We start from the raw sequence: 57,671 nt of genomic DNA, 5'->3' as shown, positions 1-57,671 counted from the left end.
GCGGACTTTACTCGACGCGACGCTGAAGGGCTGAGCATTCCCCGGTGACCGCCCGCGGGCCCGGGTGCTCCGACAACTCACCAGTCGGTCATCTAGTCACTCAAACAGGTTGACAATGTCATCCACCACGTCGCCCCGGTCCGGATCTGCCTGCACCCGCGCCCTGGACGGACTGTCGTCTAGCAACATGTTGCCATTTCCTGCCCAAAACCTGAACGGACACCAGGGAAAGCCAAGGGAACCCTTGATCCGGCGGCGGCATGGTTAACCAGCAGCCAGCAATCCCACCAAAACCGCCGACGCAGCACGCAACGGCCGAAAAACAGGGAGCAGAATCAGCCATGAAGCGGATATCATCATGCCGGGCACTTGGCCGGCCCTCCCGCCAACGTACGGAGATCAACGAGGCGAGCGGGATCGCTGGCCCTCCCACGGCGCGGCGGACGCCATCGGCCGTTCCGCAAACGTTCACCCCTGGCAGTCGCATTCACGACGGCGGATCCGAAATCTGGCCTGACTGCAGCGACTGAAACCGTGCCTCAAACATGAACGGCATGCATCAACCAACCGCCGTTACGACAATCCACACAGGAGTCCGGAGCGCCACGCTTGTAGCCGTGCTCAACGGCAAGTCCACCGCTGTACGCCTCATCGGCAGCGACACTTCCGAAATCACCGAGCCGCCGCCACGACCGTTACGGCCGGACCCTGGCCTGCGCTGGGGGAAGTGCTCCAGCAAAACCCACTCCTGGTCAGGGCCCTTGCAATTGCCGGGCCGATCGACGTCAGATGGACTCGAGCCGCACATCCGAGGAGGTCACTATGACGGTCTCTTTCAACCACACCATCGTCTACGCAAGGGACAAGCGCCGTTCGGCCGAATTCCTGGCCACGGTGCTCGGACTGCCGGAACCCCAGCCCACGTGGTCCTTCATGACCGTGCCCCTTGACCATGGAGTGGCCCTCGATTTCGCCACGGCGGACCGGCCGATCTCCCCGCAGCACTACGCCTTCCTGGTTGACGAGGACGAGTTCGACGGCATCTTCGCAAGGATCCAGGCCGAGGGCGTCCCCTATTGGGCGGACCCGGCACGCTCCCGCCCGCAGCAAATCAACCACAACGACGGCGGACGCGGCGTCTATTTCGCCGATCCGGATGGGCATCTCCTCGAGGCCATCACGCGGCCCTATGGATCCGGCACCTCATTAGTTCACAAAAGCACGACTCACGGCCAAGGTTGCTGACGCCGTCGACAGCCTCATGATCTAACCCCGGGAGACAAAGCACCCATGCCGCCATACAGCGCGGGTGCTTTGCTTTTGAATACGCTCCCGGCAGAAGTTACACGCCGGAAACCTTGGCTTGACGGCTTCGAAACCCGGAATGTGTTTACTCGCAGTTATCAATGTTTCATGACAAGAACTTCTTAGGAGTCTGTGTGTCTACGCGTATCAACTTCCGTTACCTCAGCGAACCGGACATGATCGAAGCCGGCGTCGGCGACCTCGTACGCTGCACCGACGTGATGGAAGAGGCCCTCGTCCTGCTGCGCCAAGGTGACTACCGGATGGCCGGCGAGAACGGCAACTCCCACGGCGCCATGATCACCTTCCCGGCGGACCCAGCATTCGAGGGCATGCCTAAGGACGGCCCGGACCGTCGCTTCATGGCAATGCCCGCCTACTTGGGTGGTCGCTTCGGAACCACCGGAGTGAAGTGGTACGGATCCAACACCGAGAACCGCCAGAAAGGGCTCCCGCGCTCGGTCCACGTGTTCGTTCTGAATGACCGGGACACCGGCGCGCCGCTGGCCATCATGAGCGCCAACCTGCTGAGCGCTTACCGCACCGGCGCAGTCCCGGGTGTTGGCGTCAAGCACCTTGCAAAGGCGGACGCCAAGGTTGCCGCCGTAGTCGGCCCCGGAGTCATCGCCCGCTCCGTCCTCGAAACCACCCTGGCGCTGCGCCCCTCGATCGACACGTTGTTCGTGAAGGGCCGCAGCACGGTCAGCACGCAGGCCTTCGTCGACTGGGCTACGGCCAAGTTCCCCCAGCTCACCAAGATCGCCTCGGCAGAGACGATCGAGGACGCAATCGCCGACGCTGACGTCGTCATGGCCACCACGTCCACCGACGCGGCAGGAAGCGACGCCTTCCCATACTTTCCGAAGCATGCCATCAAGCCCGGGGCCCTCCTGCTCCTGCCTGCCGCGGCCCGCTTCGATGATGACTTCCTCCAAGGCGACGCCCGCCTGGTGATCGACGCCGAGGGCCTCTACCGCGCGTGGCTCGAGGAATATGGCCCCACCGCGTACCAGATCCTGGGCATCCCCGGGTCGCACTGGTTCGGACTGCTGGAGGAAGGGAAGATCGCGGCCTCGAAGATCGAGGAGATCGCCGACATCGCCACCGGACAGCTCCCCGCCCGCCGCGACGATGAAGAAATCATTCTCTACTCCGTGGGTGGCATGCCCATCGAGGACGTTGCATGGGCCACCGACCTCTACCACGCCGCCGAAGAGAAGAACATCGGCACCGTCCTGAACCTCTGGGACACCCCCACCCTCGCCTGACCCGGGGACCCGTATGGGGGCAGGTATGACCTGCCCCCATACAGCCGTCGCGTTCCTGACGACAGCAATGGCAGACGCTGCCGCGCTCCTGGCCTGGACCGCCGTCGGACGCCTTTTCCTCCCCCGATCGACACCCGGGGAAAGTCGTACGGCATGTAGCGACTGCCGTGCGCTGAACGACCGACCCGGAAGCCAATGCAGACCAACTCGGCCCAGGAGATACATTGATTATCAGCATGCTTACTAATAGGGTGGGTAAATGTCAGCCACCAGCAGTAGCGTCGAATGGGACCCGGGCTTGGAGTCCTTCAAGGGGCGGTCCACGACAACTTACGCGGCGGCCGCCGCGGCCGCCGCTACGGAATGCGCGTCGTGCCATATGCCCGTAACAGCACGGACGCCCCTGTCCTTGTCGGTCGACGTTACGGGCGGCAGGCAACGGGACGGCATCGAATACTTCAGCTTCGAGCCTCAAGTTTGCCACCGGGTCTGCCGTGCACCCGCCTTGACGTTCACCGAGGGAAAGAGCTCGCCCGTCGAGTTCACACCTCAGGCTGTCAGGCTCATCCTCGAGAACCCGGCAGACGGCACCACCACGGCTGCCCTGGCCTTCACCTATCTGCCGATGCTCTCCTTTCGCGAACCCGGTGGGGAGCTGACCTCAGCGTTGGTTACTGCGCTCCTCCGCCAAGGCTTTCAGTTGGCCATGAGCGCCGACGTCGGCGAGATATTGCGTGGCTCCGGCCCGACTGCCGAGAACGTCACCTGCCCGGTGACAGAAGAGGGCCTGCTGCAACTGCGTGCCGGCCCGGCCACGATGTACCACGAACAGCTCGATCCAGCCGATCCGGATGACGCCGCATGGCTGGGTGTCGCCCGCAACGGCACAGTTCTCGTGATCGGCGGCGACAACCTCACCTTCAACCACGCGGGACCAGACCTCGACACCGCCGCACAGCTCGGCACACTCGCCGCAGGGATGGTCCCCGTCAACGCCTCAACACAGGACCGACCAGGCAGGACCACCGTCCGACCCTACTCCGCCGACGGTCCGCCGGTCACCGACTAGCCGATCCGATACCGGCCGCCCATACTCCTCCAGGCTGGCAGGATAGGCGTGTGGCGACGACGTATGGAACGACAATCCGTCGGTCCAAGAAGGCAAGAAGGCTCCCGGGCCACAGCACCGGCCAGCTTTTAAACCTCAGCGCGTCCTCACAAGCGCAAGGCGGTTTCGTCCGGAGTCGCCAGCGTCAGCACGGCTTCCTCCACTGTTTCATGGTCCTCAAGCTCGCGCTCGATCCGGCGCAGGGTCACTGCCACTTCGTGTTCCGGATGGTCGCCCTGCAGGTCCACTGCCGCGACGAGATAAAGCTTGCGGGGCCCGACAAACTCCAGGTGGAGGTACGTGAGCCTGGCAATGTCCCGGTGCTCAAGCACCCGCCGGGCCATGGAGCGTTCGATGTCCGGGGTCACGCCCTGGCCCACCAGGAACCGCCGGTTGCGGTCGATCAGCACAACGGCAACAACCGCCAGCAGAACGCCGACGACGATCGAACCCACGGCGTCCGGCAACGGCGAACCGGTGACCTGGTGCAGGAACACGCCCGCAAACGCGACCAGCAGGCCAACAAGCGCGGCAGCATCCTCCGCAAATACGGCACGCAGCGTGGGATCGGAGCTGATCAGGACCTGCTCCAGGGTGTGCCGCTCCAGCTCCCGGGCTGCCGCCCGGGCCTGGCGGAAAGCCTGGGCAAAGGAAATTCCTTCCAGGACAAAGGCCACGGCCAGGACGACGTACGCCACCTGGAAGTCGGACGCGGGCTCTGGGGCGATAATCTGCTGGATGCCGTGCATGATGGACACCACCGCACCTGCGGTGAAGAGCCCAAAAGCGGCGAACATCGACCAGACGTATGCTTCCCGCCCGTAGCCCATCGGATGGCTTTTGTCCCGCGGACGCCGGGAGCGTCGTTCTGCCAGGAAGAGGAATACCTGGTTGCCGGTATCCGCCCAAGAGTGCGCGGCTTCTGCGGTCATAGAGGCTGATCCGGTGAGGACGGCAGCCACCGACTTGGCCGCGGCAACGAGCGCGTTCGCCGTGAAGGCGACGATAACAGTCAGCAGTGTGGTGCCGAAATCTTCTCGCTTCTCTGATGCCGCCATGGGGATACCGTACCCAACAGAAGGGTAATGACGCCTCGACGGTAGTAAAGGAGTAAAGGCCGATGGCCCAAGGGCCTCCCTGTCGACGGCGGAACCACCCGCCGCGGCGTGCTGCTGCGCAACGATGACGTCTCCGTGATGCCCGTGGCTTTCGCCCGGCATGTTTCGTCTTCGAAGCCAACTCCCACTGGTTCTGGCACCGGGATTCGACTGCACAGATAGACCGTAGGTTAACCCTTTGTAACCACTCTGGACTTTCTTGGCTGGGAGCAAGCTGTGAGTGATACCGTCGTCGCTGGCTAGACATTTGGGATTTAAGGCACGTTATCGCGTGGGGATCTGTATCCCCATCATCACGGGAAATTCGTATTTCGTCTCAGGGGGGACAAATGAAGAAGTCTATTGCAGCGCTTGCACTTGCAGGAATAATCGCACTGGCTGGCACCGCTCCGGCCGTGGCAGCCACCTACCCGGCACCTGGCAATGAGCAGGGACTCGTTTCCGACGGCACCATCGCTCGAGGCGAATCCATCACTTTCTCCGGCGGTGGCTACATCGCCGGCGAAACGATCAACATTGCCTTCAAGAGGACCGGCGGCAAGAAGGATTCAGAAGGCCGGCGGCCCGCTCCGTCCAACTTCAGCGTCATCGCTGACCGCACGGGTGCCTTCTCGACCAGCATTACCTTCAAGGAAGGTGGCAACTACACAATCAGTGCCGTCGGCGCTACGTCTGGCACCACCCGCTCGGCAGCCGTGGTTGTGAATTCCGGCAACGGCGGAGGCAACAACAACGGCGGCGGCAACCACGGCGGCGGCAAGGGTAATTCCGATTTCGCTGCTGTTTCCAGCGTTACCGCCGCTGGCACCGTAGCCGATTCCAACCTGGTCCTGTGGTCGCTGGTCGGCGCGGGCGCCTTGGCCGCCAGCGCAGCATCCGCAGCAGTGGTTCGCCGCCGCGCCAAGGATCCTCAAGCCAAGGCCTAGGCTCCAGGCAAGTAACACGTCTTTACAGGGGGTAACGGGCAGGTGCTTCTCCGGGAAACCGGAAAGCACCTGCCCTTTGCCTTGACCATCCAAAGTCGAATAATGCTTCAGGACCGGCCCGATGCGCACGCGCCGTCTAGGGTTTGGCGGGGGTCGGGATGAGCCGCCTCAATGAAGTCGCAGGTGGCCAGCAGGACATGGCTTGCGCGGTCAAGCCGTTCGCAGGGCAATGCGACCCAGTGCGGACGACCATCGTGCCCTGAGAATTACCCGGTTCCCGGTCGGTGCTGCAGAGCTTCTTCATTCCAGGCTTCCTTGCGCTGCGTTGGCGACTCCGGGGACTCCAAAATCGGTCTGCAGCTCAATGGTAGGCAACACCATCGGCGCTGAATAAGATGAAAGTGAAGTGACCACATAAGGATCGCCTATGGACAACCCTGCAGATCGGACTCAGACGGCGCCCGTGCCGTAGCGGGACAGCAGCCGCTCCTTGAGGGTGCCCCGCAAAGGATCAGCACAGCAGAAGCCGCGTAGGACATCGGCTAGCGGCCGGCCCTGCACAGTCCGAGATTGGACTGAGGCGCCGGCTCGACAACGCGCCAAACGTGAGCCCCTGATCGGCGAATGCCTTGTCAACGATTCTCCGCGTGATATCCGGGATACCGCTGTGCACACTCCTGCGCAACGGCGGCGCGAGGTTCCAAGCCATGCAGCATGGGCGATCGCGACGCGGTCGGAGGGGCCCCGTTGCCGGATGCTCCCCAAGTCCACGATCCTCACGAAGTAGTCGATCTTCCAGATGGCCAGCGTCTCCGCCTCTCGAAACCCAGCCATAACGGATCGCTATGTAGGAACACAAAAGCTGTCTTTGTGTGGCCCGCGCCTCAAACGCTAGCTTGATGTCTGACCAACCGGACATCCCATTCGAGATCTCCTTCCGCAGCCCACGTGTACCGGTAGGCCGCTGTTCACCCATCGCCAATGGAGACGAAATGACTCAAACCACACTTCCCAAGAAGACCCCGGTCAGGGCGGCAATCGCGGCCTGGATCGGCACGACACTCGAGTACTACGACTTCGCGGTGTACGGCACCTCGTCGGCGTTGATTCTGAACGTCCTCTTCTTCTCGCCCGAGCTGCCCCAGGGCATCAGCGTGCTGCTGGCCATGATCACCTTCGCGGTCGGCTACGCGGTACGCCCCCTCGGCTCTCTCATCCTGGGACCGATGGGCGACCGCCGCGGCCGCAAATTCGTCATGATGCTGACACTGTTCGGCATCGGCGGCTGTACCTTCCTGATCGGCTGCCTGCCGACGTACGCCCAGATCGGTCCTCTTGCTCCGATCCTGCTCGTGCTGATCCGCGTCATCCAAGGACTGTGCCTTTCCGGCGAGCAGCCCAGCGCGATCACCATGAGCCTGGAGCACGCTTCGGACCGCCGTCGAGGGTTCATCGCAAGTTTCACGACACTGGGCTCCTCCTCCGGCACGCTGCTCACGCTGCTGGTCTTCATCCCTATCGCCGCTATGCCCTCGGAGCAGCTGCTGACCTGGGGCTGGCGGCTTCCGTTCTGGTTCTCCGCCCTCGTGGTCGTCGCCGCCTACCTGATCCGCCGCCACGTCCAGGAGCCGCCTGAGTTCATCGAGAACCAGTCCACCAAGGCGAACGTCGCCCCGCTCAAGCAGCTCCTTCGCTTCCACTGGCGCGCCGTGGCCCGGATCGTATTCTGCGCGCTCATCGCGGGCACGAGCTACATGATGCAGACCTTCTCGGTTGCATTCGGAACCGCCGGATACAAGCTGGACAAACCGACCATGCTCCTGACGACGACAATCTCGGCCGTGATCGCCCTCGGAATCACCCCCCTGTCAGGATTCTTAGTAGACAAAATCGGCCGCAAGACGATGTTCCTCACCGGAACGGTCGGCGCAGGCATCACGATGGCGCCCTACCTCTGGTCAATCACGACCGGCAACTGGACGCTGATCTTCATTTTCGGCATCATCAACTACTCCCTCTTCTACTCGATGGTGAACGCGTCCTGGCCGTCGTTCTTCGCAGAGATGTTCCCCGGCCGGTTGCGCGTCTCCGGGCTCGCCCTTGGCACCCAGATCGGCTTCGCCATATCGGGTGTCGTCGGGCCCGTTCTCGCGACAGCACTGGCGGGCGCCGACCTCAAGGGATGGGTGGGCCCGTCCCTGGTCGCGCTCGGGTTCATGGTTTTCGCGGGGATCTCGGCGCTCACTGCTAAGGAGACCGGCAAGTACACGCTCAAGGAGCTCGACGACGTGCATCAGAGTGAGCGGGAGAAGGCCGCCGTCACGGCCGCGACCGCGTTCCCGAGCAGGGCCACCCGCGATCTCGCTGCTAAGCCTGGCGCGGAGTAGTCACGGGTTGACGTCCGCCTGAGCTGACCGTGCAGCAGCACGACCGCGACTGGGGCGGCCTTTGGTCCATAGGCCAGCGGCCGCCCCGCAAGGGTGGACGCGGTGGTCACCCGAGCGAATCCACCACCCACCACACAAAACCACTCGGCCGTGCCCCTGGCGCACAGCCTCGTCCTTACCCGGGAGAAACCGATGCCCTTCGCTGACTACAAGACCGCCCTCGTGACCGGAGCCTCGACCGGAATGGGGGCCGCAATCGCCGAACGCCTCGCCAAGCGCGGGCTTACCGTCCACGCCGTCGCCCGCAACGAGGAGCGGCTCAAGGAGCTCGCGGATCGCACCGGCGCCGTCCCCCATGTCCTCGACCTCACGAAGACTGCGGAGATCGCGGCCGAGCTCGGCGGCCTCGAGGTCGACGTCCTCGTCAACTGTGCCGGGGTCTCCCGGCCGGGGAACATTCTCAGTTCATCAGAGGAGGATCTCGACGAGATCATCGACGTCAATCTCCGGGGTCTCCTCCAGCTGACGCGCCGGATCCTGCCGGGAATGGTGAAGCGCGACCTCGGCCACATCGTGAACGTGAGCTCGATCGCGGGCGTCTACAACTTCTACGGCCACACCGCGTACCACGCCACGAAGGCTGCCGTGCACCAGATCTCGCGCCAGCTGCGCAACGACACGGTTGGAAAGCGCATCCGCGTCACCGAAATCTGCCCCGGCAGGGTCGAAACCGAAATCTTCGGCCGCAACATGGGCGGAAGTCCCGAGGCCATGGAAGAGGCGTGGAAGACCTACTACGAAGGCTACGAATCCCTCACTACCGACGACATCGTCAACGCCCTCGACTACGCCGTCGAAACCCCGCGTCACGTCAACATCGGCATGATCGAGATCATGCCCACCTTCCAAGTCCCTGGCGGCCTCACCTTCGACCGCCGCTGAACATCGCGGATGGCGATGGAGGAGACTCTCGGCCTCTGGAACGGCTGCTGTCATTCAATCTGAACTCGATGGCGACATGCGCGCCGATGCTCAATTTCTCTACGAGCTTTCACGATCTCCGACGAATGCGCGAGCTTCATCCAGGTCCGCCAGAAGCCTCGCCCATCAGGCGCCCGGCATGTCCTGCGTCTCCACGCTGCCGGCCCGGTCGTAGACCAGCGACACTGCCCCCTTCGGAAAGGTGCGCGCCGGTTCGGCGAGGCGGAAGGAGGCGGGGACGGTTCCGGCGTCGAAGATGTGCTTGCCCTGCCCGAGGGTGATCGGATAGAGCCAGAGGTGGAGGCGGTCGAGCACGTCCGCCGCCAGCAGCGACCGGATGAGGACGCCGCTGCCGAACATGTGCACCTCATCGAACTCTTCACGGAGCCGTCCCGCTGCCTCGGCATTTGGCAGCACCTTGGTGCCCGCCCACGCCGGAGCGACCAATGAATTGGAGACGACGAACTTGGGCACTCGGTTGAGCGTGCCGCCGATCTCGCCGGACTGGTGTGGCCAGTAGGCCGCGAAAATGTCGTACGTCTTCCGGCCGAGGAGCAGGGCGTCCATGCGGCCAATCTCCTCGCCGATGGCAGCGCCGGCCTCGTCATCGGACACCGGCGCCTGCCAGCCACCAAAGGCAAAACCGCCCGCGGTATCTTCCTCGCCGCCGCCCGGCGCCTGGTAGACGCCGTCGAGGGTGACAAACAGGTTGGCGATGATGATTCCCACGCGCCCATTCTGGAACAGGGCCTAATCGCTGTCCATAGCCAGCGGCCGTGACAGACTGGTGCCATGCTGCTCGACGTGCTCGTGAGGACCCTGGAAGCCGTCGCGGCCACCCGCTCCCGGCTCGCCAAGGTCAACGAACTTGCAGACCTGCTGCTCCGGCTCGACCCCGCGGACATTCCGACGGCGGTCGGCCTGCTCACCGCTAAGCCTCGCCAGGGCCGGGTCGGGATCGGCTGGAGCGGCATCAGGGCGGCCAGGGGCGAGCCCGCTCCTGAGCCGAATCTCACTATTGCCTGCCTCGACGCTGCTTTGGACCGGCTGCAGGCAGCCGCGGGCGCTGGCTCGACCGTGGAACGCGCCGCCACCCTTCGGACTCTGATGGCGGAAGCCACCGAACGAGAGCAGGCCTTCATCGCCGGCGTGCTGCTCGGAGAACTTCGTACCGGTGCACTCGAAGGAGTACTGACGGATGCGGTCGCCCGCGCCGCCGGCCGGCCGGTCGAGGCCGTGCGCCGCGCAGCGATGCTCTCCGGCGATCTCGGCGGGACCGCCCTGCTGGCGATCACGGGCACCGCGGCCCAGCTTGACGCTGTCGGCCTCGTCGTCGGGCGTCCCGTGCAGCCCATGCTCGCCGCAACCGCGGCCAGTGCCAGCGAGGCGCTGGAGGCGACGGGGGAAGCGTCGGTGGAATACAAGCTCGACGGCGCACGCATCCAGGTTCACCGTGCCGGCGGCGACGTACGCATCTACACCCGCACCCTGGCCGAAGTGACCCATCGGCTGCCTGAGGTGGTGGAGGTGGTGCGCGGACTGCCCGTGCGCGATGTGATCCTCGACGGCGAGACTCTAGCCCTGGACGAGGACGGTGGCCCCCGGCCGTTCCAGGAGACCATGTCCCGGTTCGGGGCGAACGCGGCGCGCACCACGCTGCTGCATCCGTGGTTTTTCGACGTGCTGCACATCGACGGGCGCGACCTGCTCGACGAGCCGCTGTCCACACGCATCGGCGTGCTCGAGCGCATCGCCCCCGGTCACCGCATCCCGGGGACAATCACTGCAGATGCGGCTGTTGCCGAGAGAGTGTCGCGCGATGCGCTGGCCGCCGGCCATGAGGGTGTGGTCGTGAAGGCAGTGGACTCGGCCTACGCCGCCGGGCGGCGGGGTTCGAACTGGATCAAGGTGAAGCCGGTGCTCACCTACGACCTGGTGGTGCTCGCCTGCGAATGGGGGTCAGGGCGGCGCACCGGACTGCTGTCGAACCTGCACCTCGGAGCCCTGGACCCTGTTGGCGAGTTCGGCGAACCCGGCGGCTACGTGATGGTGGGCAAGACTTTCAAAGGCCTCACCGACGCGCTGCTGCAATGGCAGACCGAAAGGTTCCTGGATCTGCAGGTGCGGCGCACGGCGGGTACGGTGTGGACCGAGCCGGTCACCGTCGTCGAAATCGCCATCGACGGCGTACAACGCTCTCCCCGCTATCCGGGGGGAATCGCCCTTCGGTTCGCACGCGTCAAGCGCTACCGTGACGACAAGACGGCCGCGGAAGCCGACACCATCCAGACGTTGCGCGCCCTGCTCCATACCCCACCGGGCAGAAAGGTATCGCCCGCGCCGGCGGAGCCAGATTCGGGAACAGACGCTCCACTCCCAACTCCTGACCCGCCGGGTTGAGCACTATGTCACCCGGGCTCATCGGGCCCTTGAAACAGGTTCATTGGTCAGCGAATCAGATAGATGGCAGGAATGCCTCCGCCACCCGAATTCGACAGGCAGCCGTGCCGCAGCCATCCACAAATGTGGCGGCCGCCACGGCACCTGTATCGACGCTAGGGGTGCGTCACACCCCGGGGCAGGCAGGAACCAGGTGAATACCCAACGAAGCAACAATGAACCCCGCACCGAATTTTTCCAAGTCATGTTGGCAGCACCATCAACGCCCATGAAGAGGCATGGAACGGCAACCGGTCGATCCAGGAAGACAAGAAGGCCACCGGCCACACCACCGGCCAGTAATGAAAAAGGCCCCCGAAGGGGCCCTTCACAACGCAAAATGTGCACACTCAGAGGCTAAAAAGCCCCTGGACAGGGAAAACACCTGCCCAAGGTGGGACTCGAACCGGGCGCCACCTTTAAAACCCGCCACTCTCCCGAAAACGTCCCAATCCGAACCAGTTCGATGCCTGAACAATCCAATCCGAGGCCAAGGGTGTGCACACTGTCCACACCACCTGGGACGGCTGACGCACTGCCCTTAGTCCCCGTGCGTAACCTTTTGGTAGGCCAGCGCGTTACTCGCGGCGGCGGCGGCACGCGCCACAATGGGACCCAGCCTGGGCACGTCAGCGGGCGTTACGCGCTGGGTGGGAAACCCCAGTCCCAGCACGCCGGCGAGCCGGCCGGTGTGGTCAAAAACGGGTGCGCTGACCGATCCGACGTCTTCGTTGCGCTCACCGAAGGCTGCGAAGTAGCCCTGCTCCCGGGCCACCTGCGCCTGCGCCCGGAGGAGCTCGAGGGTGTCGGGAGTGGCAGGTGTGTAGCGGCTCAATTCCACTTCCGCCAACGAACTCCAGGCATCGGGGTCATACGCGAGAAATATCTTGCCAGGGGCTCCGGCGTGAAGGGGCATCACCATTCCGACCATGAATGGCCGCATTACTACGTGGCGGGTTTCTGCGACTGCGACCACGGTTCGGAACGCCCCGTCCCTGACGTAGAGGCATGCACTTTCGCCTGTCTCGTCGCGCAACTGCTGCAGCACGGGTTTTACCAGCTTGACGAGGTCGAGCCCCATGGTTCCGGGCGCGGCCCAACGGACCATGCCAATCCCGATCCGGTACCGGTCTCCCTCGCGGTCCAGGAATCCTTCCCGGACCATGTTCTGAACGAGCCGCTGGCAGGTGCTGGAAGGCAGCCTGGTCTGCCGGATGATCTGCTGGAGCGTCGGTTCAGGCTCGGCGACTGAAAAACAGTCGAGGATCTCGGCGACCTTATGCAGCACCAGTAGAGGTGAGGAGCCTGAACCCTGATCCGATGCCACGGTGTTCCTTTCTGCCGTTTTACCCCGTCCTGCGGATTCCATCCTAGGCAGACCGGAAGCGGCCGCTCGGCGGCTCTCCCCAAGGGGGCCTGTGATCTGTTTGACATTCTAGCCGATACGCCCACATCATGGGATGGCAACCCAGATAGTGGGTTTACCCATCAGCACAACGTCGTGGAGAAACCATGAGCATTCCTGAAATCACCTGTGAAACCGCCCCCGAGCCCAAGCGCCCCGGCGCCTCGCGCATCGGCTTGATCGTTCCCAGTTCGAACACCACCATGGAAACTGAGCTTCCTGAGCTCTTCCGCCGGCAGGCCGAGGCCACCGGGCACAAGTACACCTTCCATTCGGCCAGGGCGGGCATGAAGACCGTCAACCGTGAAGAGCTTCTGGCCATGGTGGGCAAGGCGGCCGGCTGCGCCGAAGCCGTGTCGGACGCTGACGTGGACGTCATCGCCTACGCCTGCCTCGTCGCTGTCATGGCGCAGGGGCCGGGAGCCCACGCCGGATCCGAAGAGGTCATCGCCGCGGCCGCCGCAGGAAACGGGCATCCGGCGCCGGTCACCAGCAGCGCCGGAGCGCTGGTACGAACCCTGCAGGAAATGGGCGTCGGGAAGATCGCCATGATCACCCCGTACATGAAGCCGCTGACCCAGATGGTCATCGAGTACATCGAGGGCGCCGGAATCAGCGTCCTTGACGCAACCAGCCTCGAAGTAGCCGACAACCTGGCGGTCGGCTGCCTGGACCCGAAGAACCTGCCCGGCATCGCGCGTAACCTCAAGCGCGAGGGCGTCGAGGCCATTGTCCTTTCCGCCTGCGTCCAGATGCCCTCACTTCCGGCGGTCCAGGCCGTTGAAGATGAACTCGGCTTGCCCGTCATCACCGCGGCGACGGCCACAACGTACGAGATCCTCAAAACCCTCGGGCACGCGCCGGCCATTAAGGGTGCCGGAAGCCTTCTTTCCGGAGTCCGCGCCCTCACCGGCACAACCGTCTAAGCCGCCATGTCGCTATCCCTCATCGCGTTCCTCATCCTGGTAGCGGCCTTTGCCATCGGCTCGTTCACCAGGGTCAACGCCGGACTCATCGCCCTCGTCGCCGCCTTCGGCGTCGGCACGCTGCTGGTGGGCATGCCTATTAAGGACGTCATCGGCCAATTCCCGGCCGGCCTGTTCTTCATCCTCGTCGGTGCCACCTTGCTCTTCGCCATCGTGAGGATCAACGGCACCATCGACCTGCTCGCCTACTGGGCCGAGCGCCTCGCCGGCGACCGCAAGGTGCTCGTTCCCATTTTGATGTTCCTGCTGACCGCCGTTCTCGCCTCGGCAGGGGCATTCACGCCGGCCGCCATTGCGATCGTCGCGCCGGTTGCCCTGGCCCTTGGTCTCCGGTTCGGCATCAGCACCCTGGCCATGGGCCTCGTCATCGTCCAGGGCGCAAACGCCGGCGCATTCTCACCGGTCAACCCCTTCGGCGTGCTCGCCAACGTCATGCTCGACGAGGCAGGAGCATCCGCCGATTCCCTGAAGCTGTACGTCTACTGCTTCGTATTCAACGCTGTCCTCGCCGTCCTCGCCTACGTCCTCGTGCAGTGGATCATGAAACGCCGAGCTGCACGGGAAGGTGGCCGTGAACCGGCTGCCACCGGAGCCGATGGCTGCCAGGACCTCGTAGTTCCAGGGGCGGCTCGGGGCTCTGCCGGCGACTCGGGCGCCTCCGTGCTTACCGTTGCAGCGCCGGCGCAGGTGACGACCGACCCCGCCTTGCGTCAGGGCCCGGTCAAGGTCACGGCAACGCCAATACGGGTTTTGACCCTGATCGGCCTGGGAGCCTTGCTGGTATTGACGACGGTCCTGGGCATCGACGTCGGAGTGGCCTCGCTCGTCGTCGCCCTGGTGCTGATCTGCGTGAACCCCGGCGTGCAGAAGACCGCAGTGGAGAGCATGCCCTGGTCCGCCATCATCCTGGTCACCGGCATCGTCACCTACGTGGGCCTGCTGGAAGAAATGGGCGCCCTCAAGGAACTGGAGACCGGCATCGCCGGCTTGGGCGACAGTTCCCTCGCCGCCCTGATCGCCAGCTACGTGGTCGCGATCGTCTCCGCCTTCGCCTCCACCACCGGGACCCTCGGCGTGATCAGTCCGATCGTCACTCCCATCGCAACGGACCCACTGCTCTCCCCCATCGGCGTGATCACGGCGATCGCCATCAGTTCCTCCGTCGTGGACGTCAGTCCGATGTCCACCAGCGGGGCACTGCTCATGGCCAGCGCCCAGCCCAAGGATGAACGCATGTTCTTCCGGGCCCTGCTGCTCTGGGCGATCGCGATGATCGGCCTCGTGCCGCTCGTCGTCTGGCTCATCTTCGTCCAGCTCGGCCTCGGCTAAACCCACAAGCCCCGTTGCGGGGTGCCCGGGACCATACAGGCACCCCGCAACGGCTCAGCCGTCCGTGCGGTCCCTAGGCCGGAATCCGCCGGGCCAATCGGCCCGGCGAATCCGCTTCAGTTCCCTCACAGACCCCGTCGTGCCCCACTCATCAAGCCCTAACCGTGCCAGCGGTTCCAGCAGATCAATCCTTGGGTGGCTACCATCCAAAACGCCCGAATCCACCACGGCATGCGTGACCTCCCCGAACACCAGAACACAGTCACCAACGGGCACCGTACTGTGCAGCCGGCACTCCAGCGCCACCGGCGACTCCGCGACCCTGGCCACCCCCACGGTGCGGCATACCTCCCGCGTCACCCCCGCCGCATCGAACTCACTCACATCGGGTGGAAAATTCGTCCCCGTAGCATTGACCTCGGCCATCAGCCCGGCCGGCGCCAGGTTCACCACAAACTCTCCCCGCGAGCGGATATTACGCAGCGAATCCTTCTCCCCTACCGAGGTGAACTGGACGACCGGCGGATCCACTGAGGCAACAGTAAAAAACGAATGTGGAGCAAGATTGTCCACGCCCTCCGCCGACCTGCTCGAGACCCACGCGATCGGACGGGGAACAACAACGGCCGTCAACAGCCGGTAAAAATCCCGCGAAGACAGCTCGGCGGGATCAAAATCTTTTCGCATGACCTCAGCCTACGCAGTTAACACGGCGGTTAGACCCACGCACCCGGGAGCCGAATGTTACAAATTGCTGATTCGCCAAGATGCAATTCTCGGGCGGTCTCAAAGTGCACCCCCTACGTGTGAGACAGAGGCTCCGCAACCACCTCGACACCGTCGTCCTCATGGATAAGGCGCCGCCCTGCTCCAGCATCCAGCCAGATCCAGAAAGCGGACCCGTCGGGCATCCATTCATCCAGGACACCGTTAAGCAAGGGCCGGCCGCGGCTTTGGAGACGGACGCGACTCCCGGCTGGCACAGTTTCCGGTCCTGCAATCCATACATCGCGCTCCTGAAAGGTTTCGCCGCTCTCGAAAGCGGATACAGCGTGAGCTGAAGAACTCGCAGGAAAGCCTGGGAATCTTTCTCGTTCTGCCAACGGTTCGTCCTTCCTTCCACCGACCGGTTGGACCGGGGCGCAAACCACTACAAAGAACTGTGTTGTGCTTGTCAGTCGACAGACGCGGAGTTGGTGAGGCGGATCAAAGCCTTCACGCGCCGCACGGCACGTTCCGCCCGGAGGGGATTGGGGGCGCCCCTCCGGGCGGAACTGAAACAACGTACCAAATAGTTTGTGTACAAACAATTCGGCCGCGAACACATCGCAGGTTTGCTAAGGAGCCTGGATCCTTTCCGGTAAATGCCGGCCTTCGACGGCTCCGCGATTCGACATCATGCCCGCTGAGGACAGAGCAAAGTCCCGATTCTGACAGGCAGCAAATTTGGGGGGTATGCACCGGGTGTCGCACTGACCGACCTTCCGCTTCAGTACGCCCGACACGTGTTGGACGAGACGACCGCCAGCGGAACGCACATGGGCACGTGATTTTCCCAGCGTTTCCCGATACCCCTCGACATCCCTAGTAAGGGTGCTTAGCATTAAGGCTCGTCCAGAATCTATTTCGCGAAGGGGTTGGTCAGCCGGGTTTTCCGGGGCAGCCAGCCACCATAAATCCTTGGGTCTCCCGCCCATTTGGGTGGACTTAGAGGTCCTATACGTATCCCCTCCCTTGCGGCTCATGCACGCGTACCTGGGTGACTTGTGCCCTTGGACGACACATGTGCGCGGCCTGCAGGGTGGACATAGGAAGAGAGCGAACCGTGAAGGCAGTAATTTACAAAGGACCGAACGACGTCAGCGTCGAGGAAATCCCCGACGCCAAAATTGAGCACCCCGCCGACGTGCTGGTCCGCATCACCTCGGCGAACATTTGCGGGTCGGACCTGCACATGTATGAAGGCCGCACCAGCTTCGAAACCGGCCGCTCCTTCGGCCACGAAAACCTCGGCGAGGTGGTGGAGACCGGCCCTGCCGTGAGCAAGGTAAAAGTGGGCGACCGTGTGGTGCTGCCGTTCAACATCGCTTGCGGATTCTGCAAAAACTGCGAACGTGGCTTCACGAACTACTGCCTGACCATGCAGCCTGAACCGCAGCTCGCGGGCGCAGCCTACGGGTTCGCGGACATGGGCCCGTATCAGGGCGGACAGGCCGAGTACCTGCGCGTGCCGTACGGGGACTTCAACTGCCTCCGTCTGGGCGAGGACTCCGAGGAGAAAGAGCTCGACTATGTCATGCTTGCGGACATCTTCCCTACCGGGTGGCATGCCACAGAGCTGGCCGGGGTGTACCCGGGCGACTCCGTGGTCATTTATGGTGCTGGACCGGTCGGACTCATGGCGGCCTACTCGGCCATTATCAAAGGCGCCGGAAAAGTCATGGTGGTGGACCGCCAGAAGGACCGGCTGAAGCTGGCGGAACAGATCGGTGCCATCCCTGTGAATGATGCGGAAGTGGACCCTGTCGAGTTCGTCAAGGACCAGACCATGGGATTCGGCGCAGACCGGGGCTGCGAATGCGTCGGCTACCAGGCGCACGACCCGGGCGGAACCGAACATCCCAACATGACCCTGAACCGGCTCGTGGACTCCGTGCGGTTCGTTGGCGGCCTGGGCGTGGTCGGCGTCTTCCTGCCCCAGGACCCTGGAGGCCCCGACAAACTTGAGCAGCAGGGCCAGGTGGCCTTCGACTACGGAAACTACTGGTTCAAGGGGCAGACGATGGGCTCAGGCCAGTGCCCGGTCAAGAAGTACAACCGGGCCCTGCGTGACCTCATCGCCGGCGGAAAGGCCAGCCCGTCCTTCATCGTCAGCCACGAACTGCCGCTGGACCAGGCCCCCGAGGGCTACAGAAACTTCGACAGCCGCGAAGACGGCTGGACAAAAGTCGTCCTCCACCCGGCCGGTGCCTGAGAGAGACCGAGAGGGAGAAATTTTCGATGTCGAAACGAGTAATTTCCAGGACGTGGCCCTGATGCGCGCCATGGTGTACCGAGGCCCGTACAAAGTGCGGGTCGAAGAAAAAGACATTCCGAAGATCGAGCACCCGAACGACGCGATCGTGCGGGTCAGCAGGGGCGCGATTTGCGGGTCCGACCTGCACCTTTACCACGGCATGATGCCGGACACCCGTGTCGGGATGACGTTCGGGCACGAGTTCGTGGGCACCGTGCACGAAGTGGGCTCCTCGGTGCAGAACGTGTCGGTGGGAGACCGGGTGATGGTGCCGTTCAACGTCTACTGCGGCTCCTGCTACTTCTGTGCCCGGGGCCTGTACTCCAACTGCCACAACGTCAACCCGAATGCGACGGCGGTGGGCGGCATTTACGGCTACTCCCACACCTGCGGGGGTTACGACGGCGGCCAGGCCGAATTCGTGCGAGTCCCCTTCGCCGACGTGGGACCTTCGAAGATTCCTGACTGGATGGACGAAGAGGACGCGGTGCTGCTTACCGATGCGCTGCCGACCGGCTACTTCGGCGCCCAGCTCGGGGACATCGTGGAGGGCGACACCGTGGTGGTGTTCGGCGCAGGCCCGGTGGGACTGTTCGCCGCCAAGTCCGCTTGGCTGATGGGCGCCGGGCGGGTGATCGTGATCGACCACCTGGAGTACCGGCTGGAAAAGGCAAGGTCCTTCGCGCACGCCGAAACGTACAACTTTGCCGAGTATGACGACATCGTGGTGCACCTGAAGAAGGAGACCGACTACCTGGGGGCCGACGTCGTGATTGACGCAGTGGGGGCCGAAGCGGACGGTAACTTTCTCCAGCACGTCACAAGCAGCAAGTTTAAGCTGCAGGGCGGCTCCCCCATCGCCCTCAACTGGGCCATCGATTCGGTCCGCAAGGGCGGCACGGTGTCCGTGGTGGGCGCGTACGGACCGATTTTCAGCGCCGTGAAGTTTGGCGACGCCATGAATAAGGGTCTGACGCTGCGGATGAACCAGTGCCCGGTCAAACGCCAGTGGCCGCGGCTGTTCGAGCACATCCGCAACGGCTACCTCAAGCCCAGCGACATCGTCACCCACCGGATCCCGCTGGAACACATCGCAGAGGGCTACCACATCTTCTCCGCCAAACTGGACAACATCATCAAGCCGCTGGTTGTCGCCGGCCAGTCCTGAAGGGAAGCGCACCATGCCTGAAACAGCCACACCTTACGTCGCCGGCAAACCCGCCCCGCAGGAAACCGCGGAGGAGCTGCGGGCCCGGATCCCCGGATGGGGCGCAGACGTTGACCCGGCCGACCGGCCCTCCTACCCCCGCGAGCAACCCGGCATCGAGACCGGCGCGCGCTGGGACTTCCCCGAACGCCAACCGGAGAAATGGCCCCGGGAACGGTCCGTCGAGCACGCCTTCCTCACTCCCGTGTTCGGGACGTCCACACCTCCTGCAGGGGTGTCGGGCGCTATCCGGAAGTACGCCTACAAGTACAGCGAGGGACGGGCTGCGCATTGGCTGCTGCTCATCGCTGCCGACCGGGTCGACGCCTGGGAACACCACCTCCGCTCGTTCGCTACGCTGCGCCCCGACAACCCCGTCACCGAAAGCGGGGTGCTCAGCGAGTTCTCGGCCCACGGTGTCCGCTCACGGTTCGGTCAAAAACGTGCCGACGTCAACCACCAGTGGATTGACCCGTTCATCGTCGGTGCCCCTTGGGCACTGGCGGGCCTGGGTGCTGTTGCCGCGGTCCGGGCACTGCGAAAACACCGCACAGCCTGACAGCAATTCACCCAGGGTGGGGACAAAGGGTGTCACCAGCGTCGCGTGCGCTGGTGACACCCGCGCGTCATCCCTGACCCAGGTTCGTGACCAAGTTGATGAGACCGCGGTCAGGACCGGGTTAAGAAAAGCGACACGGAAGCCCGCCCGCGCAGGTTGCGCTGAATGCTGAGGAGAAAAATCGTGCCAAGAAAGTTCACCCCTGCCCGTTGCGGCAGCCTGCCGTGACGAAGGGGATCAGAGTCGGGTTGCTGGCGGACCCGGCCGCGCCTACGGAGATCGCGCGCCTGCTGAGTGACCTTGAGCCGCCGAGCGAGGATCGCGAACCCTGGGACATCGAGATCGTGAGCGAACCATTCGCCATGGATTGCGAGGACGTCGAAACTGCCTTGGCACGGCTTCGGGATCACGCCCGTCAGCACGAATGGGACATCGTTATCGGGCTGACTGAACTTCCGTTCCGTGACGAGGATGACGGCCGATATCTGCTCGCTGAGACCGACCCACGGCAGCAGACAGCAGTGCTGTCGCTGCCGGCACTCGGCGGGTTCGGCATGCGGGCGCGTGCCCGGCATGCCGTGCGTGCGCTCGTCAGCGGCATGGCAGGCAATGCACAGGCTGGGCATAGCGAGCCGCTGCCCCGCTTCACCAGCCGTTGGCGACTGCTCGTGGGAATGGTGCTTGCGAACCGTCCGTGGCTCCTCGTGCCCGGGCTCAAGTCCGCGCTCGTGGCAGCGCTGACAACAGGGGCGGTGGCCACGATCAACTCAACGGTTTGGCTACTCGCTGGCTCCCTGTCACCGTGGCGCCTGATAGTGGCGACGATCGCCTCCATTTCCCTCGTTGTTGCCTGGCTCGTGATCGACGGCGCACTGTGGGACCGACCCGACGACGGCTCTAGGGACGCCAGGGAAAGGTCACGCCTCTACAACACCTCGACACTGGTAACCCTGACCATTGGGATATTCATCTGCTACCTGGCGCTCTACCTCGTCAACCTGGCCTGGGCACTGTTCGTCCTCGACCCGGCCGTAATGGGCGGCTACCTCCACGCAACGCTAGGCTACGGCGACCTGTTCGTCCTGTCCTGGTTTGTCGCGTCGGCGGCGACCGTCGGCGGTGCCCTTGGCACCGGCCTGGAGTCGGAGGAAGCAATCCGCGCGGCCGCGTACTCCAAACGCGAGAAGGAGCGCCGCAACCGCCTCGCACACGAGCGAACCTAGGCTGCACGGAACCGTGATTGCGGAGCACGTTTGGGCCGCCGGAAGAAGTTTGTGGCCGTTTCCGAACGCCCCTCCGTAGTAACCCTCAATGACTGCCCTATTTCACAAACAGGGTTGCACCAAGCAGATTGACGGAATCACGATTATCGGCGAGCCTGCTCGATGATTTTCAGGACCCCAACTGCGTCGCTGGGATCAACAGGAGGAGCGCTGCCCGTTTGCAAGGCATGCGCCAGCTGCGCGTAGAACTGCGGATAGTCTCCCCGGCGGGTCGGCTCGTCCCAAAAGGATCCAGGAATGCCTAATCTCCCCCAACTTTCCGGAGGTTCAATGCCATATTCAGAATCGGTTGGAAGCACGCCCTCCCGTAGCGCCTTTTCCTGTCCATCGAGTCCCCATTTCGTGTAGGCGGCTTGGGAGCCGAGGACATGGAATCGGGGACCTAGCCGGGCAGCATTACCATTCATCCACAAGCGGGATCGTGTGCCGGAGCGGTGCAGAAGTGAGAGGAAGGCATCCTGGTCTGCGTCGGACTTCTTTGGATCGTCATACCGCGCGGTTTCCCCGTAGATTTCCGATACCGGGCCAAACAATTGAATGGCCTGGTCGATCAGGTGGGCGCCGAGGTCGTGAAGTATCCCTCCGCCCTCGGCCAGCAGGGCTGTGTCCCGCCAGTTCCGGAACCCATCCGGCATCCACCATTCGAAGCGGGACTCAAAGGTCCGGACTTTGCCAAGCTTCCCGTCGCGAATCAGCTGCTTGAGGGTAAGGAAATCTCCGTCCCACCGGCGGTTCTGGAACACGGTCAGACACCGGCCGGCGTCAGCCGCCGCAGCGACAAGCTCTTCACCATCTGCAGAGCACGGGACGAAGGGTTTGTCGAGAACGACGTGCAGGCCCCGTTCGAGGGCTGCCTTGGCCAGCTTTTTGTGGTTGAGGGGAGGTGTGCCGATGACGACAACGTCGAGGACCAGTTCCCCTTCGTCAACCTCGGCAAAGAGCTGCTCAGGGGTGGGAATGATCCGGGCATGCGGATAACTTGCCCGGGCAGCTTTAGTCCTTTCTGGGTCTGAAGTGACGATGGCTTCCAGAACATAAGAATCGTCTGCCTGAATCAGCGGGGCATGGAAGACACGGCCGGATATCCCGAAACCGAGAATAGCGGTCCGCAGTGAAGGCCGGTCGCGTCTTCTTGCTTCTTTCGGCCCTGATTCATGGTGTTCGCCGGTCAGCGGCTGGCGGGTCATTGAGCATCCTCTTCGGTCCGATGATGAACACAGTTGAGTAATCTATGCGGGCTGGGTGGCACCTAAGTCTCCGGCACCACATGTGCTACAGCTGAAGCGGCCGGCACGAGTCAGCAATGCGCGGTCCCCGGCGGGCATGGCCGCCATCGTGGAATTGGCCGGGGACACAAGACGTGTTCCCGGCCAATTCCCCCACGTTAGGCCTTGTAGCCAGACGGCGGCGTGAGAACACCGCGCTCGATGAGCTTTTCGATATTGGCAGCCCGTGTTGAGTCTTCCCGGGCCAGCCAGCCTTCGCTCGGCGGTGCGTCGAGGTACTGGTTCTTCGGGTAGATCGGGTTGTCGTAGATGACGCTGTACTGCTCTGTCCGCAGGTCCTTGAACTGGTTGTACAGACCATTCGAGACACGGGCCCGGCGGAGCGCTTCGATGTCGATTGTGGTGCAGACGAACGAGTCGCCCGAGGTCCAGCCCTGCTGCTTCGTGAGGATCTGGCCTCGTGGACCGACGATCATGGACTGGCCGCCGAACAGGTCCTGCATGCTCCCGTCCTCGCGGACTTCGGGCCCCAGGTTCGGAGCGACGACGTACGCCGAGTTGAACATGGCGTGGGCGCGGTTCTGCAGTTCCCACATGCCGTTTTGGACGGCAGGCTCGATCAGTGTGCCCCGGATAATGATCTCGGCACCGTTCATCGCGAGCCCACGCGGCACCTCAGGGTAGACGCCCTCGTGGCAGATCGCGTACCCGATGTTGCCGATCTCGGTCTTCGCCACCGGGAAGATGGCGTCCATTGCGTTGCCGTTTCCCTTCTTTTCAATCCACTCGTCCCACACGTCGTGCGGGTTCATATTGCCGAGCATGCCGCCTTCGTAGGCATCACTGGTGGCCTTGTAACGCTTGTAGATGATCTCGCCCTGCGGATCGATGATGAAGGCAACATTGAAGTGGCGGTCGGGGAAGTCCTCGTCCTTGACCATGTACAGCTCGGCAGCGATGTAGGTGTTGAGTTCCACGGCTTTTTTCGCCAACTCGTCCGTCTCCGGCCCGGGGATCGTCACGGCAAAGTGGCGTTCCTTCTCCCGGTTCCCTGGCGTGTTGGCGATCATGCCCTGGATTGCCATTTCGGGCAGGACGACCAGCTTGACCGGAGAGCCCTCCCAGGCCCCGACCATGACCGCCGTGTCGATGAATTCGTTGATGCGCTTGACGTTGGCCACGCCGTCGCCGGGATTTTTCACATTGATGGTCCGCGGCGAAACCGCTACGACGACAAATGGATCGACCATTGTTTTCTCTCTTTTCTCTTCTTCGAGTACCTGAGTTAGCGCTAACTCACGGTATTCCGGTTAGGTAGGAAATTGCAAGACCTGGAGCTCCCTCTTTTTGGGGAGCGGACCGGGGGCCATTGGGCACCTGGGTCGGGAGTTCAGCCCTGGGTAGGGGTGGAGGCAGCCAGCACGGTGGGTGTTAGTGCTGGCTTCGGGGCGATGCCGTGGTGTCGCGGAGTATGAGGAGCGGTTCCAGCAGAGGGATGTCTCCCTCGGCCTCTTCTTTGATCATGGCCAGGATGCGGCTTACAGCGATGTGGCCGATGGCTTCGAAATCGAGCTTCACGGTCGTTAGTGCCGGCCGAAAGTAGGGTGCTTCCTTGACGTCGTCGAAGCCAACCACGCTGACGTCGCCCGGTACATTGCGTCCGGCGTCGTCCATGGCCTTGATTACTCCCAGTGCGAAGGGGTCGTTGGCGGCGAAGACTGCTGTGACGTCCTTCTTTTGAGCGAGTTCTCGGCCCACGCGGTATCCCTCGGCGGCTGACCAGTCGGAGGTTGCGAGCGGCTGCGGAACGAAGCGTCCAGCCGCCCGCAGTTCCGCTGCCCATCCCTGGACGCGGGAGGATGTTGCCATCCAGCCCGGCGGGCCCTGGACGTGCCACACCGTTTCGTGCCCGAGGTCCAGCAGGTGGCGCACGACCATCCGGGCACCACGTACTTCGTCAACGGACACACTGGTCGGGCTCGGCTGGGATCCTTGCTGGAAGGTCACCACAGGGACGCCGATGTCGAGGTCCTCGAGCACCGTGATCGCATCCAGCAGGGGCGCGAGCACGATCACGCCGTCAACCGTGTCCGAATTGATGGATTCGAAGGCAGCCCTGATATCCCGGCGTGCGAGACTGGCCAGCGTGACTAAACGCGTCGCATAGCCATGTTGCCGGGCTTCCTCGGAAATACCGTACAGGGCCACTGTTGGGCCCAGGACCGAGAGTTCGAAGCTGACAACACCGATCGTCATGGTCCGGTTGCTGGCGAGCGCCGCGGCCGCCGGGTTTCGCCGGTACCGCAGTTGTGAGATGGCGTGCTCCACGCGCTGACGGATGTCGGGGTCCACGTTGGTCGCTCCCCTGACAACACGTGACACCGTCTGCTGGGAGACCCCGGCCAGCCGGGCAACGTCGGACATCCGGGGAGCCTTTGACCTGGAGGCCAGGCGCTCCCCGCGCCCGTTGGAGTTTCGGGCTTCTGAGGGGGCAGGGGTCGTGGACACCACTCCATTATCCCCGGCTCCCCTCGACGAGCCCCGGAAGGCGACACCGTTCGGCGCGCCACCTGTCATGGGCGCCGGTACCGCAGGACTTCAGGATGCTGATCGTACGGCCACTCCGCCCCTTCCACCATGTACTTACGGGTCGTGTAGCTGCCGTCCATGGTGGAGGCCAGCGACGGAGGTCCGTCGAAGCCGATGACCCCCCACCCGACGCGGTTCTCGTTGCCTCCGTACACCGGGTCGCCGTAAAACCCCTGGCGGGTGTTGAGCACCAGCAGCGGGAAGAACTCCAGAAAATCCTCGTTGACCGGTTGGTTGCCTGCCGGAGCGCCCCCAAGACCGGTTTCGGAGTGCTCCAGCGAGAATGCGTGCGGCTTCGCCGCACCCGATAGTGTCTCGAGCACCGCGTCCTGGTCCTCTGCCGGGAGTTCGAGGAATTCGACGTCGGCACGCTCTTTGGCCAGTCGGTCCAACTCCACGACGCCCTCGCGGTAAAACTCCCGGCGCTGCTTGATGCGCTCCTGCCACGCGGCCTCGTCGCGGCCTTCCATCCGGAGGAACCCGTTGCCGTCAGCAGCCGGGAAGATGAACTGTGTTCCGGCCAGCATCCGGTCGATGAAGCGTACGACCTTGGCCTCACGCGCGCCCGGGTGGTGGTCCGTGGGGATGATCCGGGCCGTTGCGGCCTCGATCGTCTTCCACTCGTGATCGGTGAAGAAGACCGGCCCGTCGACGTCCCGTGTTGAGATGGGCACCGTAGCCCATTCCGCCTGTCCCATGTGAGATGTGTCCTTTCGTATCTGTGAAGTGTGGGTCAGTTTTCGGACCAGCCGTGGCGGTCGACCTGGAGGATACGGTCAGAGCACCGCCAGGCGTTCGCCATGATCGTCAGGGCCGGGTTGATGCCGGTCGCGGTCGGGAAGAAACTCGCGTCGAAAACGTAGAGGTTGGGTACCTCGTGGGAACGGCACCAGCGGTCGACGACGGACGTTGCCGGATCGTTGCCCATGCGGGCGGTGCCCAGTTCGTGGGAGGTGTTGCCCGTGATCCGTTCCATATTGACCGGGATGACCTTTTTCGCTCCGGCGGCCTCAAGGATTTCCCCGTTTTTGGCGACCTGCCAGCGTTCCTGGGCAAAGTCGTTGGAGTGAGGAGTATGGGTGATACGGGCCACCGGCAGACCCCAGGCGTCCTTAACGTTCGGGTCAAGATCGACCCGGTTGTCCTCAACCGGCAAATCATGCAGCAGGACCCCGATTTTCATGCTGTGGTTGAAAAACTCGCGGTCTGCGTCCTTCGCCGCCTGGCCCCACGTGGGCCGGCCGGGGAAGCTCCAGTTCACCGGGTGGCCGATCATCGACGGGAAGATCAGCGATCCGAGGATGTGGCCGCGGCTCTCGTCTGTCTCGTAGAAGTCGAACGAACACAGGCTCATGTAGTGGCCGGCCCACCCGTACAGCGGGTCGCTGACCTCACGGTCAAAAAGGCCGACCGAGAAGGAGTACTGATGGAAGGTCGCGTTCTTGCCGACCATGCCGCTGCCGTTGCCGAGGCCGTCCGGGAAGAGCCCCGACTTGGACATGAGCAGCAGGCGCGGGGTCTCGATGCCGCCGCCGCAGACGATCACGGCTTTCGCGTGCTGGACGAACTCGTCGCCGTCCTCGTCCTGGTAGCGGACACCGGTGGCGCGGCCGTCCTTGCCGACGAGTATCTCGCTGACATAGGAGTCGGGGCGGAGGTCGTAACGGCCGGTGGCGACCGCGTCGGGAATGAAGCTGATCAGCGTGGAGGACTTGCCGTTGCCGGGGTCGGGATACTGCTGCCAGAAGCCGTTTTCACTGAAGGGCTGGCGGCCCCGGTAGGGCTCGGTGACCATGCCCTGCGGCATAGGGAAGGTGCCATGGCCGAGCTTGGACATAGCGGTGGCAAAGGTCCGCCCGATCTGGCTCAGCGGTGACGGCTTGGTCGGGTAGCCACGGCTGCGCCACGCCTCCCACTTGTTCGCCCCTGCCAGGCCCGATGTACCGAACTCCCATTCGACCCGCGTGTAGTACGGCTCCAGCTCGTCATAGGAGATGGGCCAGTCGACCAGACTCGCGCCCGGAACATCACCGTGCAGGCTTCGGAGCTTGAAGTCGCTCTCAGCCATGCGCGGAACCATGCCACCCCAGTGGGTAGTGCCGCCGCCGACGACCTGAGGCGTAGCGGAGAAGTTGGTGATTTCCGCCTCGACCTTGTCGTTGGGGCGGTAGGTCCTCGGCTTGACCTTCGGGTCCTGCCAGATGAAGTTCCGGTTGAGGAACTTGAGCTCGTCGCCTGAAGCGTGCTCGGGCTTCAGCCATGGCCCGCGCTCGAGGCCCACCACCTTCAGGCCTGCCTCGGACAGCACCTTTGCCGCGGTGGCCCCGCCGGCGCCTGCGCCGACGATGACGACATCCACCGGCTCGGGCTGCTTCTTCCTAGTCATTGCTTCGTTTCCTTTCGTAATTCCTGCTTCGCACCCCGGTGGTCAGACCGTCGCGGCTTCAATGCCGTTCCGGCCGGCACTTGCAAGGGGCAAGAGCTGGTCCCAGAGTTCCTGCGGGATGTCATGGTTGAGTAGGCGGAGGGTCTCCTCGACCCGGCTCGGGCGGGACATTCCAACGATGGTGGATGCCACGCGCTCATCGCGCACCGAGAATTGCAGGGCTGCTGCGGCGAGTGGGACGCCGTACTGCCCGCACAGCGCTTCCATGCGCAGAACCCGGTCGATGGTCGCCTGGTCGACAGGTGCGTAGCAGTACCGCGGGACGGCCCGCGGTCCCTTGACGAGCATTCCGCCGCCGAACGGGGCGGCGTTGACGAAGGCGACTCCCCGGCGGGCTGCCTCCTCGAGGAGCGGCTCGGCGGTCTGTTCGACGAGGGTGTAGCGGTTGTGGCTGATGACGGCGTCGAACGCGTCCGTCGCAAGGTACTGCAGTTCCAGATCGATCGGTCCCCCGGCGACGCCCAGGTGCTGGATCACACCCTGGTCCCGGAGATCGATAAGGGCTTCGAGAGGGCCTCCCTTGGCCACTCCCTCCTCGAACGAGATCTTCTCGGGGTCATGCAGATAAACGAGCTGGAGTTTATCGAGGCCAAGACGCTCGAGGCTTTCTTCGACGGACCGGCGGACGCGGTCTCCGGAGAAGTCGGTGCTGCCGGGAACCGGGTCGACCTTGGTGGCGACGACGTACCCCTCGGGGATGCCGCCGCGCTCGGCGATCGCCCGGCCAATCCGCTCTTCACTGGCACCTCCGCCGTACTCGTTTGACGTGTCGATGAAGGTGAAGGGCCCGTCGAAGACGCGGTGGATGGTGGCGACGGCGGTGTCTTCATCGACTTCGTAGCCGTACTGGGCGGGAAAGCTGCCGAGCGCACTCGTGCCGACACAGATATCGGAGACATTCAGGCCGGTGCGGCCTAAGGGGCGAATGGACATGATTCCTGCTTTCTGAAGCTGGATGGGTTGGACGGTGGGTAGGCGGTTAAGCGGCCTGGATACTAAGCAGCTTGGGTGCGCCGGAAATGTTTGGAGAAGAAGGCGGAGATCCTTTGGACGCCGCCTGCGCTGGAGAGGAAGACGGCGAGGATGATCACCGCGCCCTTGATTACCAGCTGCGGCTCGGAGGAGATCCCGACGAGGTTCATGATGTTGATGATGGTCGTCAGGATGAACACGCCGATCACAGCGTTCAGGGGGTCGCCCTTGCCGCCCATGAGCGAGGCGCCGCCCACGACGACGGCTGCGATGGCGTCGAGTTCGTAACCTACGCCGATAAGCGAGCTTCCCTGCCGCAGCTGGGCCGCGGCGACGAGGCCTGCCAGGCCGGCGAGAACGCCGGAGATGGTGTAGGTGACGATCAGGTTCCGCGCGACCGGCAGGCCAGAAAGCCTTGAGGCCTCAGGGTTGCCGCCGATCGCGTAGAGGGAGCGGCCGAACGTCGTGTACTTCGCCACGAGAGCGGCGATCACGGCAACGATGATGAAGATCAGGACGGGGTTGCGGATGCCGAGGAAGCTGCCGCGGGAGAAGGCCTGGATGAGCTCCTGGTCGCGGATTTCGATCAGGCTTGTTGACTGGATGATGTAGCTGAAGCCCTTCACGGCGCTCATCATGGCGAGCGTTGCGATGAATGGGGGGATGTTCAACCAAACGACGAGGATGCCGTTGATCAGTCCGGCGACAGCGCAGCAGGCAAGCACGAACACCACCGATGCGCCGGCGGGCATTCCGGCCTGCAAGGTCAGTGCCGTAAGGACCGTGGACATCGCCAGGATGGACCCTACGGAGAGGTCGATGCCGCCCGTCAGGATGACGAAGTATTGACCGATGGCCAGCACGACGACGATTGAGGCGGCCGTGATCACGTTTTCAGCGTTCCGGAACGTCAGGAAGTCGTCGGAGACGTAATAGCCCACCGCGATGATCGCGAGGAGCACAAGGATCAGGTAGCTCTTTGGCAGGGCGCGGAGGGCGCTGCCCCGCAGGCGGGAGCCGACGCCGGCGGATAGGGAGGGGGCGCCACTGGTGGGAGGCAGGGGCGACAGGGTCCGGGACATGGTTGTTCTCCTGAATAGAAACTGGTCAAGGGGGCGGTCAGGCGAAGCGCTCAAGGATGGCGTTGCCGGAGGGGTCGATGTCGTCATGGTCGAGTTCGGCGACGACTTGGCCGCGCGCCATCACGAGGACGCGATCGCACATCATCGCCTCCGTGATCTCAGAGCTCGCGACCACGACGGTTCCTCCGGCCTGCGCGAACTCGCGGATGAGCTCGTACATGTCTTCCTTGGCCCCGACATCCACGCCGCGGGTCGGTTCGTCGCACACGAGGATGCGTGACTGGCGGACAAGCCAGCGGGCCAGGATGGCCTTCTGCTGCGTTCCGCCGCTCAGCGTTTTGAGCGGCTGGTTCACCCCGGACACCTTCATGCCGAGCCGGGCCACCATCTCCCCGGCCATGCCTCGCTCCCGCCGGGACTGGATTACGCTCAGCCGGCTGAACTGCGGCAGGCTGGCCAGCGTGATGTTGCCGGCCACGCCCATGTCCGGGATGAAGCCGGCGGCTTTGCGGTCCTGCGGCAGCAGCCCGATCCCGCGGCGGATTGCGTCGCGGGGGGCACGGAATTCCACCGCCTTCCCGTCGACGCGGATCTCGCCGGAGGTCCGCCGCCGCGCACCCGCGATGAGGCCAGCCAGTTCTGACTGGCCGCTGCCGATGAGCCCCGAGATGCCGAGGACCTCGCCTTCGCGCAGCTCGAACGACACCTTGTCTACGTACCCCTGTTCCGAGAGGTCGCGGGCGGAGAGGATGACCCTCTCCCGGGCGCCCGAGCCCAGGCTGGGCGAGCGTTCGCCGCGGAGGGCGGCGTCGGCAATGGACCCTTCGAGGCTTTTTCCGACCATTGCCGTGACGACGTCGGCGGGCTTGGAGTCTGCCGTCTTCAGATCCGCTGCGTTCACACCGTCGCGCAGCACGGTCACGGCGTCGCAGAGCGAGAAGAGCTCATCCATGCGGTGCGAGATGTACAGCAGTGTCACACCCTGCTCGGACAGCGAGCGGAGGACGGTGAACAGCCGCTCCACATCGGGCATCGGCAACGTGGACGTGGGCTCGTCCAGCAACAGGACCCGCGCGTCCTTGTGCAGCGCCTTGGCAAGTTCCACTGCCTGCTGCTCTGCCGTGGAGTAGCTGCCGACGGGGCGGCGTACGTCAAGGTCGAAGCCCACCCGGTCCAGGGCCGCCCGTGCCTGCGCCTGCATTCGCTGCCAGTCCACCGCCGCCCCGCCGCGAAGTGGCAGCTGGCCCAGAAAGATGTTCTCGGCCACGGACAGGGAAGGAACGAGCGAGAGTTCCTGGTAGATGGTGTGAATACCAGCCTGCTGGGCGTCCATTGGATCCCGGAAACGCTGAAGCTCGCCACCTAGGCGGATGCTCCCGGTGTCGGGGGATTCTGCGCCGGAAAGGATCTTGACGAGCGTGGACTTGCCGGCCCCGTTTTGTCCGGCCAACGCATGGATCGATCCGCGGCCGACACTGAAGCTGACGCCCTTCAGCGCCTTCACGCCAGGGTAAGACTTGGTGATGCCCTCGAGTTCGAGCTCCGGGGCGATTGAAAGGGATTCCCCTGCGGCCCCGGTGGCTGATGTCACCGGTGCCTGGTTGTTGGCGGACATAAATGTTCCTTATCTGGGACTTTCGGGGCCGCGCGGGCCGGCTGAAGATTGCTGTCCGGGCCGGCGGGTTTAGTCCTTGGCGCGGACGTAGGTGTCTCCGGGGACGTAGTATTTGGCTGCCTCAGCGGGCGTGACCACGGTCGTGTCGATGTACTTGGTCTTGTCCGGGCACTGGGACTGGTCACCCTGGGCAGCGGCAACCGCCATTCGCACGGCTTCGGCTCCCTGGTCCCACGGCTGGTTGGACGCGTCCGCCTGGAGCGGCCCCTTGGGGTTGTCCACCATCTCCTTGATGGCTCCCATGCCGCCGTCATAGCTGGCCATGATGATCCCATCTCCCCAGAGGCCGGCCTGCTGCAGGCCCTGGACGATGCCGCCATGCATGACATCGCTCATGCTGTAGATGACCTTGAGGTCGGGATTGGCGGTGGCGACGTCACGGATCGGGGCCAGGGCCTTGTCCGGTTTCCACTCCCCGTACTTGGTGTCAAGCTTCACGGTGGTGACACCGGGGTGCTTGTCCATGACCCGGTTCCATCCGGCCATGAAACCGTTGAACCGAAGGTCGCTGAGCACATCTCCGGGGAAGCCGCCGATGCCGACGATCTTGATCTGTCCCTTGTCGCCGTACTTCTCCAGCGCCCGCTGTGCAGCTACTTCGCCGGCCAGGGAGCCGGTGTGCTCCTGGTCCTCGGCGACGTAGCAGAACATGTCCGGAACCAGAGACTTGTCTACGCTGGAGTTGACTGTCACAACGGGTATGCCCGCATCCTTCAGCGCCTGAACCGAGGGGCCGACGCCAATCGGATCGTTTGGGTTCATAACGACGACGTCCACGCCCTTCGTGATCAGGGTCTGCACGTCGGCGTTTTGCCGCACCGTGTCACCGTTGGCGTCCAGCAATTCCAGGCGCGCCCCGATCTTGCCCGCCTCGGCCTGGCCGCCCTCAACGAGGGTCTTCCACCAGTCACTGCCGCTGATGCCGCGCTGGCTCCAACCGATGACGAGCCCCTTACCGCTAGCCTTGTCCCCCGCGTCGTCCGCCGCAGCACCGCCCTTACAGCCAGCAAGCGCAAGCACCGCGACCGTCAGGACAGAAGCGCTCAGAGCAGCCCTGCCAAGTTTTTTGTTCCGACGAATACCAGTTGTAGTTCTCTGCATGAACAACACTCCCTTGTGTTCGTGACACCCCACGTCGGGGCTACGTGAGTCACGTTACACACTGAGTTAGCGCACTATCAAGAGTCTTGTGGAAATCAATTGAAGTTTCTGAAACCCCTTGAGTTTCGCCTTAAAATCCCAGAAAATAAAGGAAATTACGACTCGGCAGCTTCTAAAAACCTTTAGTAAGCTTGCTGATTTATCGCTAACTCAGCTCCCTTCGCGGTGATTCCCGCGAAGCGGCTCTCGGCAACGAGGTAGGACAAATGTGCGCGGATTCTGACGGAAAACGGCCCCCGGAGCAACGGGGGCGACTGGAGAGTACAGACTCGGCCTCCGTCCGTCGGCTCCGGGCCGACGGCCGACCGAAAGACGCGGTTGCCGGACCTTTGATGACAGCCGTTAACCGTGTATCGATGGTGGACGTCGCGGTGTTGGCGGGGGTCTCGACTCAGACCGTGTCCCGGGTAGCGAACGGGAGCCGTGACGTGCGCGCTGCCACCAGGCGGCATGTCATTGCTGCGATGAATGAGCTGGGGTACCGGCCCAACAGTGCCGCACGGGCACTGAGGCGCGGCAGTTTCCGGACCATCGGGGTGATCACGTTCTCACTGTCCTCACTGGCGAACACGCGCACCCTGGAGGCTATAGCCATGCACGCAGCCCGGCATGACTTCGCCATCACGCTGATTCCGGTCACCGCCGCGACACAGGCCGGCATTCAGGGCGCGTTCTCGCGCCTGGGCGAACTCGCCGTCGACGCGGTGATCGCCATCATGGAGGTCCGTCTGCTCGAGGCGGCCACGGTCACCTTGCCGCAGGGGGTGAAGGTCGTCGTCGTCGACTCCGACGCCGGCGAACAGTACAGCGTGGTGGACACCGATCAGGCCGATGGCACCGGCAAGGCCGTCCAACATCTCTTAGACCTCGGTCACGAGACCGTCTGGCACGTCGCCGGCCCAGAGGAGTCCTTCGCCAGCGAACGCCGCACGGCAGCCTGGTGCGCCACACTCACCGCCGCCGGCAGGCCCGTCCCGCCCGTGCTCCGCGGCGACTGGTCAGCCGACTCCGGCTACACCGCCGGACTCCGGCTCGCCGACGAACCCGGCTGCACCGCGGTGTTCGCTGCAAACGACCATATGGCCCTGGGACTCCTTCGGGCCTTCGGGGAAAAAGGGAAATCGGTCCCCGAAGACATCAGCCTGGTCGGCTTCGACGACGTCCCCGAAGCCTCCTCCTACGCTCCCCCTCTCACCACCGTCCACCAGAACTTCACCCGCGTCGGCGAACGCTGCGTCGACAACATCCTCCAGCAACTCCGCACCCACACCACCGAACCCGGCGTTACCCTCGTAGAGACCCAACTCGTAGTCCGCCAAAGCACCGCTCACCCAAAGAAGTGAAATCTCGAGTGCTCATTTTGCCCCTTCAGGCAACATGCGAGAAGACATAAGGGCCACGACGAGCCCTGAGATCTCTGGCTGTGGCTCGAAGTCTGCGACGCCTCTCGCAACCCTCGGCTTACAGGCCAGTACTTCGGGCCATGATCAGGTGTATTCGCCAGCACAGGATGCCGCTGGCGGGCCGTTACCATGGGCCTATGGGTGCCTACGAAAGCCCACACGGTGCTCCCGGGGCCGTCCCTCCTGCAGAGGGGCTGGCGCTCGGGCGGCTGCTGCTCCTCATCGGCGAGGGAAACTCTGCCGAGGCCCTGGAAGCACAGTTGGCAGCCATGCATGCGGAGAAGCATATTGATGCTGCGGCAGCCGCTGCAGCCCGCACCCTTTCTGCCAGGCTGCGCGAGGCCAGCCGACGGGAGGGGCTGCTCCGCGTCCTCTACGACACTGCCACGGACCTTACCGGCATCCGGGATGTTGAAGCCGTGCTGAAGGCCATCGTCCGGAGAACGCGCTCGCTCGTCGGCAGCGACATTGCCTACCTGAGCCTGAACGACTACGACTCGGGTGAGTCGTACATACGGGTAACTGACGGTGCTGCCACTGCCCTTTTCCGGAACATCCGCATGCCTCTCGGAGAAGGGGTCCTTGGGGCCGTTGCCACAGGGGAAGCCCCGTCCCAATCCGCCGACTACCTGAGCGACCATACCAAGTCACACCTGGAGTCCAGTGACAGAGCCGTTGCGGAAGAGGGCGTCAAGGCGATCATGGGAGTCCCCTTACGGGCCGAAGGCAAGGTGATCGGTGCGCTTCTCGTCGCGGACCGGCACGCACACACCTTCAGCAGTGACGACGTCGCGCTTATGGAATCTATCGGAACCCATGCCGCGGTTGCGCTGGAGAACGCCCGGTATTTCACCGAAATGGCTGATGCCCTCGCCCGCCTGGACCAGGCCCAGCGCGAGAACCTTGCGCATGTCAGCGCGCTGGAGGAGCTTTCGTCACTTGACCAGCGGCTGATGGAAACGCTCGCTTCCACTGACACCCTTCCCGCGCTGCTGCGACTGCTGACCGAGTCCATGGACAGCGAAGTTTTCGTGGTCTCGCCAATGGGCGAACCGATGGCGGGGCCCGTGCCTGGTTCCGACTTTGGCAGCCCGGCGGCGTTGAGCGCTGCCGAGACGTCCGCGGCGCGGACGCTGCCCGTGCCCTTCAATGTCAATGACCACGACTACACCGTGATGTCCGCCGTTGCCGGCGACCAGCATCTGGCATCGCTGGTGGTTGCGGGGCATCTCACGCAAGACCGGACCGCCATACTTGAGCGCAGCGCCCTGGTGCTCAGCGCGGCACTGCTTTTTGAGCGCACGTACCAAGAAGCGCAGTACCGCCTGCAACTGGAGCTCATCGATGAGCTCCTGAACCCCCGCCCTGAAAATGTTGAAGCCCTGAAAAGGAGGGCGAGCCGGTTCGGGCTCGCCGACAACCTCCAACTCGTCGTCAGAGTCGTAGGAGTAGGGGACGACCAGCGACAGCGCGCCCTGGCAGTGCTCAGGCGGCACACCGAGGGCCGCGCTGGAATCACAGCACTGCACGAATCGCACCTGTGCATGATTGAGCCCCCTCCGCATTTCGGTGCCAGACCTGGAGCCCCTGCATTGCCCGGGAGTACCGCTAGTGGCCAAGAAATTGTCGACGCCCTCAAGCGGCAGCGCATCGAGGCCAGTGTCGGCTCATCGGAAACTGTGACGGGATTCTCCCGGCTGTCGGCGGCCCACGCTGAGGCCCACGCCGTGTTGCGTGCACTGCAGGCGTTGGCACGGCATGGCGAGGCAGCGGACAAAGCTGCACTCGGCACGGCCGGCATGCTCCTCGGTGCCATGGAGAGCCCGTTTGCCGCACAACTGCTGGCCGCCCAGCTCGGCCCGCTCCTGGACTACGACAGACGGCGCGGTACGCAGCTGGTTCGGACGGCGTGGACCTTCCTGGAAAACGATGGCTCCACCGCAGCCGCTGCCAACGCCCTGCATATCCATACCAACACATTGCGGCAGCGGCTGGACCGGATCGACAACGTCCTTGGCGAAAGCTGGCGCCGGGGCGGACGTTCCCTGGATGTGCACGTCGCCTTGCGGCTGTGGCGGTTGCAATCAGCAGGAGTGGGAGGGCGCACCCCCCGATAGCCCACCAGTGGCCAGCAACAGTGTCAAATAACCACATGACAACGGATTCAATGTGGCAGGAACATCCATATGCTGCATCACACGGCTCTGGAACCATGGGATCTGCGGCACCTTTCAGGTAGCCGAAGACCCCCACCTTTAGGAGTTAGTCACAATGTCGTGTGCGCATGCAGCGGGCATTCATCCCACTACCTTCGGCGTCCTGCGGCTGCCGAGGAACATCGTCGTCGGCGCCCAGCAGCGCTTTGCTGTCGCCGATATCGCTGCAGAGTTCGGCGACCAGGTCCTCATCTGCACCGACGCGCGGCTTGCCGCCTCGGAGGAGCTGCAGGCGCTGGTCCGGAGCCTGGAGAGCCGTAACCTCTCCGTCCGCGTCTTCGGTGAAACCGAGGCGGAACTGCCGACGCCGGGGATCATCGCCTGCGTTGAAGAACTCAAAGGCCAGGACATCGACGTCATCATCGGTTTCGGCGGCGGAAGCTGCATGGACATGGCCAAAGTGGTCTCGGTCCTGCTGACCCACGGAGGCCAGCCCAGCGATTATTACGGCGAATTTGCTGTCCCCGGCCCCGTCAAGCCCGTCATTGCACTGCCGACGACGGCGGGCACAGGCTCGGAGGCCACAGCCATCGCCGTGGTGTCCGACCCCGGGCTTGGGATGAAAATGGGCATCTCCAGCCCGCACATCATTCCGTTCGCTTCCGTATGCGACCCCGAGCTCACCTACTCCTGCCCGCCGTCACTGACTGCGGCGACAGGCGCGGATACCTTCGTGCACCTCGTCGAATCGTTCACCGCAATCACCCGCGAGCCCACCCGGACCCTTGCCAGCGAACGCGTTTTCGTGGGCAAGAATGTCCTGACGGACTCCCTTGCGCTGGACGGAATCCGGCTGGTAGGCCGCAGCCTCGCCACCGCCTACAAGGATCCAGGCAACGTCGACGCCCGCGGCGACATGATGCTGGCTGCACTCTACGGCGGCATCGTTCTCAGCAACGCCGGAACCGCCGCCGCGCACGCCATCCAGTACCCGGTCGGCGCGCTGACGCACACGCCCCACGGCGTCGGCGTCGGACTCCTGCTGCCCTACGTCGTCCGCCACAACTTCAGCGCGATTATTCCGCAGCTGGGGCAGATCGCCGACGCCCTTGGACGCGACACCAAGGGCATGGACGCCAGGAGCGCAGCGGCCGCCGGCGTCGAGGCCATCGATGAAGTAATTGCCGCCATCGAACTGCCCTCCACGCTGGAGGAACTCGGCGTGAAGGAAAGCGACCTTGACCGGATCGCCACACTGTCACTGAACTCCAAGCGGCTCATCGACAACAACCCGGTGCCGCTCGACCTCCAAGCCGTCAGCTCCATCGTGCAGGCCGCCTTCACGGGCGACCGCACCATCCGCTGACGCCAACTCCCCAACACCAGAAGCAAAGGCTTACCCATGACTCTCCTTTCCACCCGGGAACCGCTTGATCTCGAAGGACTGACCGTTCCCCGCCAGCTGCTCATCGCGGGGCACTGGCGGGATGCCACGAGCGGCGCAACCGTCGACGTCGTCAACCCCTCCGACGCCACCGCCATCACAGCGATCGCCGACGCCGACGTCGCGGACGGTCTCGCCGCCGTCGACGCTGCCGCGGCTGCACTCTCCGAATGGGCCGCCACTGCACCGCGGCGGCGCGCCGAAATCCTCAGCCGCTGCTTTGACCTGATGACCGAACGCAGCGAAGAACTCGCCCGCCTCATCTCCCTCGAAAACGGCAAGGCGCTGCCCGACGCCCGCGGAGAGGTCGCCTACGCCGCCGAGTTCTTCCGCTGGTATGCCGAGGAAGCCGTCCGGATCATCGGCGACGTGTCCGTCTCACCGTCCGGAGCCAACCGCATCCTGGTCCAGCACCAGCCCATCGGCGTATGTGTCCTGATCACGCCGTGGAATTTCCCCGCCGCCATGGCCACGCGCAAGCTGGCACCGGCGCTTGCCGCCGGCTGCACGGCCGTGCTCAAGCCGGCTACCCTCACTCCCCTGACGTCCCTGGCGATCGCCCAGCTGATGGTCGACGCGGGGGTTCCGGCCGGCGTCGTAAATGTTGTAACCACGAGCAAGACCAGCGATGTCATGACGCCGATCCTCGCCGATCCCAGGGTGCGCAAGCTGTCCTTCACGGGCTCCACCGGCGTCGGCCGGCACCTGCTGCGGCAGGCCGCCGACAATGTGCTCAAGTGCTCCATGGAGCTCGGCGGCAACGCGCCTTTCCTGGTGTTCGAGGACGCCGACCTGGACAAGGCCATCGACGGCGTCATGGTCGCCAAGATGCGCAACGGGGGCCAGGCCTGCACGGCGGCCAACCGGATCTACGTCCAGCGCGGAATCCAGGCCGAGTTCGCCAGCCGCCTGGCCGCACGCATGGCCGCCCTCACCGTCGGTCCGGGCACCGACCCCTCCACCGAGGTCGGCCCCCTCGTCGACGAAGCCAGCGTCCTGAAGGTCGACGCCCTGGTGCGCGATGCACTCGACCAAGGTGCGCGCCTGCTCACCGGTGGACAGTTGCCGGAAGGAGACGGCTACTACTACCCGCCCACGGTGGTGACCAACGTGCCGCTGCACGCACGCATGGTCAGCGAGGAAATCTTCGGACCAGTAGCCTCCATCATCGGGTTCGACACGGAAGAAGAAGCCATCGCAGCGGCCAACGACTCCGAGTACGGCCTCGCCGCGTACGTCTTCACCGAGGACCTCCGCCGCGGGCTGCGGGTCTCCGAACGCATCGAAAGCGGAATGGTCGCCCTGAACCGCGGCCTGGTATCTGACCCCGCCGCCCCGTTCGGCGGCGTCAAGCAAAGCGGGCTGGGACGTGAAGGCGCCCACCAGGGCCTGCTGGACTTCACTGAGACCAAGTACATCGCCGTGAACTGGTGAACCGGGTCCCCACCCATAACCCACCGTCCTTCAACAACTCTGTTTGATCATCGAAAGAAAAGACCAATGACGCTCCCTTCAACCACTGCGCCCAAGGCAAAACGAGTGCCCTGGCGCGTGTCCGTGGCCAGCTTCGCCGGCACCACCATTGAGTGGTACGACTACTACATCTTCGGCCTCCTGGCCGCCACCGGAGTCTTCAGCCGGCTCTACTTCCCCGAGCAGGACCCCGCCACCGGGCTTCTGCTCGCCTTCCTCACCTACGCGGTCGGCTTCGTGGCCCGTCCCTTCGGCGGCATGTTCGCCGGGCACTACGGGGACAAGATCGGCCGCAAGCCAATGCTGGTGCTGTCCCTGCTCCTGATGGGCTTCGCCACACTGGCCATGGGTCTTCTCCCCACCTATTCCCAGATCGGTGTGTGGGCTCCCATCCTGCTGACCTTGCTCCGCCTCATGCAGGGCTTCGGCGCCGGCGCCGAATGGGCAGGAGCAGCCATCATCTCGACCGAACACGCCCCAGCGGGTCGCCGCGGGTTCTTCGGCAGCTTCACCCAGATGGGCGTCCCTGCCGGCATGCTGCTCGCCAACTCCTCCGTTCTGGCCGTCAAGGGCAGCGTTCCGGCCGACGTCTTTGATGCGTGGGCCTGGCGCATTCCCTTCCTGCTGAGCGTGCTTCTGATCATCGTGGGTCTGGTCGTCCGGGCGAAGCTCGAGGACTCCGAGGACTTCAAAGACCTCATCGCGAAGAAGCAGACCGCCCACAACCCGCTGGGCGAAGCCCTCAAGAAGGAAACCAAGGGCGTCTGGCTGGTCGTCGGCATGCGCCTGGCGGAGAACTCAGCCTTCTACCTGTACACCACCTTCTCCGTGGTCTACATCATGCGGACCTTCGGTGCCGAGCGCGCCAACCAGGGCTCCATGTCCGTGCTGATTGCGTCCGCCATCGGCGTCATCGCGGTGCCGCTGTGGGCCGCTTTGTCGGACCGCATCGGCCGTAAACCGCTTTACCTGTTCGGATCCATCGGCGGGCTGCTGTTCTTCCCGCTCTACTTCGTCATGACGGACACCGGAAGCGCGCTGCTGGCCACCCTGGCCATCATCATCGGCCTCGCGGTCTTCCACAACTCGATGTATGGCCCGCAGGCTGCCTTCTTCGCCGAGCTCTTCTCCACCAAGCTCCGCTACAGCGGCGCCTCCATGGGCTACCAGTTCGGGTCCGTCCTGGCTGGCGGCATCGCACCACTGGTCGCCGTGGCCCTGCTCAACGCAGGAAACGGCGAACCCGGCTGGGTCATCCTTTACTTCAGCGTCATCGGCGTCATCACAGTGGCCTCGGCGATTCTGGCGCCTGAAACGGTGAACCGTGTCCGCAACCGCCTCGATACGGCATCGGTCTCCGCTGCGGACTCAGCTGACAAGGCCCGCGTGCACTAAACAGCATTTCCCACTAGCACTAATGCCGGTGTCATCCGCTGGGGCAACCAGCCGATGACACCGGCATTTCTTGTTCCGTGCAGCGGGGCTAAAATCGGCTCCGCATCCGTGAAGGCCTCACCGTTCGACAGGACATGAGTACTGGATCCAAGAGCCCACCAGCACAAATGACATTCTGGGCCACGCCGCCGACCGGAAGTCACCGCCCTGATCAAAGCTCCCAACAACGCTCCCAAGCTCCAGGCCGCTGGCAAGTGCCCGGGTGGCGGCAGGGCCACTGCACATGGACCACCCGTCTGACTCCGAAGTCTGCACTAAAAAAGGAGGCCGACGACGACACGCAGTGTCGCCGTCGGCCTCCTTTCTCCGCCGCACAGGGTGACGGCTGCATGCCCGAACTTCTGCAAACGGTAAAAATGAGATGGCGAAGTGAACTGGAAATCCGGCGTTGGACCGGAACCCGAAAACCGTCAAGGCGATTTGGATCGGCTCACATATTTTCCGGAGTATCAGCTCGATACGATGAGATCACCGGACAGAGCCGTCCGGTCGGATCGACGCAGAAGGAAGCCATGGCCGCGGTTACGGTGGACGATATCCTTTCGGACTTCCCCATGGGTTTCGCCACCCTCATCCTGCGGCCTGCCTCCGGGCGGTCGGCGGTCGAAAAGTTCCTTATCGTGGATGCGGAAGATGAAGTGCCCGACGCCGGCACCTCGTTTGTCCTGCTGATGGGCGTCCGTGGCCGGTCAGCTTTGCCGGCTCTGCGCCGGCTCCTCAAGAACCCGCCGCCGGTTGTCGCGGTCAAGGGAACGCGTGGTGAGCTGATCGAGGCCGAGGAACTGCTGGGCGCCGCCGGCACGGGACTGCTGCTGGTGGATCCGGCTGCCGATTGGGACCGGCTCCTTTCCATCGCCAAGGAGCGGATGCAGCCCCGAAGTTACCAGAGCGAAGTGCTGACACTCTTGGAAGAAGATCTGTTTGCCATTGCCCAGACCACCGCGCGCCTGACCTCCAGCCATGTCGTTATCGAGGATGCGGCCAACAAGGTGCTGGCCTACTCCACCGTCTCGAACGATATCGACGAGCTACGTAAGGCGTCCATACTGGCCCGGCGGGGCCCACGGAAGTACGAAATGCTGCTCAAAGATCTGGGCGCCTACCGCGAGCTTCACAGAACGCGTCTTCCTGTGCGTGTGCCGGCTCGGCCGCAGGACGGTTTGAGAGAACGGGTGGCGATAACGCTGTTTGCCGGTGACCGGATCATGGGCTATATCTGGCTTCAGGAAACCGGGGACGGCTTCAGGCCAGACGTTGATTACGTGCTGACGGGATCTGCAGCCCGGGCCTCCGCCGAGCTGATCCGTTACCGCAACCAGCAATCCGTGCACATGCGCGAGGACCGCATAGCCAGGATCCTGTCCGGCGCAGCCGAGGCCGCTGCGACCGCCCGAAGCGGAAAGATCCCTGCGGACCGCCCTGCGGCACTGATCCTGATAGGTATGTCCGCCGCCGACACCCAGGCCGATGATGCCGCCCTGAAGCATGGCGAGCTCGCCAGCCTGGCCTCGATCCATGCCGCTGCATACAAGGCGTCGGCGGTCGTCGGGCAATTCAAGGGCGACACTGCCGTCATCGTTCCGGGCTTGCTGTCGGCTACGGCTGAACAGGGCCTGCGGAGTCTGGCAGAATCCATCATCCGGGACGCAGCCAAGCATCTGGGCATCAGCCCCTTCGCTGCTGTCGGCCCGGTGGCTCCGGATCTGCTGACCCTCCACTCGGTCACGCCGATCACCGAAGCCCTGCTGGACTGCGTCGGCACATCCCCTGACGCCCCGGTAGCGACAGTGGCCGACTTCGAAGCCGAGATACTCTTCCGTGACGCGCTCCACAGGTTCACATCCTCGACGTTCCGTCACCGCAGCATGTCAGCCCTCATGCGGGACGATGTCGAAGTCGCCGCAACGTTGCGCGCCTATTTCGACTGCTCGCTCGATGTCGCTGAATGCGCCAAACGGATGGCGCTTCACAAGAACACCGTCTACTACCGGATCAGCAAGGCCGCCCGTGTCACCGGCCTGGACTTCGGCAATCCCCGCGACGCGCTGGTGGCACTGCTGCATATCTATGAATGGGGCGGCCGGCACAAAGGACTACAGGGCAGGAAATGACCACAGCACTCGATGCTCCGCCGTTGGCCCCGATGCTCGATGACATCGTCCGCAACCACAGACCGCATAGGGAATCCGGTTCCGTCCCGGCGAACATCCCGTCCCTCGCGGGTGTTCCGTTCAACAGATTCGGAATTGCGGTCGCCACTACGGCTGGAGAAGTCTTTGCCTCAGGAGACACCAATGTCCCGTTTTCCATCCAGAGCATCTCCAAGGTCTTCACCCTTGCGATGGCGCTGCGCCGGGACAGCCCGGGAGCTCTATGGTCACGGGTGCTGCGCGAGCCCTCCGGCACCGCCTTCAACTCCCTGGTCCAGCTGGAAGTGGAACATGGCATCCCGCGGAACCCCTTCATTAACGCCGGTGCCCTAGTGGTCACGGACCACCTGATGGAAGAGACCCCGGACTCCGCCGCAGCACTTCTTGGTTTTCTCACCGCGGAGAGCGGACAAGGCCGTCCCTTCATCGATGTGGCCGCCGCCGCCAGCGAACTGCGCAACAGCAGCCGCAACCTGGCCTTGGCCCACTTCCTCAAAGATTTCGGCAATCTCAGGCAATCGGCGGAGTCGGTGGTGGAAAACTACGTCCGACAGTGCTCCATCATGATGACGTGCAGGGAACTGGCCCAAACCGGCCTCTTCCTGGCCCGGGGCGGCCGCGGCGCCGCTGGAGTCGTGGTGTCACGCAGCGAGGCGAAACGCATCGGCTCCATCATGTTGACCTGCGGCATGTACGACGCAGCCGGAGAATTTGCCTACCGCGTCGGTTTGCCCGGGAAGAGCGGTGTGGGCGGAGGCATCCTGGTCATCGTTCCTGGCCAGTGCGCCATCTGTGTCTGGAGTCCCCGGCTGGATGCCAAAGGCAACTCCCTGGCGGGCACCGCAGCTCTCGCCGATCTGTCCGATCGCACCGGCTGGTCGGTTTTCTAGTCCACTCTTGCCGTGCCCTCCGGCCTCGGGGCCGCATCCCTTCTTCCATCTGATTCCCCCTAACCGGTCAGACCTGTGTCCGGATCGAAAGGAACTCCATGCCCAACAACAACCCCAATGTCGAGGTTGCTCCGGACCACACTGTCCCGGCCCAGGCGCATGCCACCGAAAACCTTCTCCACGCCGAGGACAAGGGCTACCACAAGAGCCTGAAGCCGCGGCAGATCCAGATGATCGCCATCGGCGGCGCGATCGGCACCGGCCTGTTCCTCGGCGCCGGGGGCCGGCTCAACGCCGCCGGGCCGTCCCTGGTCATCGCCTACGCCGTCTGCGGCTTCTTCGCCTTCCTGATCCTGCGTGCCCTCGGTGAACTGGTGCTGCACCGGCCGTCGTCGGGCTCGTTCGTCTCCTACGCCCGCGAGTTCTTCGGCGAGAAGGCAGCCTTCGTCTCCGGCTGGTTCTACTGGATCAACTGGGCCACCACCACCATCGTGGACATCACCGCCGCCGCCCTGTACATGAACTTCTTCGGCAACTACGTCCCCTGGATGGCCGACGTTCCCCAGTGGGTCTGGGCACTGACCGCCCTCGTCGTCGTCCTGGGCCTGAACCTTGTTTCCGTCAAGGTCTTTGGCGAAATGGAATTCTGGTTCGCCATTATCAAGGTCGCGGCCCTGGTTGCGTTCCTGATCGTCGGCACCTACTTCGTCATCTTCGGCACCCCCGTCCCCGGCCAGGAAACCGGCTTCAGCCTCATCACCGACAACGGCGGCATCTTCCCCAACGGCCTGCTGCCCATGATCATCCTCATGCAGGGCGTCCTGTTCGCCTACGCCTCCATCGAGCTCGTCGGCACCGCCGCCGGCGAAACCGAAAACCCCGAAAAGATCATGCCCAAGGCCATCAACTCCGTGGTCTTCCGGATCGCCGTGTTCTACGTCGGCTCCGTCATCCTCCTGGCCCTGCTGCTGCCCTTCACGTCCTACGAAAAGGGCGTCAGCCCGTTCGTGACGTTCTTCGGCTCCATCGGCATCCAGGGCGTGGACGTCATCATGAACCTCGTGGTCCTCACCGCCGCACTGTCCTCCCTCAACGCCGGGCTCTACTCCACCGGCCGGATCCTTCGATCCATGTCCGTGGCCGGCTCCGCCCCCAGATTCGCCCAGCGCATGAACAAAGCCGGTGTCCCCTACGGCGGCATCGCCATCACCGCCGGCGTCTCCCTGCTCGGCGTCCCGCTGAACTACCTCGTCCCGTCGCAGGCCTTCGAAATCGTCCTGAACATCGCCTCCGTGGGCATCATCGTCACCTGGGCCACGATCGTCCTGTGCCAGATCCAGCTCAAGCGCTGGGCGGACAAAGGCTGGCTCAAACGCCCCTCATTCCGGATGTTCGGCGCGCCCTACACCGGCTACCTGTCCCTGCTGTTCCTGGTGGGCGTCCTCGTCATGGTCTTCATCGACTCACCGCTGACCCTCGTGGTCACACTGATCGCCATCGCGCTCATGGTGGCCGGCTGGTACGCCTGCCGCAAACGCATCCACGAAATCGCCGAAGCCCGTGAAGGCTTCACCGGCATGTCCCCCGTCATCGCCAACCGGCCCGCGCCTTTGAGATAAATCCGCAGCTTCACAAACACCGGCCCGTCAACCAAAGAAAGCACATGATAAAAGAGCCCCAGTCCACGCTGATCTCAACCAACGTCCATCACGAAAGTGGACGGTCCCATGAACAAAAGCTCCCCCAATCCCGCCATGGCTCCATCTCCGCAGTACCGGCGATGAAATCCGCCGGGCATGTGATTGTTGATTCGCTTGCAGCCCATGGCGTGCAACGAACGTATGTGGTTCCCGGCGAGAGCTTCCTTGATGTCTTGGACGGTCTGCACAGTTCGGAGATAGAAACTGTTGTGTGCCGCCACGAGGGCGGGGCAGCGTACATGGCGGAGGCTGAGGGCAAAATGAACCAACTGCCCGGGGTGGCAATGGTCACCCGGGGCCCTGGCGCCGCCAACGCCCACGTGGGGCTCCATACTGCCTGGCAGGACTCGACACCGATGATCCTGTTCGTAGGCCTGATTCCGTTCGCCCACCGGGACCGTGAAGCGTTCCAGGAGTTCGACATCAAGGCCTGGTTCGATACGGGCGCCAAACGCGTCATGGTTCTGGACCACGCCGAGCGCGCATCCGAAATCGTGGGGGAGGCGATATTTGCCGCGATGAGCGGCCGACCGGGGCCAGTGGTGGTCGGTCTGCCGGAGGACATCCTCCGGCAATTCGTGGATCCGGCTATCCACCCGGCCATCCCGGTGGCGGCTGGCGGGATGGGCAGCGACGACGCTGAGGCACTGAAGGCAGCGTTGGCCTCATCCAACAAACCGCTTTTTGTGACCGGCGGCAACGACTGGACGCCGTTCGCAGCTGAGCAACTGACTGACTGGCTCGAGCGGCACCACATTCCAGCCGCCGCGGAATGGCGTACTCAGGGAACGGTCCCTTTCGACTCCCCTTCCTATGTCGGGCCCATCGGGTACGGCCGCCCGCGTCCCACCTACGACCTGCTCGAGGAGACCGACCTCCTGGTCTTTGTGGGCACAGTCCCTGGCGACGTAATTACGGATGGATTCGTTTGCCGGCAGGACTGGAGCAAGAAAAACTTCCTGGTCACAGTTGACCCTTCCCTGAGAGGCCGTTCCGGTCCTGTTTCAAGGCAAATCCTGGCGAAACCGGGGGCCTTTGTCCGCGGCTTGGCAGGAATCGAGCTGGAAGTGAAGGAGGAGTGGAAGGCGTGGACGGGCCGAATGAGGGCGGAACAGGAATCATTTGCCGCGCTGCCCGCTTCCACTCCCGCCGACGGGCCAGCCAGGATGGATACGTTGATGGCGAACCTGGTCCCCAGGCTGACAGAGGACGCGCTGGTGACATTTGGCGCGGGCGAGCACACCAACTGGGCCCACCGGTACTTCCCCACTCGCCGTTACGCGTCCATGATCAGCGCCCGGAACGGCTCCATGGGCTACTCCATCCCGTCCGCCGTCGCGGCGTCACTTGCCGAACCTCGACGACGGGTGGTTACCATCGCCGGCGACGGCGAGTTCCTCATGAACGGCCAGGAACTGGCCACCGCCGCCCAGTACGGTGCCACGCCGCTGGTCATCGTGATGGACAACCGGGAGTACGGCACCATCCGCACCCACCAGGAGCGGCACTACCCCGGGCGCGTGTCCGGCACGCAACTGAAGAACCCGGACTTCGGCATGATGGCCACGGCTTATGGCGGTTTCGGCATCACTGTCACCGAAGACAAGGATGTTCCGGCAGCATTGGAGGCGGCCCTGGCCGCCATAGACAATGACCACGTCTTCGCCCTCATCCATCTTGTTGTGGAACAGCGGGTCAAGGCCTACCAGGTAACCTCCTGACAGAATACGGACGACGGCGGGGCCTCCCGCCGTCGTCCCCGAAGATTTTTCGGTTCGGTGCTACCGGCGACACCCACCCACCAAACGATTATCTGGGTTCTGACACGCTCATCGCAGACTTTGTCGTTGGCCGCTGTCGAAGAACGAGACTTCGAACTCGACCGGGCTCTGGCAACAGCCAAGTTCAAGGCCTCAATGGACCGGAACCGGGGTGTCCTCGTCACGCGCCAGGATTTCTGCCGCTTCTCGGCCGCATTGACGGCCAGCGTTGCCTACGGTGCGATTCACGAGTGTGACCACGCCCGGGCTGCCTGACAATGGCCCATGCCAGAGGAGTCCCGGAAGGCCACTTGCGCTGTTTCCCGCTGTGCCCGGCACTACCGGGCTGATACGCCATGAGGGATTGCACGCCGGCTAACCCAGTCACCACCGTAGACACCTGTGCAGCCCGCTGCTCATTGGGGCTACACCTGAACCTGACATTGGATTGACGGAATCAGCATTACGGCATGCCAGTTGGCTGAACACGCCAAAGAGCAGATGCCGTGCGCATCGAGGATATACCCGAGCGCACGGTCCCCCAGGTTGCCAGGCGGGATGGAGCATTCGCCGGCTCGGTCTTCGGCTGGTTACGGGCGGGCATGACGGACCGCGCGATGCTTACGGGTGCTGCTGAGACATGGAGTGTTCACGTCTCGCGAGGATCTGCTTCCGGCTCTGTTGCTTGTGCCTCACGGGCACATCCTGACATACAGCTGCCGGACTTAAGTCCCGACCCGAGAGGTTGGGTTGTGCAGCCGTGATCGCTTGCCGGCAATGCCCGGAGCCGCGCCAAAACCAGGCGGGGGGTCCAGCCCGAAGCGGCAAGCAAGCCGGGGAAATCGAGGACGTCGGGCACGAGGGCGCGGTTGGCAGCGAAGTCGGCCCGATATGCGGGCGTCTCGGAAACCCAGCGGAACATCGCAGCCTTGCAGATGTCATCACCGGGTGCGGCGGTATCCCCGGTTCGCCAGACCGCCAATAGCTCCGGCCAAGGCGGCCGGGAGTGCGACGAAGCCGGCCAGGTGGCGTGCCAGACTGTACGGCATAAGCAGGGCGATCCCGCCGACCAGGATGGCAGGTGCAGCCACGCACGCCGTCACCCAGCGCGGGTGCCCCCGCAGGAACGACCAGACAGCTGCAGCCAACGACGCCGCGGAGCCGCCCACCAGATACAAACTGCCTACTCGCGCGTCCTCCACGAGGCCGGGTTCCGGGATGAAGCCAAAGAACATTGACCTCAGCAGGCCGGTGACCATCAGGACAATGGACGCCAGGACAAGGGCCGCCCACAGGAGAACACCGGGCCATTCGCGGCGGCTGGCCTCAGCATGGATCTGACTCACTGCCGCATCCTTTCCTGATAAAGTTTCGCCTCCCGGCGCCCAAGGGGTTCCCGGGATCAGACATTAGGGGGCTTCCTCACACGACTCCTGATGACGTCGAGAACTTTCAGGTCCTCAGCATTCAGTTCGGTGCGAGCGACGGCCAGTATCTGCACCATGTAGCGCAGGTCGACCTTGCTGATCGTGTACGTGCCGGTGCTGACCGTGAGGGTGCCGGTGCAGCTGGGGTCCTCCAGGCTCATCAGCGCCACCGACAGCGTGCCGGGCTCTTCAAGGATCGGCCGGCTCGCATCCCATCTGCCAGTCGTCATGTTCCCGGCCCAGGAACGTCGAGTGCCGTGGCAGCACGAGGGACCAGGGAGGCCGCCGGGCGGGATGGGCCCCCTGCCTGAGGCTTCCTCGACTTCGCCGGATTCCAGCTCGGTGCGCACGCCCCACGGCGCCGAGAGGAACCGGGTTCCGCCATCGAGGGTCACATCCCAGTACCCGCCCGGGAAGTACCGGAACGATCCGGCTTCGCCTTCCACTCCGGCGGCCTTGATGAACCCTGTGGCAAAGCGTCCGGCGAGGAACTGCGGTTCGGCGTGTGCCAGGGTGCCGATCAGCTGCTGATGGCTCGGGATCATTGGATCGCGGATGGTCAGGGCCGGGACGTGCGCTCATCGATCATCCGGTCGACTGTCTCATCGTCAGAGCACGGTTGGTCGTCGAACGGGCATCGGCCGGAGCCCGGCACACCTCCGCGGGCCTTAATGACGTCCTCGCACATGGTGCAGAACGTTATCGGATTCGTCAGGATAACGGCCTCAGCTTCCTCATATCCGCCGACCGCTTTCCGCCAGTCCAGGTCCCGGCAACACACAAAGTGCGCCAGCTCATCCGGATTGTTGCCCAGCTTGTACTTAGCTTCCCACGCCGGAACGCGAACCAGCTCCAGGCCCGGCCGTCCCGGATCTCCACGGGATTCTCCGTTGATGCCCCCACCATCACCTCTTTCGTTGCCGCCATGGTATCCGCGAGCCTGCCCCCGCAACAGGGCCTACTCGCGATCCCCAAGGGTTCAGCCTGCCGGCCCGGTCGGTGAGATCGTCCTGCCGCCCATCGGGGCCGACACGGCGCGGCATTTCGCCCGCAGCCCCTACCTTGCCAGCTTCACCCGGTCCGGTGTTCACCCTCGCCTCCGCGCACGTGCGCTGGGGCAAGAACGCCACCGGGGGGTGCCGGAGATTACCGCCATCGCCGAATGGATGCGGGACTGGGCAGATCCACGCTGAGGGAGGGAATATCCCATCTTGAGAGCCGGCCGGAAACATTGCGACGGGTGCCCGACTTCGCCTGGTTCTCGGCTTTCCCACGCCTGGTAGGTGCTGTAAACCGTTGCTGGAGCCGACCGGACGTTGATATACCCGCGGTTGCCAGCCAAGTCACGACCCGAACCTCGCCGATCGAGGACAGGACTGCCATGGCGAAAGTCGGTCGGGCGTCTATAGGGCCAACACCGAAGCGGGCGATCTGTCGTGGCTGTCGAACGGCATCCACCCTGGCAATGTGCCGGTGGGCGGCGGTGCAGGCCAAAAGGCACCATGACGCTCACGTGCCTAAAATACTGACATGCCTACACGTGTTCACGAGTTTGCCTGGCCCGATCGGGTCGTCGTTGGCACCATTGGCCTTCCGGGGGCGCGCACGTTTTACCTGCAGGTGCGCGCAGGGACGCAGATCGTGAGCATTGCCCTGGAGAAGCAGCAGTCGGCTTTGCTCGCCGAGAAGATCGACGAACTTCTCGACCAGCTCGTCACCATCGAGAACAACCCCTTCAGCGTTCCCACGAGTACACCCATTGAACTTGTCGACAATGACCAGCTCGAGGCCGTTCAGGAGCAGTTTCGCACCGGTGCCATGAGCTTAGGTTGGGACCCAACGACGGCGCAGGTCGTTATAGAGGCCTACCCCATCACCGATGTCGACGCTGATGACAACGGCGAATCCCTTGATGAGAACGGCCCTGACGAGACCGAAATGCTGCTGGTGCGGATGCCGGTCGGCACTGCCCGCGCATTCGCCAAGCGCACCCGTGAGGTCGTGGGCGCCGGGCGTCCGATCTGCCCGCTCTGCGGCTACCCCATAGACGCCGACGGGCACATCTGCACCCTTCCCGGGGGCTGATGCACCAGCCCCGGACCCTCTGACCGCCGAGCTGAGGCTCAGCCGCCGCATCACGACGGCATCGAACGCCAAGTATCGCGTGAGTACCAAAGCGGACAAACCTAGGAACCGGGCCACCACCAACGAGAAGACACCAAGGGCGGCCATCCTGACAATGTGCTGCTTCGCGCAACTTCGACTGCCATGTCTAGGTGGATACACCTTTGCCCATCAATTGCTTGACGGAATCCCGCTTATCGGCGTTGGCCTGGCGCCATCGTTAGACGGAAAAACGCGCCTGTGAAGCCCACCGCCGCTCGCTTCCACGGCTCATGACCGCAGTTGTTTTTGAGAGTCTCGCTAAAGCGGGCGGTACGATTTCGCTTTACCGGACCCGCGAAGGATAAAGCGGTAGTTTCGATCGTGGTGGCCGGCAGCGCGGCATCGCGCCCAGCAGTCATCAACGGGCTCAACCGAATCCCCGGAACACTGCAGTTCTACGACACCCTCACCAACATGGCACTTCATCCAGTCTGTGTTGAGCTTGCTCTTCCCCTGATCAGATTGACGGAATCTGCGGTACCGCGAGATGAGTGGCGGATAAGCCCGCCGGTACCTGGGATAAGCAGGTGCCGGCGGACTTTCCGCATACATCGAATCCTCACTGACACCGAGGTCACGTTCCCTAGGCGCCGCAAAGCCTTGCACTTTTCCGTGCGGTCTTTGGCCTCTGAGTCACAGCATCAGGACCCGAAAAGTTGCCGGGTGAGTGATCCCAGCACTTACCGGGCCGATCTTCCGGCAGTACGCCGAGCTATCGCGGGCCGGGCAGGCCGGTACATGGTGCGCGAGAAATATCGGCATAATAAATCCCAGTATCCGGATAAGCACCGTTATGCCAGCTCGGCATAACAATGCTTGGTCCCAGCCACGTATTTTCGTTCTTCCGGTCTCTTCACGCCGGCCAGTCAATTGAATCCCGCCGAGCAGCGGTAGGGCATGGACGGCACTCAGCTCGGCACCTCCAGGGCCGGTTCCGTGACCGCTGAACTGGTATGGCGGGCGCTGAGCCGGGCGAGCACGGAGGCTCGGCCGCATTGCGGACACGTCGTTTCGCCTAGACCGGTGGGATCGGAACAGTGCAATCCGTACCGAGAGAAATAGTCCCGGGCGTGCCCGTGACCGTCCTCAACATGTTGGACGTCAAAATCGGCAGCCCAGCCATGGCCGCAACCAGTGCAAGTGAAACTGAACTGGTCGAGCGAGACTTCTCTTAGAATCATGGTTTCTCCTTCCGGTTGCCCGGTCATAGTTGGGTTGCTGGCGGGGGAAGGATCCCGAGAGCATGCTTCGGTGCCTTGTCTGAGAGATTTACGGGAAAAGTTCCGATAGACGGGTATGGTGCGCTGTCTGGATGCACACCGGGGAACTGCGTTGGGGAAAGTACATGCCGCGCTATTCGAGGTTGGCGTGGCGCAGCCACAGCTCCTCCGCCAGCTGGGCGTCGTTGTCCCACAGCGACTGGAAGATGGCCTCGGTGGCCACGAAGAGCACCTGCTCGAAGAGGGAACCGGCGTACTGGCGCGAAACGCTGGTGCCGTGATCGGTCTTCTGCGCGGCGGGAATGACCACCACAGCGTCGGCAAGGCCGGCGAGCGGGGAATCCGGGTTGGTGGTGAACGCGGCAATGCGCGCTGTGGCCTTGGCAGCGGTCTCTGCAGCCTTGACCACACCGGAGGTGGTGCCGGAACCGGAGGCCACCAGGAGGAGGTCGTCGGAAGCGATGGCGGGAGTGGTGGTGTCACCGGCCACGTGGACGTTCAGGCCCAGGTGCATCAGGCGCATCGCGGCCATACGCAGAACCAGGCCGCTGCGACCCGCACCGGCAACGAACACCCGACCAGGATGACTGAGCTGAGCTGCGAGATCCGCTACCTGCTGCCCGTCGATTTTGGCCGCCGTGGCCGCGATCTCCTCTCTGACAAGGGCCAGGTTCCGGACAATGTCACTCCTGCTGCAGTACACACCCCGCGCAGCATTTGCTGTCAGACTCATGATCTATTTCCCTTCCTGAATGCATACGGCCCGGGTGTCATCCATGTTCGTAAAGCTATAGAGCCGGGTAAACACTACTTTCTGATGGTCTTTAACTACACTTTTGGACAGCTGCCTACTGCGGGCTCGGGAGTAAGCTTGGCAGGCTCGCACGTTTGCAGCTGCTCCAGCTATAAAGCCACCGCATCGGACCGTTGGCCCGGCGGCCCTGCGTCTAGTCCCATGGCAGGCCGGTTGAGCGCACACCCCGCATACCGGCCCAGCCCGCGCAGTCTCAGCGATACCTTGGCCACAAACCGATGAGTCGAACTGGGTGTCACAAAAAGGGGCTCGACTGAATGATTCTTGTAGCGTATGTTTGCGGCTTAGACGAACGTCCGTGACCCGGATCACAACATTCGATTCTGACCAGAAGCACAACTGGCCCTCTGGACAAGAGGCCACGGGGACGGCAAAACAACCCTTCCGGGAACGCAAACCGAGGTACTGGGGTGCCTCGGAGCAGTCTGATGCGACAACCGTGACTGCTTCGCCAAGACAAGCATTTTCCAGCGGTATCCAAAGGAGAAACCCATGGAAACCTACCTCGTAGAAACCCTGAGCAAGGCCGGATCCATCCACACGGCAGTAGGCGGTTATGTCGGTCTGCCGTCGATGAACGGGCCCGGAACGGTCGCTGCAATCGGCGACTCCCTGCACAACCCCGAAGGCCCGGTCGTGAGCGCCGGCTTCTTCGCCGGCGACCGCACCTTCGCCCCGTAAGGACCGACCATGCGTTCCGCGTCCATGCCGCCGGCAGCAGGCACAGGCCTGGAACCTGGTTTCCGCGGTGTCATCTGCGCCTCCTTTGGCGCAGGTGACACCGCGGGTCAACACACCGGTGTCCAGCCCAGGCATGATCTCCGTTTCCAAGCTGCAAACCACGAGGCCCTCACCGAGCTGAGGTCCGCACTCGGACGCTCGCATGTCGGAGTCCGTCTCGTACTCGCCGGCCCCCCGGCGGACATCCGTGCAGCCGCGGCCGCAGCCGCGGAATGCGGACTGCAACAGGAGGAGATCACCCTCCTGAATGACGAGACCGCACCCCGGGTAATTTACTGCCCGCACTGCCACACCACCACCAAAACCGTTCGGCCGGCCGGCTCCGAGGTCCAGTGCCAGGGATGTGCCACCAGCCTGGCCACCACAGATCACTTTTCGCGCCGCATGGGCGCGTACCTGGGATACTCAGCCCATGCCGAGGAGGCATCATGACTGTCACGGCACTCCCGATCACTGCCCACCCGGCGGTGGAAGGCGGTCTCCAACTCGAGGTGACCAACGTCAGCGCCCAGACGGACTCGATCGTCAGCATCACCTTGGCTGATACGTCGGGGGCACGCCTTCCGTCCTACGTCCCGGGCAGCCACCTGGTGGTCCAGTACGGCAGCGGCGTGAACGCCTACTCGCTGACCGGCTCGGGCAACGGGCCCTCCGAATACACCATCTCAGTCCTCCGGGTCGAGGACGGCGCGGGTGGATCGGTAGCCATGCACCAGCTCGCCGTCGGCGACCGGGTGTACGTCTCCCGGCCCCGCAGCGCCTTCGCCCCCGCCTCCACGGCCACCCACCACCTGCTGATCGCGGCCGGCATCGGCATCACCCCGGTCCTCTCCCACGCACGTTCCGCCGCCGACCGCGGGACCACATCGTCCCTGATCTACCTGCACCGGCCCGGCGCCGGCGCCCACGTCAAGGAAGCCAGGCACCTGCTCCGACGGGGATTGACCGACCTCATCGAATGCCGGGACCGCACCAGCTTCCGCACGATACTCACCGACCTGCTCAAGGCCCAGAACCTTGGAGCCCACCTCTACGTCTGCGGCCCGGCCGCTTTCATGGACTCGGTCCTGGAAGAGGCCCGTGAGCTGGGCTGGCCAGAGACGAGGCTGCACTCGGAAGCCTTCGGTTCAGCCGAACTGGATGAGGGCGAGCCGTTCACCGTCCACGACAAAGTTGCTACGTCCCCCCGGGGGCGCAGTCATGAAGCGGCTGCTCGCCCCTCGAGCCGGGCCCGGAATGCGCCCCTATGCGTTCCGGCCCCTGGCAAGATCCCCGCGCCTTGAAAGCGGGCTCCAGACCCTTCGGAGGTTCACCATCAAGGCGGCAAGCGCAGGGCCACGTGCTGTTTCCCGAAACTTGCCCACCCCCGGAGAACGTGCATGACTGAGATTGCCCGTCACGCTGGGCCCCCGTAGTCGCCTTGCCCCCGTTTGGCGTCAGCACGGTGGCCATTCTTCACATTCTTTGCAGAATTTCAGCCATCGGCTTCTTCGGCGACCTGTGACCGGTAATGAACCAGGAAGCAATGGTCGCAAGTGAACCCGCCGGACTGGTTTGCCGGATTCTCCCAGGCCGAAGTCGCGCCATCGGTAGTGACCCGCCAGGCCGTGGAGGCGGGCGTTGATCCGTACTTCGGATTGAAAGAAACGAACCTGTCTACGCTGCCGGCGGCCGCCCTGTGTGACCGGCAGCCGCGTCGTCGCCCATCAGCCAGCGCCCTGCGCGCCTGCAGGCACCAGCACAAGCTTGCCCGTCTCCGCCGAGTGTTCGAGGAGCTTGTGGGCGCGACGGGCCTCGGGCAGCGGCAGGCGCTCGGCCACGACCGGGTGGATCTGCCCGCCGCGAAGCAGCCCGAGCAGCGCACGGAAGTCTTTCCGGTACGCCGATCCCGTCGAGCACGACATCCATTCCCTTTCTGGGAAGGACACGTCCTGGACCGCCAGGATTTCTAGAGGCCGGTTGTGGCCAGCAGGGCATTTACCATCGCGAAAAACGTGGTCCGATGATCTGCCACTGTCGGGTCGGTCAGGTACTGGAGGGCTGCCCCGTCGTAGATCATCAGGAACGACCTTACAAGCACGGGGAGGGCCACGAGGCACTCTTCGTTGCTGTTTTTGGCTGCGGCCGAGAAAATGTTTCCCAGTTCTGTGACGTAGGCCGGGTAGACTTTCGCGGCCAGCGGGCTGGCAGGGGCGTTGCGCGTCGCCCAGAGAATCATTTCGATCTCGGCCAGGATGCTGGCCGGCTCTTCTTCCAGCGCACGCCACCAGCCTTCGGCTACTTGCTCGACAGCCTTCCGAAGGCCCAAATCCACTGGGACGTCGCTCGAAAAAAGGCTGAGGTTTTTTAGCCAGGCCTCCGCGGCCGCCTCCATGATCTCGTCCTTGCTGTTGAAGCAATAGTGTGCGGTCGCCAGCGGGGCATGGGCCTCTTTGGCTATTGCCCGGACCGTTACCGCCTGAACCCCCTCGCGGCGCATGAGCTCAACCGTCGCTGCAATCAGCTGTCCTCGTCGTTCTTCTGCCGGTACCCGCATTGCTCATTCTCCAGTCTCCGCGTTGCGGCCGGTCCGGGCCGCCCTCTAAGACTATTGTCTTACCACCCTTGTCTTGAACTGTTGACTGGAACAGAAGTCGCCACTTGCGGTGGGCATAGCCGCCTTAGGTCGCGGACCTGCGGCACTTTAGTGTTTTTGTTCCGCTGAGATCATGCGAAGAGGTTGGGCGGCCAGCGCCGCGATCAGTGGCATGGGCCGGCGACGGGGAGGCACCGGCGACCACACTGGTATCTGGAATGCACGGGTGGTTCGAGCGGATGAGAGGCCGGTGCGCGCCCGGTCCTCGATCCAGCCCGTCTTCCTGCCGCCGGATAAAGCACCCGCCATGCGGTCCCGGCAAGCGATCGGGCTTTCTGTTCGAGCTTTCTGTTCGAGGCTGAATTACGCAGTGGCCGGTGATGGCCCAAGTCCGTCCTGGACGGAGCGCACCGGGCGGGGCCGCGGATGGCGAACCAGCCGGGAGCAGGGGCCTTGCGCGGGGCCGTTAGCGGATAACTTCGCGCGTCAGCCCGAAGGGAACCTGGTCAGAGAGCCCGGCAGTGTAATGGCCGGGCTTGTTGCGGGCGACCAGAATACCGTGCGTTCCTGTGAGGATAGCCAGGTCTTGGAGTTTCTTCACGGCGACTTCCAGGCGCTCGTCCAGCGCCCGCCGGCTCGTGACGTGAATATCGATGGAACTGAGAAGGGGGGCCATGGCGTTTCCTTTCTTCTGGCCGCAGCTGGTTGTCTCTGTGATGCGGGTGGGTCCACCGGATGATGTCGTGACTGCGGGCCCTGCCGGCAGTTTCCGCGTCGATGACCGAGAACCCACGTGCCGTGGCCGACACAGCGGCGCCCGGGATTGTGACAGGAGGGGGCGCCTGAACGGAAGCGGACAGCTTCAGCGCCCCTTGCCCGCATTGGTTACCAGGCAGCCTTTGGGTGCCCCGGGAGACCGCTTCCGCGGGGTGCCTGCCATAAGCAGCAGGCACCCGGCGGAAGCGCGGTCCTTACGGCGCGAAGGTGCGGTCGCCAGCGAAGAACCCAAGACCGTACCCGGGGGTCTCAAACTTCACTGTTGTGCCCTTCGGGAAGAACAGCACGTCACGTTCCTTCGCATGGGTGACTTCACCTGACGTCTGGTCGGTGAGGATGAACTCACCCTGCACGACGACCTTCATCTCGTCGTAGGTGTACGTATACACCACCGGTTCAGAGGCCTTCAGCTCGAAGAACCCTGCACACATGACCGACCCTTCGGGGTTGTGGAGCGAGTCGCCGATGGCGGCCTCGCTCCCGGGCAGGTTCATCGACGGCAGGCCGATGAAGCCGTCTACTACCTTGTGTATGGATCCGGCCTTACTCAACGTTCCAACGAGGGTTTCCATGGTCTCTCCTGTAAGTAGGTCACAGCAGCCCATCTTTTGCTCCGGGCTGTTCATCGTTTGATGAATATGAAACTGCGCTTGGGATTGCTCGGGAGGATCCGGGCTTTGTGTGGGATCGCCTGCAATACCCTTTCCGGCCTGGTTGGCCGAAATCGTCCCCGGCCTCGCTGCTGTGATGACAGTCACGCAAGCCTTTTCCTGACACTGTGACATGGACGCTTGTCCGAGTCAACCGCCCATGTCGGGATGAAGCGCCCCTGGGCGGACTGATCAAAGCAGTCTTCAGGCAGGGCGGAAAACCTGCGTGGCTTCATTGGGGATTTCCGAACTCATCCGTTTTGGACGCTTGACTCAAACAGCCGTCCATGTCAAAGTCGTGGGGAGCTCTTCGTGACCGGTATCACGTTAGCCGGGCGGCGGGTGACGGCGAGGCAGTTAACTTCGAGCAGGAAAGACAGATTGAGATGACACGCGAGGAAG

General features: G+C 63.7%; 49 protein-coding genes and 1 pseudogene (2 of these 50 running past the window's edge). 30 read left to right on the top strand and 20 right to left on the bottom strand.

The window, feature by feature from the left end:
* The 4 genes from ACFRAH_RS00790 to ACFRAH_RS00775 form a co-directional block, all read left to right on the top strand.
* Window positions 1–34 carry the end of a dienelactone hydrolase family protein gene (locus ACFRAH_RS00790; protein ID WP_377988978.1) on the top strand. 716 nt of this gene lie to the left of the window's left edge, so 34 of the gene's 750 nt are visible here — the last part of the coding sequence; its start codon lies beyond the left edge, outside the window; the stop codon is at window positions 32–34.
* A gap of 788 nt (window positions 35–822) precedes the next feature.
* Window positions 823–1,245 (top strand): VOC family protein, encoded by a 423-nt coding sequence (locus ACFRAH_RS00785; RefSeq protein WP_377988976.1) that lies wholly within the window; start codon window positions 823–825, stop codon window positions 1,243–1,245.
* A 194-nt stretch (window positions 1,246–1,439) separates the two neighbouring features.
* The gene (locus ACFRAH_RS00780; RefSeq protein WP_377988974.1) at window positions 1,440–2,573 is read left to right on the top strand and encodes a tyramine oxidase subunit B; all 1,134 of its coding nucleotides are present in this window, start codon (window positions 1,440–1,442) and stop codon (window positions 2,571–2,573) included.
* A gap of 259 nt (window positions 2,574–2,832) precedes the next feature.
* Window positions 2,833–3,642 (top strand): hypothetical protein, encoded by an 810-nt coding sequence (locus tag ACFRAH_RS00775; protein ID WP_377988972.1) that lies wholly within the window; start codon window positions 2,833–2,835, stop codon window positions 3,640–3,642.
* A 146-nt stretch (window positions 3,643–3,788) separates the two neighbouring features.
* Here the strand turns inward: ACFRAH_RS00775 and ACFRAH_RS00770 are convergent, their stop codons facing one another.
* On the bottom strand, window positions 3,789–4,739 hold the full coding sequence (locus ACFRAH_RS00770; protein ID WP_377988970.1) for a cation diffusion facilitator family transporter: 951 nt from the start codon (window positions 4,737–4,739) through the stop codon (window positions 3,789–3,791).
* A gap of 389 nt (window positions 4,740–5,128) precedes the next feature.
* Between ACFRAH_RS00770 and ACFRAH_RS00765 the strand changes: the two genes are divergently transcribed.
* From ACFRAH_RS00765 to ACFRAH_RS00755, 3 genes are all read left to right on the top strand, one after another.
* The gene (locus ACFRAH_RS00765; protein ID WP_377988968.1) at window positions 5,129–5,725 is read left to right on the top strand and encodes a hypothetical protein; all 597 of its coding nucleotides are present in this window, start codon (window positions 5,129–5,131) and stop codon (window positions 5,723–5,725) included.
* Window positions 5,726–6,717: 992 nt separating this feature from the next.
* Window positions 6,718–8,112 (top strand): MFS transporter, encoded by a 1,395-nt coding sequence (locus ACFRAH_RS00760; RefSeq protein ID WP_377988967.1) that lies wholly within the window; start codon window positions 6,718–6,720, stop codon window positions 8,110–8,112.
* A 192-nt stretch (window positions 8,113–8,304) separates the two neighbouring features.
* Window positions 8,305–9,054 carry an SDR family oxidoreductase gene (locus tag ACFRAH_RS00755; protein ID WP_377988965.1) on the top strand — a complete coding sequence of 250 codons (750 nt, stop codon included), beginning with the start codon at window positions 8,305–8,307 and terminating at the stop codon, window positions 9,052–9,054.
* 165 nt (window positions 9,055–9,219) lie between these two features.
* On the opposite strand, the gene ACFRAH_RS00750 is transcribed toward ACFRAH_RS00755, so the two are convergent.
* Window positions 9,220–9,822, bottom strand: a complete 603-nt coding sequence (locus ACFRAH_RS00750) for a dihydrofolate reductase family protein (RefSeq protein WP_377988963.1) — start codon at window positions 9,820–9,822, stop codon at window positions 9,220–9,222.
* Between the two features lie 63 nt (window positions 9,823–9,885).
* On the opposite strand from ACFRAH_RS00750, the gene ACFRAH_RS00745 reads away from it, so the two are divergent.
* Window positions 9,886–11,493, top strand: a complete 1,608-nt coding sequence (locus ACFRAH_RS00745; protein ID WP_377988961.1) for an ATP-dependent DNA ligase — start codon at window positions 9,886–9,888, stop codon at window positions 11,491–11,493.
* A gap of 580 nt (window positions 11,494–12,073) precedes the next feature.
* Here the strand turns inward: ACFRAH_RS00745 and ACFRAH_RS00740 are convergent.
* Complete coding sequence (locus ACFRAH_RS00740; RefSeq protein WP_377988959.1) at window positions 12,074–12,859, bottom strand: IclR family transcriptional regulator; 786 nt, start codon at window positions 12,857–12,859, stop codon at window positions 12,074–12,076.
* Window positions 12,860–13,044: 185 nt separating this feature from the next.
* On the opposite strand from ACFRAH_RS00740, the gene ACFRAH_RS00735 reads away from it, so the two are divergent.
* Together ACFRAH_RS00735 and ACFRAH_RS00730 are read left to right on the top strand one after the other, a co-directional pair.
* On the top strand, window positions 13,045–13,863 hold the full coding sequence (locus tag ACFRAH_RS00735) for an Asp/Glu racemase (protein ID WP_377988957.1): 819 nt from the start codon (window positions 13,045–13,047) through the stop codon (window positions 13,861–13,863).
* Window positions 13,864–13,869: 6 nt separating this feature from the next.
* Window positions 13,870–15,252 (top strand): SLC13 family permease, encoded by a 1,383-nt coding sequence (locus ACFRAH_RS00730; protein WP_377988955.1) that lies wholly within the window; start codon window positions 13,870–13,872, stop codon window positions 15,250–15,252.
* A gap of 54 nt (window positions 15,253–15,306) precedes the next feature.
* Here the strand turns inward: ACFRAH_RS00730 and ACFRAH_RS00725 are convergent, their stop codons facing one another.
* Window positions 15,307–15,939 (bottom strand): flavin reductase family protein, encoded by a 633-nt coding sequence (locus ACFRAH_RS00725; RefSeq protein ID WP_377988953.1) that lies wholly within the window; start codon window positions 15,937–15,939, stop codon window positions 15,307–15,309.
* 1,138 nt (window positions 15,940–17,077) lie between these two features.
* Here ACFRAH_RS00725 and ACFRAH_RS00720 point away from each other — a divergent pair.
* From ACFRAH_RS00720 to ACFRAH_RS00705, 4 genes are all read left to right on the top strand, one after another.
* A complete protein-coding gene (locus ACFRAH_RS00720) occupies window positions 17,078–18,226 on the top strand; it encodes a glutathione-independent formaldehyde dehydrogenase (protein WP_377988952.1) in 1,149 nt (382 codons plus the stop codon).
* A gap of 61 nt (window positions 18,227–18,287) precedes the next feature.
* Window positions 18,288–19,436, top strand: coding sequence for a zinc-dependent alcohol dehydrogenase (locus ACFRAH_RS00715; RefSeq protein WP_377989194.1), 1,149 nt, complete (start codon window positions 18,288–18,290; stop codon window positions 19,434–19,436).
* Window positions 19,437–19,449: 13 nt separating this feature from the next.
* Window positions 19,450–20,034 (top strand): hypothetical protein, encoded by a 585-nt coding sequence (locus tag ACFRAH_RS00710; RefSeq protein WP_377988950.1) that lies wholly within the window; start codon window positions 19,450–19,452, stop codon window positions 20,032–20,034.
* Between the two features lie 224 nt (window positions 20,035–20,258).
* Window positions 20,259–21,257, top strand: coding sequence for a hypothetical protein (locus ACFRAH_RS00705; protein WP_377988948.1), 999 nt, complete (start codon window positions 20,259–20,261; stop codon window positions 21,255–21,257).
* A 143-nt stretch (window positions 21,258–21,400) separates the two neighbouring features.
* Here ACFRAH_RS00705 and ACFRAH_RS00700 read toward each other — a convergent pair whose 3' ends face one another.
* From ACFRAH_RS00700 to ACFRAH_RS00660, 9 genes are all read right to left on the bottom strand, one after another.
* Window positions 21,401–22,504: a Gfo/Idh/MocA family oxidoreductase gene (locus ACFRAH_RS00700; protein ID WP_377988946.1), complete on the bottom strand. Its 1,104-nt coding sequence runs from the start codon at window positions 22,502–22,504 to the stop codon at window positions 21,401–21,403.
* Window positions 22,505–22,701: 197 nt separating this feature from the next.
* Window positions 22,702–23,793, bottom strand: coding sequence for a nitrilase-related carbon-nitrogen hydrolase (locus ACFRAH_RS00695; RefSeq protein ID WP_377988944.1), 1,092 nt, complete (start codon window positions 23,791–23,793; stop codon window positions 22,702–22,704).
* Between the two features lie 181 nt (window positions 23,794–23,974).
* Window positions 23,975–24,967 (bottom strand): LacI family DNA-binding transcriptional regulator, encoded by a 993-nt coding sequence (locus ACFRAH_RS00690; protein WP_377988942.1) that lies wholly within the window; start codon window positions 24,965–24,967, stop codon window positions 23,975–23,977.
* Window positions 24,968–25,116: 149 nt separating this feature from the next.
* Entirely contained in the window at window positions 25,117–25,830 is a 714-nt protein-coding gene (locus ACFRAH_RS00685) for a gluconate 2-dehydrogenase subunit 3 family protein (RefSeq protein ID WP_377988941.1), read from the bottom strand.
* A gap of 35 nt (window positions 25,831–25,865) precedes the next feature.
* Window positions 25,866–27,518: a GMC family oxidoreductase gene (locus ACFRAH_RS00680; protein WP_377988939.1), complete on the bottom strand. Its 1,653-nt coding sequence runs from the start codon at window positions 27,516–27,518 to the stop codon at window positions 25,866–25,868.
* A 42-nt stretch (window positions 27,519–27,560) separates the two neighbouring features.
* Window positions 27,561–28,511 carry an aldo/keto reductase gene (locus ACFRAH_RS00675; protein ID WP_377988937.1) on the bottom strand — a complete coding sequence of 317 codons (951 nt, stop codon included), beginning with the start codon at window positions 28,509–28,511 and terminating at the stop codon, window positions 27,561–27,563.
* Window positions 28,512–28,573: 62 nt separating this feature from the next.
* Window positions 28,574–29,632 (bottom strand): ABC transporter permease, encoded by a 1,059-nt coding sequence (locus tag ACFRAH_RS00670; protein ID WP_377988935.1) that lies wholly within the window; start codon window positions 29,630–29,632, stop codon window positions 28,574–28,576.
* 37 nt (window positions 29,633–29,669) lie between these two features.
* On the bottom strand, window positions 29,670–31,247 hold the full coding sequence (locus ACFRAH_RS00665) for a sugar ABC transporter ATP-binding protein (RefSeq protein WP_377988933.1): 1,578 nt from the start codon (window positions 31,245–31,247) through the stop codon (window positions 29,670–29,672).
* A 69-nt stretch (window positions 31,248–31,316) separates the two neighbouring features.
* Window positions 31,317–32,408 carry a sugar ABC transporter substrate-binding protein gene (locus ACFRAH_RS00660; RefSeq protein WP_377988931.1) on the bottom strand — a complete coding sequence of 364 codons (1,092 nt, stop codon included), beginning with the start codon at window positions 32,406–32,408 and terminating at the stop codon, window positions 31,317–31,319.
* 392 nt (window positions 32,409–32,800) lie between these two features.
* Here ACFRAH_RS00660 and ACFRAH_RS00655 point away from each other — a divergent pair, with 392 nt between their 5' ends.
* The 10 genes from ACFRAH_RS00655 (at window position 32,801) to ACFRAH_RS00610 (ending at window position 47,175) form a co-directional block, all read left to right on the top strand.
* Window positions 32,801–33,811, top strand: coding sequence for a LacI family DNA-binding transcriptional regulator (locus ACFRAH_RS00655; RefSeq protein WP_377988929.1), 1,011 nt, complete (start codon window positions 32,801–32,803; stop codon window positions 33,809–33,811).
* Window positions 33,812–34,008: 197 nt separating this feature from the next.
* A complete protein-coding gene (locus ACFRAH_RS00650; protein WP_377988927.1) occupies window positions 34,009–35,988 on the top strand; it encodes a helix-turn-helix domain-containing protein in 1,980 nt (659 codons plus the stop codon).
* Window positions 35,989–36,142: 154 nt separating this feature from the next.
* Window positions 36,143–37,393: an iron-containing alcohol dehydrogenase gene (locus ACFRAH_RS00645; RefSeq protein ID WP_377988925.1), complete on the top strand. Its 1,251-nt coding sequence runs from the start codon at window positions 36,143–36,145 to the stop codon at window positions 37,391–37,393.
* A 36-nt stretch (window positions 37,394–37,429) separates the two neighbouring features.
* Window positions 37,430–38,905, top strand: coding sequence for an NAD-dependent succinate-semialdehyde dehydrogenase (locus tag ACFRAH_RS00640; RefSeq protein WP_377988924.1), 1,476 nt, complete (start codon window positions 37,430–37,432; stop codon window positions 38,903–38,905).
* A 66-nt stretch (window positions 38,906–38,971) separates the two neighbouring features.
* On the top strand, window positions 38,972–40,339 hold the full coding sequence (locus ACFRAH_RS00635) for an MFS transporter (protein WP_377988922.1): 1,368 nt from the start codon (window positions 38,972–38,974) through the stop codon (window positions 40,337–40,339).
* A 572-nt stretch (window positions 40,340–40,911) separates the two neighbouring features.
* Window positions 40,912–42,510, top strand: coding sequence for a PucR family transcriptional regulator (locus ACFRAH_RS00630; protein ID WP_377989193.1), 1,599 nt, complete (start codon window positions 40,912–40,914; stop codon window positions 42,508–42,510).
* A complete protein-coding gene (locus tag ACFRAH_RS00625; RefSeq protein WP_377988920.1) occupies window positions 42,507–43,439 on the top strand; it encodes a glutaminase in 933 nt (310 codons plus the stop codon). The genes ACFRAH_RS00630 and ACFRAH_RS00625 overlap by 4 nt, the downstream gene beginning before the upstream one ends.
* A gap of 98 nt (window positions 43,440–43,537) precedes the next feature.
* Entirely contained in the window at window positions 43,538–45,058 is a 1,521-nt protein-coding gene (locus ACFRAH_RS00620) for an amino acid permease (protein WP_377988918.1), read from the top strand.
* A gap of 161 nt (window positions 45,059–45,219) precedes the next feature.
* The gene (locus tag ACFRAH_RS00615; RefSeq protein ID WP_377988917.1) at window positions 45,220–46,860 is read left to right on the top strand and encodes a thiamine pyrophosphate-dependent enzyme; all 1,641 of its coding nucleotides are present in this window, start codon (window positions 45,220–45,222) and stop codon (window positions 46,858–46,860) included.
* Between the two features lie 126 nt (window positions 46,861–46,986).
* A complete protein-coding gene (locus ACFRAH_RS00610; RefSeq protein ID WP_377988915.1) occupies window positions 46,987–47,175 on the top strand; it encodes a hypothetical protein in 189 nt (62 codons plus the stop codon).
* A 665-nt stretch (window positions 47,176–47,840) separates the two neighbouring features.
* Here ACFRAH_RS00610 and ACFRAH_RS00605 read toward each other — a convergent pair.
* Together ACFRAH_RS00605 and ACFRAH_RS00600 are read right to left on the bottom strand one after the other, a co-directional pair.
* Entirely contained in the window at window positions 47,841–48,245 is a 405-nt protein-coding gene (locus tag ACFRAH_RS00605; RefSeq protein ID WP_377988913.1) for a hypothetical protein, read from the bottom strand.
* A gap of 56 nt (window positions 48,246–48,301) precedes the next feature.
* The gene (locus ACFRAH_RS00600) at window positions 48,302–48,871 is read right to left on the bottom strand and encodes a hypothetical protein (protein ID WP_377988912.1); all 570 of its coding nucleotides are present in this window, start codon (window positions 48,869–48,871) and stop codon (window positions 48,302–48,304) included.
* Between the two features lie 847 nt (window positions 48,872–49,718).
* On the opposite strand from ACFRAH_RS00600, the pseudogene ACFRAH_RS00595 reads away from it, so the two are divergent.
* A pseudogene (locus ACFRAH_RS00595) lies at window positions 49,719–49,832 on the top strand (histidine phosphatase); the annotation flags it as partial.
* 24 nt (window positions 49,833–49,856) lie between these two features.
* Window positions 49,857–50,411, top strand: coding sequence for a DUF3090 domain-containing protein (locus ACFRAH_RS00590; protein WP_377988910.1), 555 nt, complete (start codon window positions 49,857–49,859; stop codon window positions 50,409–50,411).
* 1,434 nt (window positions 50,412–51,845) lie between these two features.
* On the opposite strand, the gene hxlB is transcribed toward ACFRAH_RS00590, so the two are convergent.
* Window positions 51,846–52,445: a 6-phospho-3-hexuloisomerase gene (gene hxlB, locus ACFRAH_RS00585; RefSeq protein ID WP_377988908.1), complete on the bottom strand. Its 600-nt coding sequence runs from the start codon at window positions 52,443–52,445 to the stop codon at window positions 51,846–51,848.
* A 573-nt stretch (window positions 52,446–53,018) separates the two neighbouring features.
* On the opposite strand from hxlB, the gene ACFRAH_RS00580 reads away from it, so the two are divergent.
* From ACFRAH_RS00580 to ACFRAH_RS00570, 3 genes are read left to right on the top strand one after another with little or no spacing between them, the layout of a single operon-like run.
* On the top strand, window positions 53,019–53,207 hold the full coding sequence (locus tag ACFRAH_RS00580; RefSeq protein ID WP_377988906.1) for a hypothetical protein: 189 nt from the start codon (window positions 53,019–53,021) through the stop codon (window positions 53,205–53,207).
* A gap of 9 nt (window positions 53,208–53,216) precedes the next feature.
* On the top strand, window positions 53,217–53,699 hold the full coding sequence (locus tag ACFRAH_RS00575) for a dimethylamine monooxygenase subunit DmmA family protein (RefSeq protein WP_377988904.1): 483 nt from the start codon (window positions 53,217–53,219) through the stop codon (window positions 53,697–53,699).
* Window positions 53,696–54,550 (top strand): ferredoxin reductase, encoded by an 855-nt coding sequence (locus ACFRAH_RS00570; RefSeq protein WP_377988902.1) that lies wholly within the window; start codon window positions 53,696–53,698, stop codon window positions 54,548–54,550. Before ACFRAH_RS00575 ends, ACFRAH_RS00570 begins: the two co-directional genes overlap by 4 nt.
* A gap of 423 nt (window positions 54,551–54,973) precedes the next feature.
* Here the strand turns inward: ACFRAH_RS00570 and ACFRAH_RS00565 are convergent, their stop codons facing one another.
* The 4 genes from ACFRAH_RS00565 to ACFRAH_RS00550 all read right to left on the bottom strand — a co-directional run bounded on the left by ACFRAH_RS00565 (window position 54,974) and on the right by ACFRAH_RS00550 (window position 57,191).
* Window positions 54,974–55,195, bottom strand: a complete 222-nt coding sequence (locus tag ACFRAH_RS00565; RefSeq protein WP_377988900.1) for a zinc-binding dehydrogenase — start codon at window positions 55,193–55,195, stop codon at window positions 54,974–54,976.
* Between the two features lie 20 nt (window positions 55,196–55,215).
* A complete protein-coding gene (locus ACFRAH_RS00560; RefSeq protein ID WP_377988899.1) occupies window positions 55,216–55,803 on the bottom strand; it encodes a TetR/AcrR family transcriptional regulator in 588 nt (195 codons plus the stop codon).
* A gap of 505 nt (window positions 55,804–56,308) precedes the next feature.
* Window positions 56,309–56,518, bottom strand: coding sequence for a hypothetical protein (locus tag ACFRAH_RS00555; RefSeq protein ID WP_377988898.1), 210 nt, complete (start codon window positions 56,516–56,518; stop codon window positions 56,309–56,311).
* Between the two features lie 295 nt (window positions 56,519–56,813).
* A complete protein-coding gene (locus tag ACFRAH_RS00550; RefSeq protein WP_377988896.1) occupies window positions 56,814–57,191 on the bottom strand; it encodes a cupin domain-containing protein in 378 nt (125 codons plus the stop codon).
* A 464-nt stretch (window positions 57,192–57,655) separates the two neighbouring features.
* Between ACFRAH_RS00550 and ACFRAH_RS00545 the strand changes: the two genes are divergently transcribed.
* Window positions 57,656–57,671: the start of a hypothetical protein gene (locus ACFRAH_RS00545; protein WP_377988894.1), read on the top strand. 149 nt of this gene lie beyond the right edge of the window; only the first 16 of its 165 coding nucleotides appear in the window; its start codon is at window positions 57,656–57,658; the stop codon falls past the right edge of the window.

The sequence above is a fragment of the Arthrobacter sp. NPDC056727 genome (genome assembly GCF_042790555.1).
Taxonomy (GTDB): domain Bacteria; phylum Actinomycetota; class Actinomycetes; order Actinomycetales; family Micrococcaceae; genus Arthrobacter.
Note: the sequence above shows the minus strand (reverse complement) of the source record. Positions and strands in the feature narration are given on the sequence as shown.

Bases quoted from the DNA above. Each gene is read 5' to 3' on its own strand.
- ACFRAH_RS00785 (WP_377988976.1), top strand. From the start codon at position 823: ATGACGGTCTCTTTCAACCACACCATCGTCTACGCAAGGGACAAGCGC.
- ACFRAH_RS00775 (WP_377988972.1), top strand. From the start codon at position 2,833: ATGTCAGCCACCAGCAGTAGCGTCGAATGGGACCCGGGCTTGGAGTCC.
- ACFRAH_RS00770 (WP_377988970.1), bottom strand. From the start codon at position 4,739: ATGGCGGCATCAGAGAAGCGAGAAGATTTCGGCACCACACTGCTGACT.
- ACFRAH_RS00765 (WP_377988968.1), top strand. From the start codon at position 5,129: ATGAAGAAGTCTATTGCAGCGCTTGCACTTGCAGGAATAATCGCACTG.
- ACFRAH_RS00760 (WP_377988967.1), top strand. From the start codon at position 6,718: ATGACTCAAACCACACTTCCCAAGAAGACCCCGGTCAGGGCGGCAATC.
- ACFRAH_RS00755 (WP_377988965.1), top strand. From the start codon at position 8,305: ATGCCCTTCGCTGACTACAAGACCGCCCTCGTGACCGGAGCCTCGACC.
- ACFRAH_RS00745 (WP_377988961.1), top strand. From the start codon at position 9,886: ATGCTGCTCGACGTGCTCGTGAGGACCCTGGAAGCCGTCGCGGCCACC.
- ACFRAH_RS00735 (WP_377988957.1), top strand. From the start codon at position 13,045: ATGAGCATTCCTGAAATCACCTGTGAAACCGCCCCCGAGCCCAAGCGC.
- ACFRAH_RS00730 (WP_377988955.1), top strand. From the start codon at position 13,870: ATGTCGCTATCCCTCATCGCGTTCCTCATCCTGGTAGCGGCCTTTGCC.
- ACFRAH_RS00725 (WP_377988953.1), bottom strand. From the start codon at position 15,939: ATGCGAAAAGATTTTGATCCCGCCGAGCTGTCTTCGCGGGATTTTTAC.
- ACFRAH_RS00715 (WP_377989194.1), top strand. From the start codon at position 18,288: ATGCGCGCCATGGTGTACCGAGGCCCGTACAAAGTGCGGGTCGAAGAA.
- ACFRAH_RS00710 (WP_377988950.1), top strand. From the start codon at position 19,450: ATGCCTGAAACAGCCACACCTTACGTCGCCGGCAAACCCGCCCCGCAG.
- ACFRAH_RS00700 (WP_377988946.1), bottom strand. From the start codon at position 22,504: ATGACCCGCCAGCCGCTGACCGGCGAACACCATGAATCAGGGCCGAAA.
- ACFRAH_RS00695 (WP_377988944.1), bottom strand. From the start codon at position 23,793: ATGGTCGATCCATTTGTCGTCGTAGCGGTTTCGCCGCGGACCATCAAT.
- ACFRAH_RS00690 (WP_377988942.1), bottom strand. From the start codon at position 24,967: ATGTCCGACGTTGCCCGGCTGGCCGGGGTCTCCCAGCAGACGGTGTCA.
- ACFRAH_RS00685 (WP_377988941.1), bottom strand. From the start codon at position 25,830: ATGGGACAGGCGGAATGGGCTACGGTGCCCATCTCAACACGGGACGTC.
- ACFRAH_RS00680 (WP_377988939.1), bottom strand. From the start codon at position 27,518: ATGACTAGGAAGAAGCAGCCCGAGCCGGTGGATGTCGTCATCGTCGGC.
- ACFRAH_RS00675 (WP_377988937.1), bottom strand. From the start codon at position 28,511: ATGTCCATTCGCCCCTTAGGCCGCACCGGCCTGAATGTCTCCGATATC.
- ACFRAH_RS00670 (WP_377988935.1), bottom strand. From the start codon at position 29,632: ATGTCCCGGACCCTGTCGCCCCTGCCTCCCACCAGTGGCGCCCCCTCC.
- ACFRAH_RS00665 (WP_377988933.1), bottom strand. From the start codon at position 31,247: ATGTCCGCCAACAACCAGGCACCGGTGACATCAGCCACCGGGGCCGCA.
- ACFRAH_RS00660 (WP_377988931.1), bottom strand. From the start codon at position 32,408: ATGCAGAGAACTACAACTGGTATTCGTCGGAACAAAAAACTTGGCAGG.
- ACFRAH_RS00655 (WP_377988929.1), top strand. From the start codon at position 32,801: ATGACAGCCGTTAACCGTGTATCGATGGTGGACGTCGCGGTGTTGGCG.
- ACFRAH_RS00650 (WP_377988927.1), top strand. From the start codon at position 34,009: ATGGGTGCCTACGAAAGCCCACACGGTGCTCCCGGGGCCGTCCCTCCT.
- ACFRAH_RS00645 (WP_377988925.1), top strand. From the start codon at position 36,143: ATGTCGTGTGCGCATGCAGCGGGCATTCATCCCACTACCTTCGGCGTC.
- ACFRAH_RS00640 (WP_377988924.1), top strand. From the start codon at position 37,430: ATGACTCTCCTTTCCACCCGGGAACCGCTTGATCTCGAAGGACTGACC.
- ACFRAH_RS00635 (WP_377988922.1), top strand. From the start codon at position 38,972: ATGACGCTCCCTTCAACCACTGCGCCCAAGGCAAAACGAGTGCCCTGG.
- ACFRAH_RS00630 (WP_377989193.1), top strand. From the start codon at position 40,912: ATGGCCGCGGTTACGGTGGACGATATCCTTTCGGACTTCCCCATGGGT.
- ACFRAH_RS00625 (WP_377988920.1), top strand. From the start codon at position 42,507: ATGACCACAGCACTCGATGCTCCGCCGTTGGCCCCGATGCTCGATGAC.
- ACFRAH_RS00620 (WP_377988918.1), top strand. From the start codon at position 43,538: ATGCCCAACAACAACCCCAATGTCGAGGTTGCTCCGGACCACACTGTC.
- ACFRAH_RS00615 (WP_377988917.1), top strand. From the start codon at position 45,220: ATGAAATCCGCCGGGCATGTGATTGTTGATTCGCTTGCAGCCCATGGC.
- ACFRAH_RS00600 (WP_377988912.1), bottom strand. From the start codon at position 48,871: ATGATCCCGAGCCATCAGCAGCTGATCGGCACCCTGGCACACGCCGAA.
- ACFRAH_RS00590 (WP_377988910.1), top strand. From the start codon at position 49,857: ATGCCTACACGTGTTCACGAGTTTGCCTGGCCCGATCGGGTCGTCGTT.
- hxlB (WP_377988908.1), bottom strand. From the start codon at position 52,445: ATGAGTCTGACAGCAAATGCTGCGCGGGGTGTGTACTGCAGCAGGAGT.
- ACFRAH_RS00580 (WP_377988906.1), top strand. From the start codon at position 53,019: ATGGAAACCTACCTCGTAGAAACCCTGAGCAAGGCCGGATCCATCCAC.
- ACFRAH_RS00575 (WP_377988904.1), top strand. From the start codon at position 53,217: ATGCGTTCCGCGTCCATGCCGCCGGCAGCAGGCACAGGCCTGGAACCT.
- ACFRAH_RS00570 (WP_377988902.1), top strand. From the start codon at position 53,696: ATGACTGTCACGGCACTCCCGATCACTGCCCACCCGGCGGTGGAAGGC.
- ACFRAH_RS00560 (WP_377988899.1), bottom strand. From the start codon at position 55,803: ATGCGGGTACCGGCAGAAGAACGACGAGGACAGCTGATTGCAGCGACG.
- ACFRAH_RS00555 (WP_377988898.1), bottom strand. From the start codon at position 56,518: ATGGCCCCCCTTCTCAGTTCCATCGATATTCACGTCACGAGCCGGCGG.
- ACFRAH_RS00550 (WP_377988896.1), bottom strand. From the start codon at position 57,191: ATGGAAACCCTCGTTGGAACGTTGAGTAAGGCCGGATCCATACACAAG.